General features: G+C 68.5%; 57 protein-coding genes and 1 pseudogene (2 of these 58 running past the window's edge). 17 read left to right on the top strand and 41 right to left on the bottom strand.

All coding sequences use genetic code 11. From position 1 onward, the window contains the following. The 3 genes from ABEB12_RS06675 to ABEB12_RS06685 all read right to left on the bottom strand — a co-directional run. Nucleotides 1-478: the 5' portion of an NUDIX domain-containing protein gene (locus ABEB12_RS06675; protein WP_185062880.1), read on the bottom strand. 326 nt of this gene lie to the left of the window's left edge; only the first 478 of its 804 coding nucleotides appear in the window; its start codon is at nucleotides 476-478; the stop codon falls past the left edge of the window. Then, nucleotides 475-3621, bottom strand: a complete 3147-nt coding sequence (locus tag ABEB12_RS06680) for a ligand-binding sensor domain-containing protein (protein WP_185062881.1) — start codon at nucleotides 3619-3621, stop codon at nucleotides 475-477. Before ABEB12_RS06680 ends, ABEB12_RS06675 begins: the two co-directional genes overlap by 4 nt. 868 nt (nucleotides 3622-4489) lie before the next feature. Further along, nucleotides 4490-5398, bottom strand: coding sequence for an NmrA family NAD(P)-binding protein (locus tag ABEB12_RS06685; RefSeq protein ID WP_185062882.1), 909 nt, complete (start codon nucleotides 5396-5398; stop codon nucleotides 4490-4492). Nucleotides 5399-5708: 310 nt separating this feature from the next. Here ABEB12_RS06685 and ABEB12_RS06690 point away from each other — a divergent pair, with 310 nt between their 5' ends. The 4 genes from ABEB12_RS06690 to ABEB12_RS06705 all read left to right on the top strand — a co-directional run bounded on the left by ABEB12_RS06690 (nucleotide 5709) and on the right by ABEB12_RS06705 (nucleotide 10172). Then, nucleotides 5709-6056, top strand: coding sequence for a YciI family protein (locus ABEB12_RS06690; protein WP_185062883.1), 348 nt, complete (start codon nucleotides 5709-5711; stop codon nucleotides 6054-6056). 34 nt (nucleotides 6057-6090) lie between these two features. Then, the gene (locus ABEB12_RS06695) at nucleotides 6091-7338 is read left to right on the top strand and encodes a sigma-70 family RNA polymerase sigma factor (RefSeq protein ID WP_185062884.1); all 1248 of its coding nucleotides are present in this window, start codon (nucleotides 6091-6093) and stop codon (nucleotides 7336-7338) included. Beyond that, nucleotides 7335-8318, top strand: a complete 984-nt coding sequence (locus ABEB12_RS06700; protein WP_185063150.1) for an acyl-CoA dehydrogenase family protein — start codon at nucleotides 7335-7337, stop codon at nucleotides 8316-8318. The genes ABEB12_RS06695 and ABEB12_RS06700 overlap by 4 nt, the downstream gene beginning before the upstream one ends. A gap of 345 nt (nucleotides 8319-8663) precedes the next feature. Further along, nucleotides 8664-10172: a thermonuclease family protein gene (locus ABEB12_RS06705; protein WP_185062885.1), complete on the top strand. Its 1509-nt coding sequence runs from the start codon at nucleotides 8664-8666 to the stop codon at nucleotides 10170-10172. A gap of 271 nt (nucleotides 10173-10443) precedes the next feature. Here the strand turns inward: ABEB12_RS06705 and ABEB12_RS06710 are convergent, their stop codons facing one another. The 4 genes from ABEB12_RS06710 to ABEB12_RS06725 are packed head-to-tail and all read right to left on the bottom strand — an operon-like array spanning nucleotide 10444 to nucleotide 14173. Further along, entirely contained in the window at nucleotides 10444-10758 is a 315-nt protein-coding gene (locus ABEB12_RS06710) for a hypothetical protein (RefSeq protein WP_185062886.1), read from the bottom strand. 55 nt (nucleotides 10759-10813) lie between these two features. Beyond that, the gene (locus ABEB12_RS06715; protein ID WP_185062887.1) at nucleotides 10814-11653 is read right to left on the bottom strand and encodes a crotonase/enoyl-CoA hydratase family protein; all 840 of its coding nucleotides are present in this window, start codon (nucleotides 11651-11653) and stop codon (nucleotides 10814-10816) included. Then, on the bottom strand, nucleotides 11654-12493 hold the full coding sequence (locus ABEB12_RS06720) for an enoyl-CoA hydratase-related protein (RefSeq protein WP_185062888.1): 840 nt from the start codon (nucleotides 12491-12493) through the stop codon (nucleotides 11654-11656). A 15-nt stretch (nucleotides 12494-12508) separates the two neighbouring features. After that, complete coding sequence (locus ABEB12_RS06725; protein ID WP_185062889.1) at nucleotides 12509-14173, bottom strand: AMP-binding protein; 1665 nt, start codon at nucleotides 14171-14173, stop codon at nucleotides 12509-12511. 67 nt (nucleotides 14174-14240) lie between these two features. Between ABEB12_RS06725 and ABEB12_RS06730 the strand changes: the two genes are divergently transcribed. Then, on the top strand, nucleotides 14241-14891 hold the full coding sequence (locus ABEB12_RS06730) for a TetR family transcriptional regulator (RefSeq protein WP_185062890.1): 651 nt from the start codon (nucleotides 14241-14243) through the stop codon (nucleotides 14889-14891). A gap of 169 nt (nucleotides 14892-15060) precedes the next feature. Here the strand turns inward: ABEB12_RS06730 and ABEB12_RS06735 are convergent. The 16 genes and pseudogenes from ABEB12_RS06735 to ABEB12_RS06810 all read right to left on the bottom strand — a co-directional run. Continuing rightward, a pseudogene (locus ABEB12_RS06735) lies at nucleotides 15061-15318 on the bottom strand (IS1380 family transposase); the annotation flags it as partial. Nucleotides 15319-15702: 384 nt separating this feature from the next. After that, the gene (locus ABEB12_RS06740; RefSeq protein WP_345702618.1) at nucleotides 15703-16515 is read right to left on the bottom strand and encodes a FadR/GntR family transcriptional regulator; all 813 of its coding nucleotides are present in this window, start codon (nucleotides 16513-16515) and stop codon (nucleotides 15703-15705) included. A gap of 100 nt (nucleotides 16516-16615) precedes the next feature. Beyond that, nucleotides 16616-17890 (bottom strand): TetR family transcriptional regulator, encoded by a 1275-nt coding sequence (locus ABEB12_RS06745; protein ID WP_185062892.1) that lies wholly within the window; start codon nucleotides 17888-17890, stop codon nucleotides 16616-16618. A 191-nt stretch (nucleotides 17891-18081) separates the two neighbouring features. After that, nucleotides 18082-19092 carry an acyl-CoA dehydrogenase family protein gene (locus ABEB12_RS06750; RefSeq protein ID WP_185062893.1) on the bottom strand — a complete coding sequence of 337 codons (1011 nt, stop codon included), beginning with the start codon at nucleotides 19090-19092 and terminating at the stop codon, nucleotides 18082-18084. A 2-nt stretch (nucleotides 19093-19094) separates the two neighbouring features. Then, nucleotides 19095-19871 (bottom strand): enoyl-CoA hydratase-related protein, encoded by a 777-nt coding sequence (locus tag ABEB12_RS06755; protein WP_185062894.1) that lies wholly within the window; start codon nucleotides 19869-19871, stop codon nucleotides 19095-19097. Beyond that, nucleotides 19868-20770 (bottom strand): 3-hydroxyacyl-CoA dehydrogenase NAD-binding domain-containing protein, encoded by a 903-nt coding sequence (locus tag ABEB12_RS06760; protein WP_185062895.1) that lies wholly within the window; start codon nucleotides 20768-20770, stop codon nucleotides 19868-19870. The genes ABEB12_RS06755 and ABEB12_RS06760 overlap by 4 nt, the downstream gene beginning before the upstream one ends. Before the next feature lie 11 nt (nucleotides 20771-20781). Further along, the gene (locus ABEB12_RS06765) at nucleotides 20782-21660 is read right to left on the bottom strand and encodes a 3-hydroxyacyl-CoA dehydrogenase NAD-binding domain-containing protein (RefSeq protein ID WP_185062896.1); all 879 of its coding nucleotides are present in this window, start codon (nucleotides 21658-21660) and stop codon (nucleotides 20782-20784) included. A 28-nt stretch (nucleotides 21661-21688) separates the two neighbouring features. Then, nucleotides 21689-22447: a glucose 1-dehydrogenase gene (locus tag ABEB12_RS06770; protein WP_185062897.1), complete on the bottom strand. Its 759-nt coding sequence runs from the start codon at nucleotides 22445-22447 to the stop codon at nucleotides 21689-21691. Further along, nucleotides 22444-23700, bottom strand: coding sequence for an acyl-CoA dehydrogenase family protein (locus ABEB12_RS06775; protein ID WP_345702619.1), 1257 nt, complete (start codon nucleotides 23698-23700; stop codon nucleotides 22444-22446). Before ABEB12_RS06775 ends, ABEB12_RS06770 begins: the two co-directional genes overlap by 4 nt. Beyond that, nucleotides 23697-23834 (bottom strand): hypothetical protein, encoded by a 138-nt coding sequence (locus tag ABEB12_RS06780; RefSeq protein WP_185062898.1) that lies wholly within the window; start codon nucleotides 23832-23834, stop codon nucleotides 23697-23699. Before ABEB12_RS06780 ends, ABEB12_RS06775 begins: the two co-directional genes overlap by 4 nt. Next, nucleotides 23831-25117: a CoA transferase gene (locus tag ABEB12_RS06785; RefSeq protein ID WP_185062899.1), complete on the bottom strand. Its 1287-nt coding sequence runs from the start codon at nucleotides 25115-25117 to the stop codon at nucleotides 23831-23833. Before ABEB12_RS06785 ends, ABEB12_RS06780 begins: the two co-directional genes overlap by 4 nt. Beyond that, complete coding sequence (locus ABEB12_RS06790; protein WP_185062900.1) at nucleotides 25114-25935, bottom strand: mycofactocin-coupled SDR family oxidoreductase; 822 nt, start codon at nucleotides 25933-25935, stop codon at nucleotides 25114-25116. The genes ABEB12_RS06785 and ABEB12_RS06790 overlap by 4 nt, the downstream gene beginning before the upstream one ends. Before the next feature lie 76 nt (nucleotides 25936-26011). Next, nucleotides 26012-26875, bottom strand: coding sequence for a TIM barrel protein (locus ABEB12_RS06795; protein WP_185062901.1), 864 nt, complete (start codon nucleotides 26873-26875; stop codon nucleotides 26012-26014). Nucleotides 26876-26884: 9 nt separating this feature from the next. Continuing rightward, nucleotides 26885-27634, bottom strand: coding sequence for a glucose 1-dehydrogenase (locus tag ABEB12_RS06800; protein ID WP_185062902.1), 750 nt, complete (start codon nucleotides 27632-27634; stop codon nucleotides 26885-26887). A 35-nt stretch (nucleotides 27635-27669) separates the two neighbouring features. Continuing rightward, nucleotides 27670-28845, bottom strand: coding sequence for a cytochrome P450 (locus ABEB12_RS06805; protein ID WP_185062903.1), 1176 nt, complete (start codon nucleotides 28843-28845; stop codon nucleotides 27670-27672). A 60-nt stretch (nucleotides 28846-28905) separates the two neighbouring features. Next, a complete protein-coding gene (locus ABEB12_RS06810; RefSeq protein ID WP_185062904.1) occupies nucleotides 28906-29295 on the bottom strand; it encodes a cytochrome P450 in 390 nt (129 codons plus the stop codon). A gap of 176 nt (nucleotides 29296-29471) precedes the next feature. On the opposite strand from ABEB12_RS06810, the gene ABEB12_RS06815 reads away from it, so the two are divergent. From ABEB12_RS06815 to ABEB12_RS06835, 5 genes are all read left to right on the top strand, one after another. Beyond that, nucleotides 29472-29633 (top strand): hypothetical protein, encoded by a 162-nt coding sequence (locus ABEB12_RS06815; RefSeq protein WP_185062905.1) that lies wholly within the window; start codon nucleotides 29472-29474, stop codon nucleotides 29631-29633. 269 nt (nucleotides 29634-29902) lie between these two features. Beyond that, nucleotides 29903-30733 carry an FCD domain-containing protein gene (locus ABEB12_RS06820; RefSeq protein ID WP_185062906.1) on the top strand — a complete coding sequence of 277 codons (831 nt, stop codon included), beginning with the start codon at nucleotides 29903-29905 and terminating at the stop codon, nucleotides 30731-30733. Continuing rightward, nucleotides 30711-31013 carry a hypothetical protein gene (locus ABEB12_RS06825; RefSeq protein WP_185062907.1) on the top strand — a complete coding sequence of 101 codons (303 nt, stop codon included), beginning with the start codon at nucleotides 30711-30713 and terminating at the stop codon, nucleotides 31011-31013. The genes ABEB12_RS06820 and ABEB12_RS06825 overlap by 23 nt, the downstream gene beginning before the upstream one ends. Before the next feature lie 16 nt (nucleotides 31014-31029). Next, the gene (locus ABEB12_RS06830; protein WP_345702620.1) at nucleotides 31030-32073 is read left to right on the top strand and encodes a WD40/YVTN/BNR-like repeat-containing protein; all 1044 of its coding nucleotides are present in this window, start codon (nucleotides 31030-31032) and stop codon (nucleotides 32071-32073) included. A gap of 57 nt (nucleotides 32074-32130) precedes the next feature. Next, complete coding sequence (locus ABEB12_RS06835; protein ID WP_185062909.1) at nucleotides 32131-33003, top strand: phytanoyl-CoA dioxygenase family protein; 873 nt, start codon at nucleotides 32131-32133, stop codon at nucleotides 33001-33003. Between the two features lie 389 nt (nucleotides 33004-33392). Here ABEB12_RS06835 and ABEB12_RS06840 read toward each other — a convergent pair whose 3' ends face one another. Together ABEB12_RS06840 and pdhA are read right to left on the bottom strand one after the other, a co-directional pair. Further along, nucleotides 33393-34367 (bottom strand): transketolase C-terminal domain-containing protein, encoded by a 975-nt coding sequence (locus tag ABEB12_RS06840; protein WP_185062910.1) that lies wholly within the window; start codon nucleotides 34365-34367, stop codon nucleotides 33393-33395. A 1-nt stretch (nucleotide 34368) separates the two neighbouring features. Beyond that, nucleotides 34369-35499, bottom strand: a complete 1131-nt coding sequence (pdhA, locus tag ABEB12_RS06845) for a pyruvate dehydrogenase (acetyl-transferring) E1 component subunit alpha (protein WP_345702621.1) — start codon at nucleotides 35497-35499, stop codon at nucleotides 34369-34371. 320 nt (nucleotides 35500-35819) lie between these two features. Between pdhA and ABEB12_RS06850 the strand changes: the two genes are divergently transcribed. Continuing rightward, nucleotides 35820-36131, top strand: coding sequence for a hypothetical protein (locus ABEB12_RS06850; RefSeq protein WP_185062911.1), 312 nt, complete (start codon nucleotides 35820-35822; stop codon nucleotides 36129-36131). Between the two features lie 176 nt (nucleotides 36132-36307). On the opposite strand, the gene ABEB12_RS06855 is transcribed toward ABEB12_RS06850, so the two are convergent. Genes ABEB12_RS06855 through ABEB12_RS06870 form a run of 4 tightly spaced genes read right to left on the bottom strand, consistent with a single transcriptional unit; the run spans nucleotide 36308 to nucleotide 40271 of the window. Continuing rightward, the gene (locus tag ABEB12_RS06855; RefSeq protein WP_185062912.1) at nucleotides 36308-36541 is read right to left on the bottom strand and encodes a ferredoxin; all 234 of its coding nucleotides are present in this window, start codon (nucleotides 36539-36541) and stop codon (nucleotides 36308-36310) included. Then, a complete protein-coding gene (locus ABEB12_RS06860; protein WP_185062913.1) occupies nucleotides 36538-37809 on the bottom strand; it encodes a cytochrome P450 in 1272 nt (423 codons plus the stop codon). The genes ABEB12_RS06855 and ABEB12_RS06860 overlap by 4 nt, the downstream gene beginning before the upstream one ends. Before the next feature lie 12 nt (nucleotides 37810-37821). Then, nucleotides 37822-39099, bottom strand: coding sequence for a 2-oxo acid dehydrogenase subunit E2 (locus ABEB12_RS06865; protein ID WP_185062914.1), 1278 nt, complete (start codon nucleotides 39097-39099; stop codon nucleotides 37822-37824). After that, nucleotides 39096-40271, bottom strand: a complete 1176-nt coding sequence (locus ABEB12_RS06870; RefSeq protein ID WP_185062915.1) for a cytochrome P450 — start codon at nucleotides 40269-40271, stop codon at nucleotides 39096-39098. Before ABEB12_RS06870 ends, ABEB12_RS06865 begins: the two co-directional genes overlap by 4 nt. 137 nt (nucleotides 40272-40408) lie before the next feature. Here ABEB12_RS06870 and ABEB12_RS06875 point away from each other — a divergent pair, with 137 nt between their 5' ends. From ABEB12_RS06875 to ABEB12_RS06890, 4 genes are read left to right on the top strand one after another with little or no spacing between them, the layout of a single operon-like run. Continuing rightward, a complete protein-coding gene (locus tag ABEB12_RS06875) occupies nucleotides 40409-42733 on the top strand; it encodes a molybdopterin cofactor-binding domain-containing protein (protein ID WP_185062916.1) in 2325 nt (774 codons plus the stop codon). Then, the gene (locus ABEB12_RS06880) at nucleotides 42730-43191 is read left to right on the top strand and encodes a 2Fe-2S iron-sulfur cluster-binding protein (RefSeq protein WP_185062917.1); all 462 of its coding nucleotides are present in this window, start codon (nucleotides 42730-42732) and stop codon (nucleotides 43189-43191) included. The genes ABEB12_RS06875 and ABEB12_RS06880 overlap by 4 nt, the downstream gene beginning before the upstream one ends. Further along, a complete protein-coding gene (locus tag ABEB12_RS06885) occupies nucleotides 43188-44000 on the top strand; it encodes an FAD binding domain-containing protein (RefSeq protein WP_185062918.1) in 813 nt (270 codons plus the stop codon). Before ABEB12_RS06880 ends, ABEB12_RS06885 begins: the two co-directional genes overlap by 4 nt. 54 nt (nucleotides 44001-44054) lie before the next feature. Beyond that, entirely contained in the window at nucleotides 44055-45089 is a 1035-nt protein-coding gene (locus tag ABEB12_RS06890; protein WP_185062919.1) for a fumarylacetoacetate hydrolase family protein, read from the top strand. Nucleotides 45090-45112: 23 nt separating this feature from the next. Here ABEB12_RS06890 and ABEB12_RS06895 read toward each other — a convergent pair whose 3' ends face one another. Further along, the gene (locus ABEB12_RS06895) at nucleotides 45113-46051 is read right to left on the bottom strand and encodes a cupin domain-containing protein (RefSeq protein ID WP_185062920.1); all 939 of its coding nucleotides are present in this window, start codon (nucleotides 46049-46051) and stop codon (nucleotides 45113-45115) included. 264 nt (nucleotides 46052-46315) lie between these two features. Between ABEB12_RS06895 and ABEB12_RS06900 the strand changes: the two genes are divergently transcribed. Next, on the top strand, nucleotides 46316-46795 hold the full coding sequence (locus tag ABEB12_RS06900; RefSeq protein WP_185062921.1) for a cupin domain-containing protein: 480 nt from the start codon (nucleotides 46316-46318) through the stop codon (nucleotides 46793-46795). Nucleotides 46796-46932: 137 nt separating this feature from the next. Here the strand turns inward: ABEB12_RS06900 and ABEB12_RS06905 are convergent, their stop codons facing one another. From ABEB12_RS06905 to ABEB12_RS06930, 6 genes are all read right to left on the bottom strand, one after another. Then, nucleotides 46933-47124 (bottom strand): 4Fe-4S domain-containing protein, encoded by a 192-nt coding sequence (locus ABEB12_RS06905; protein WP_185062922.1) that lies wholly within the window; start codon nucleotides 47122-47124, stop codon nucleotides 46933-46935. A 15-nt stretch (nucleotides 47125-47139) separates the two neighbouring features. Then, nucleotides 47140-48126: an NHL repeat-containing protein gene (locus tag ABEB12_RS06910; RefSeq protein ID WP_345702626.1), complete on the bottom strand. Its 987-nt coding sequence runs from the start codon at nucleotides 48124-48126 to the stop codon at nucleotides 47140-47142. 27 nt (nucleotides 48127-48153) lie between these two features. Then, nucleotides 48154-48969, bottom strand: coding sequence for a mycofactocin-coupled SDR family oxidoreductase (locus tag ABEB12_RS06915; RefSeq protein WP_185062924.1), 816 nt, complete (start codon nucleotides 48967-48969; stop codon nucleotides 48154-48156). Nucleotides 48970-49235: 266 nt separating this feature from the next. Then, nucleotides 49236-49820: a TetR family transcriptional regulator gene (locus tag ABEB12_RS06920; RefSeq protein ID WP_185062925.1), complete on the bottom strand. Its 585-nt coding sequence runs from the start codon at nucleotides 49818-49820 to the stop codon at nucleotides 49236-49238. Between the two features lie 154 nt (nucleotides 49821-49974). Continuing rightward, the gene (locus tag ABEB12_RS06925; RefSeq protein WP_185062926.1) at nucleotides 49975-50742 is read right to left on the bottom strand and encodes a hypothetical protein; all 768 of its coding nucleotides are present in this window, start codon (nucleotides 50740-50742) and stop codon (nucleotides 49975-49977) included. Then, a complete protein-coding gene (locus tag ABEB12_RS06930; protein WP_185062927.1) occupies nucleotides 50739-51272 on the bottom strand; it encodes a nuclear transport factor 2 family protein in 534 nt (177 codons plus the stop codon). The genes ABEB12_RS06925 and ABEB12_RS06930 overlap by 4 nt, the downstream gene beginning before the upstream one ends. A gap of 401 nt (nucleotides 51273-51673) precedes the next feature. Here ABEB12_RS06930 and ABEB12_RS06935 point away from each other — a divergent pair, with 401 nt between their 5' ends. Then, nucleotides 51674-52117 carry an ester cyclase gene (locus ABEB12_RS06935; RefSeq protein WP_185062928.1) on the top strand — a complete coding sequence of 148 codons (444 nt, stop codon included), beginning with the start codon at nucleotides 51674-51676 and terminating at the stop codon, nucleotides 52115-52117. A gap of 431 nt (nucleotides 52118-52548) precedes the next feature. Here the strand turns inward: ABEB12_RS06935 and ABEB12_RS06940 are convergent, their stop codons facing one another. The 5 genes in view from ABEB12_RS06940 to ABEB12_RS06960 are tightly spaced (at most 29 nt apart) and all read right to left on the bottom strand, a layout consistent with a single transcriptional unit that may run on beyond the window. Then, on the bottom strand, nucleotides 52549-52782 hold the full coding sequence (locus ABEB12_RS06940) for an anti-sigma factor family protein (RefSeq protein WP_345702622.1): 234 nt from the start codon (nucleotides 52780-52782) through the stop codon (nucleotides 52549-52551). Then, on the bottom strand, nucleotides 52779-53435 hold the full coding sequence (locus ABEB12_RS06945; RefSeq protein ID WP_345702623.1) for an RNA polymerase sigma factor: 657 nt from the start codon (nucleotides 53433-53435) through the stop codon (nucleotides 52779-52781). Before ABEB12_RS06945 ends, ABEB12_RS06940 begins: the two co-directional genes overlap by 4 nt. Then, the gene (locus tag ABEB12_RS06950; RefSeq protein WP_185062929.1) at nucleotides 53356-54627 is read right to left on the bottom strand and encodes a cation:proton antiporter domain-containing protein; all 1272 of its coding nucleotides are present in this window, start codon (nucleotides 54625-54627) and stop codon (nucleotides 53356-53358) included. Before ABEB12_RS06950 ends, ABEB12_RS06945 begins: the two co-directional genes overlap by 80 nt. A 28-nt stretch (nucleotides 54628-54655) precedes the next feature. Continuing rightward, entirely contained in the window at nucleotides 54656-55372 is a 717-nt protein-coding gene (locus ABEB12_RS06955; protein WP_185062930.1) for an NAD(P)H-dependent oxidoreductase, read from the bottom strand. A 29-nt stretch (nucleotides 55373-55401) separates the two neighbouring features. After that, nucleotides 55402-56099, bottom strand: the end of a protein-coding gene (locus ABEB12_RS06960; RefSeq protein ID WP_185062931.1) for a thiamine pyrophosphate-binding protein. Its footprint extends 1234 nt past the window's final position; the window shows 698 of its 1932 coding nt (coding positions 1235-1932); its start codon lies beyond the right edge, outside the window — the gene reads right to left on this strand; it ends in the stop codon at nucleotides 55402-55404.

The following is a 56099-nucleotide window of genomic DNA, read 5'->3' on the forward strand; positions in this document are numbered from 1 at the left end:
AGCAGCCTGCCCTTGCGGGCAGGTTTAGTCCGGCGAGTTCGAAACCTGTTTCCTCGCGGAACTCTCTTTTGGCACCAGCCAGGATGACAGCTCGGGTTATCTTGCCGCGCTTCGCGATCTTTTTGACCTCGTCAAGTCCGCCGCCCGGCAAAGTCCAATTGTCGCCACCGTGAAGGTCCTGACCACTGGTTGACAGGGCCTTGCCTTTGAAGAAGTAGCCTTTCGTGTTCTTGCGAAACAGCAGGAAGTTCCCGTTACTGTCGTAGATGACAGCATAAACAAAAGTATTTTGAGGCGTACGGCCGCTTGCTCTGCATAGGGCCAAACCCTCGGCGACCTTGCGCTTAAGTGCTTGACGGTTGGTGGTTGCCGCAGCGACGAAGACACGGTCCCGGCCGACTTGGTCGAGGACGCTCTCCGCGACTTCTCCAAACACTCGTTCCGCACTGGATAGTCCGGATCCTCCGGGTGCGGTCATGAGGACCCTCGCAGGCTGTCCATGATGGCGTTGCTGACTAGTTTGGTGAGTTGTTCGGAGGGCAGCGCGCGTAGGGATGGGTCTTGGGTCAGTGCGCGCTCAAGTGTGGGCACGCCGATGTCCTGGACGATCTTGGCGGCGATCGCGTCCAGCGAGGTATCGGGGGCGCTGCCAGCACCGCCGACGCCGCGCCCGGCTCCGCCTAGCATGTTGAGCGCCCCGCCGGCCGCGGTGATGTTCTTGCCGAGACCCCCGCCGGCATGGGCCGCGGGTGAGCGACCGCCGCCACCAGCGCCACCGCCAGCGCCAGCGCCACCAGCACCGGCGCCACCGCCAGTGCCACCGGCGCCGCCGCTACCGCTGCTGCCGTCGGTGGTGCGGGCGCCGTTGCCGGATCCGGCGGCGCCGGGGAGTGAGCCGGCGGCGGCGAGTTCGGGGGCGACCATGGGGAGCAGTTTTTCGGCGGCTTCCAGCGTTGTTGCCAGTGTTTTCTGGTAGTGCTCGAGGGCGGCTTTGTAGGCGTCGACGGAGCGGCCGCCCGCTGCTTGTTCGGAGGCGGCGACTTCTTTGAGTCCTTGCATGGCGACTTGGGCGTTTTCGCTGGCTTTGCTCATGTCGTCGAAGAGTTTGGTGACCATGGTTTTGCTGATCTCTGCCATGCCGGTGGGGTCGGGCAGCGCGCGTAGTTGTTGGAGCTGGGCCAGCGCGGGGTCCAGGCCGTGGCTGGTCAGGTCGAGATCACGTGCTCGGGTGTCGAGGCCGACCGGGGTGATTTCCGGTGGCAGGATCGGGATCGGCGAGTCGTGCCAGTTCCAGAATCGGGTGAGGTCGATCTTTTCGGCGGCGTTCGCCCGGGAGAGCACCGCTTCGGCGAACACCCCGGCGCTGGGCACGGCGACCACGGTGTGCTGGCTGTCCGGGCCGTCGCCCTCGTGGAGATTGTTGTGTCGCAGCCAAGTCTGCCGGGCGGTTTCGGTGGGGTAGTTCCACCGGAAGGCCAGGTAGTTACCGGTGATGGCGACCGGTTGGGGGTCCACGCACGCGCCGAGTGGACGGCTGGGCGGTGTGGGGGTGTCCCCAGCGGCCCCGTCAGGGGCTGCTTCGGTGGGGGTGTAGGTGTAGGTGGCGAGGATGCGGCTGAGGGTGATCTCGTCGAGGTTGGCCCACACGGCCTGGCTGTAGTAGTGGGGGTCGCCGTTGAGATGCCCCAGTACCGCCGCGACGTCCTGGGCGGGGTGGGTGTCCCCGCGCGCGGCGTCCGGGGTCGTCGAGCCCGGACGGTAGATGCGCACCGGCCGCCCGTCGGTTTTGATGCCCCACACTTCGTCCCTGGACACCGGGGCCACCCACGCGAGCTTGGCTACCTCCGGATCGTCGACGAAGGACGGTTTCCAGAAAAATGTGCCGTCTCCGTCATGAACGTAGAGTTCGTTGTTGGTCGTGATGGCCCACAACGACGTGTCCGACGCCGCCGCGATCATCTTCATCGGCTTGTCGTTTCTGTATGCGCTCATCCAGCCGATGCCATCCGGGGAACTGGGACGGACCTCGTTGGAGTCGCTGCCGATGTGCCAGGCCTTGCTGCGGTTGGCCGCGGCGATGCCCCCGCCCGAGCCGCTGGTGAAACGGTGCCAGCCGTCGGTGTCTCTGCGGTACAGGCCGCCACGACCGTTGACGCCCCACACCGACCCGTCCTGACAACAGCCAAGCACGGTAATGTCCTCGTTGTTCGGCTGCGGGTCCGCAACGAACACACCGTCGCGCAACCGGCACACCGTCTTGTCCTGGGTAGTCACCCAGATCTCGGTGGCCCGGCCCACGGCGATGGACACCACCGCGGCGTTGTTCGGCACCGCGGGCAGCGGCGCCCACGATGGCCCAGTCGGGTCCCACCGCACGGCCTTCCCGTCCGTCGTGACGGCACACACGGTCCCGTCCGAGGCGGCCGCTATCCGGCTCAACGTCGACGAGTCGGCCGGCGACTCGATGACGAAACCATCAGCGGTCACTTTCGCCCCTGCGCCGCCCACATCGCTGCCCACATCGCTGCCCGCGGCCCGGGACGGGCCGCTCGTGCGAGTGCTGGCGGCGATCCGGTCGGCCCATTCCGGTGGCGCGGCCGCGGCCAGGACGCTACGGAACCGGCGCAGCAGCTCCGGGGTGAAGGTGATGAGCTCCATCGGCACGAACACGCACCGGTCGATCCGCAGCGGGAACGTGCGCACGTCGTAGCTTTGCACGACCTCGTAGTACTGCACGGACATGGCGTGCATGTGGTTGTAGTTGGTGACCACCCTGGTGGAGGCCCGTGCGCCCTCGGCCTGGCTGGCCTCTTTGATCACCGTGGCCTTGCGGGTGCGGTGAGCACTCGCCTCCTGCCGGGTGCGCGCGGTCAGGTTCTGCACGGTGGACAGCGTCGCTTCCTTCGCCCCGGCCGACCGGGCGACGGTGGTGGCCGTGGTGTCGTTGTCCGCCCAACTCGCCGAGCTACCCATGCCGCCCAACAACCCAGCGAAACCGCCGGACACGCCGCCGCTTCCCGAGTGCGATTTCGACCTCGTGGTGGAGGAGCCCTCTTCGGTCTGTCTGGCCGACCCGTGCGACGTCTCGGCGACATCGCGGGCGTCATCAGTTGCCGACGACATCTGCTCGCCCTGCGCGGCGGTGTCCGCCGACGCACCGGCGTCCTGCCTGCTCCAGTCGAGCACCGCGATCCGGGTGCTCTCCCCGGGCGCCAACGCGAGGCTGTGCAACAGCCGGCCCAGCGTCACCCCGCGCGCCACCCAATTCTGCTGAGCCGTCACGACCACGCCCTCACCCGGCCGGGTGTAGAGCCCAAGCGCGTCGTCGTCGATCTTGACCGGCTCATTCAAAGCGCGGAACGTGACCGGTTCGCCGTGATCGGGAATGTCGGTCAACACCACCGTGCGATACAGCGTGGTCTCCGCCGGATAATTCCCCGACGTAGGAACCAGATCCGAGATGTCCGGCTCAACCGGCGCCCCCAACAGCCCATACACACCCGTGGGCGACAGTTCGGACCCGGCATCGTCGAGCTGTTCCAGAAGTTCATCGTCACTTCGTTGAAGGTCCGTGGACTGCTGCCCATCAACGCTTTCAGCGGAATCAGAAGAATCAGGCACGATGCCCAACAGTACGAGCAGCGCACCTCACACGGTTCATCATTCACCTGAACAGCCCAAGATCTCCCCGCGCTGTCAGAAACACACCTCGACACCCGAATGATCAAGATGTCGCTATCATGTATCGCGGACCGGGTATGGTGAATGACCAACTCGGATATCCCGCGAGCAGACGACACAGACGGCCGCCGATTCTGATTGACGACAATGAGCCGTGCACAACCCTCCACATGAACGGGGCCTTTCTTTCCGCCACTTTGGGCCGGGCCGCAGAAGGAATACCCGCTATGGCCTGACAACTGAAACCAGCCTTGTGCCACAGGTAGAAGCTGCCCTAAATTGCCCGTCGCCCCCGCAGTCGAGGCTGGCCCTTATCTCGTGGGCTGCAGCAGCGGAACCAGAACCCGCCAGACGACATCAGCGGAGCAAAGCACGGGCGCGCCTCGCCCCACGACGGCAACACCTCATTCGTGCACAGAATGGGACGGGTGGAGGGCGGCGCTATTCAGCGCGTTGGGGATGTTGCAGTCGCGGCGGGGCAACAACCTGGCCGCGCGCTTCCCCGAGATCATGGCCGAGGCGGCGGGTTGGGCGATATGGTGCCGCGGGCCAGGGCAGGCGCCATCGGAGGCATCCCGACCGGGGGCGCCGGAGCCCGAGCCGGCGCACTCGGCGGCGCCATCGGCGGCTGCGCCGCCACCCTCTGAAACCGGCTCACGAACCCGCACGCCCGGCCCACCAGATCCTCAGCGGGCCGGGCGCGCGACCTACTGTCGGCAGCAGAACATTCGATCGCACACTGTTGATCCCACTCGGTCGACAAGCTGTCATAGTGGGCGTCTCAATGGAGTGCCCGGTGGATCGAGGCTTAAGGTGTGGTGGGTTCGAACGCGCCGCGGTTCTCCTCGACGAACGCCTCAAGAGTTTTCGGTGGTGAGCCGCCGATCACTTCGACGACGTCGGTGACGATGTCCTGTTCACCGTGTTTGTGGGTTTCGGCTACCCGGCTGAGGTGCTCGACCAGCAATGGGGGAAATCCGCCCTGGGACAGAGCCTGTGCCCAGTTCTCGACGGGAATGTCCACGTACTGGATCGGGCGGTCGAGTACGCGGCCGATCGTGTCGGCTTGTTCGGCCATGGACAGTGCCATCGGGCCGGTCGCCGCATAGGTCTTGCCGTGGTGTGGGGCTGGGTTGGTCAGGATCCCGACGGCCACGCGGGCGAGGTCTTCGCCGGCGATCGGGGCATGTCTGCCCTGGCCGTAGGGCAGATAGATTTTTCCTTCGGTTCGAATGGTCGCTGGATTGGCGATGGTGAGTAGGTTCTCCAGGAAGTAGGGCGGGCGTATGTGGGTGACGCCGATGCCGGACCAGTCGAGGACGCGCTCGGCCAGCCAGTGTCCGCGCGCGGCTGGGCTGGCGTGATCTGGGCGGGCGGTCATCTGGGACATGTTCACGATCGATTCAACGCCGGCTTGTTTTCCGGCGGCGGCGAAGGTTGTTGTCGCAGCGAGGAGGCTCTCGGCGAGTGGATAGGTGAAGTAGGCGCGCCGTACGCCTTCGAGGGCGGCGCGTGCGGTGTTGAAGTCGCCGACGTCACCGACGACGATCTGCGCGCCCAGCGCCTCGAGGGCGGCGGCCCGGTCGTCGTCGTGATGCACAAACGCTCGAACGGGTAGCCCTTGTGCGAGCAGCGCTCGTGCGACGTGGTTACCCGTCGCCCCATGACTGCCACCCGCGCCAACAATCAAATACACCGTCGAACTTGACTCGGTCATCACAGCATCGCACCTTTCACTTTGATTGAGTGTTCGATCGGCATGGTTTTGCTCGATCAAGTTGGTCGACGTGGCGTCACGGCGGCCTCGGTCGTGGTCGGGCCGGTCGGGTTGGGCGAGATGCTGGCGGCACCCCCGTGACCGGGTCTCACTTCTGTCGACGCGCGGCAGTAGCCGGGATCGACAGCACGCACGGAGACTTTCGGCGCGGAGGACTTCGGTGCGGTGTCGATGTCGATGTCGCCGCGGGTCGCGCGTCGAGGTGAGTGCGGGGTCCGAGTGGCGGGCCGTAACGGGAAGGATGGAACCGATGGCCGAGTACCTGGTGTTGATCTACGACAACGAGAGCGCGGTGGACGGCGCCGGCCAGCGGGAGTCGGGGCGGCTGTTGGCTGAGCACCAGCGGTTCATGAGCGCGCACGAGACGGCGCTGCGCGGCGGTAACGCCCTGCAGTCGACCGCGACGGCCACGTCGATCCGCCCGGATGGCGGCGGCGGGTTCACCGTCACCGACGCTCCGTTCGCCGAGACCAAAGAGGCCCTCGTGGGCTACTACCTCATCGAGGCCGACGACCTCGATCAGGCCGTGGCCATCGCCAAGCAGGTGCCAACGTTCGCGGGCGGAGTCGAGGTCCGCCCGGTGCGCACCTTCGACTGAGCGCCCGAGGACAGACCGTGATGGAGGCGGCGTGATGACGGTGGACCCGCGGGTGGGCGCCGCGGTCGCGGACGCGCACCGCCGCGAGTGGGCCTTTGTGCTCGCCGCGACGGTGCGCGTCACCCGCGATCTGGACCTGGCCGAGGAATGTGTCCAAGACGCCTACGCCAAAGCCCTGGCCACCTGGCCCACCAACGGCGTGCCCGACAACACCGGGGCCTGGTTGACCACCACCGCGCGGCGCCGCGCGCTGGACCTGCTGCGCCGCCAGGCCACCGCCGCCCGGGCGTTGCCCCTACTCGTCGAGACCCACACCGACGAGGGCCGTGAGGAGCGGCTCGTGGGGGCCGAGATCGGCGATGAGCGGCTGCGGCTGGTCTTCACCTGCTGCCACCCCGCCCTTTCCCGCGACGCGCAAGTGGCGCTGACCCTGCGGCTGCTGTGCGGACTGTCCACCGCCGAGGTGGCCCGCGCTTTCCTGGTCAGCGAGTCGACCATGGCCGCCCGGATCACCCGCGCCAAAAAGAAGATCACCCAGGCGCGGATTCCCTACCGAGTACCCGCGCGCGAAGAGCTACCCGACCGCGTGGCGTCGGTGTGCGAGGTGGTCCACCTGCTGTTCACCACCGGCCACGCCGCCCCCGCCGGCGCCGAGTTGATCCGCCGCGATCTGGTCGAACGCGCCCTCGACCTGGCCCGGATGCTGCGCACCCTGCTACCGGCCAACGCCGATATCACCGGGCTGCTGGCGCTGATCCTGCTCACCGACGCCCGCCGCGGCGCCCGTCTGGACGAACACGGACAGCTGGTACTACTCGCCGAGCAGAACCGTGCCCGCTGGGACCACGACGCGATCACCGAGGGAGTGTCCCTGGTCCGCGAGACCCTACGCCATCGGCCTCCCGGACGGTTCGCGTTGATGGCCGCCATCGCCGCGGTCCACGACGAAGCCAACAGCTGGGACACCACCGACTGGCGCGAGATCGTCGGGCTCTACGACCTGCTCGTGGCCCTGTGGCCCTCACCGGTCGTCGCGCTCAACCGCGCCGTCGCGGTCGGGTTCGCCCACGGCCCCGCGGCCGGCCTCGACGCACTCGACCCACTCACCACCGAGCCCCAACTCGCCGGCTACAGCTACCTCGCCGCCGCCCGCGCCGAATTCCTCGCCCGCCTCGGACGTACCCACGACGCCCGCACCGCCTACGAAGAAGCGCTGCACCTGACCGAGAACACCCCCGAACGCGACTACCTCACCCAACGCCTCGACCAACTCCAAGGGTGAGCAGCCAGCGGGCCAGGCGACGACCCGTTCATATCCTGGTTCCGCCGCCACGACAAGTACTGAACGCCCCACACCTGCCAGCGCGAGTCGAACAGCACGCCCGATGGCCGCCCCGGCTGGGCAGCGGCGAGGGCAAGGTCGTCTTCGCCACCACCGAACCCGACGCCGGTTCGAACACCCACAGACTCGCCACGACCGCCACCCGCGATGGTGCGGACTACCTGCTGCGCGGCCAGAAGTACTACATCTCCGGCGTCGACGAAGCCGACGCCGTCCTGGTGGTCGCCAAAACCGGCGTCGACGAGCGAACCGGCAACGCCGAACTGTCCCTGTTCGTGGTCGACACCGACGCCCCCGGCCTGGTCAAACAGTCGCTCCCGGTGTCCGTCGCGCTGCCCGAGCGCCAGTTCACCCTGCACTTCGACGACGTCCGCGTCCCGGTCGAGCGGCTGATCGGCGTCGAAGGCGACGGGTTCCGGCAGGTCTTCCACGGACTCAACCCCGAACGCATCATGGGCGCCGCGCTCTGTGTGGGCATCGGCCGCTACGCCCTGGCCAAAGCCACCGAGTACGCCAACACCCGAGTGGTGTGGGACCGCCCCATCGGCGCCTTCCACGCCATGGCCAAGGCAAAGATCGAGGTCGAGCTGGCCGCCCTGATGACCGCCAATGCCGCGTGGCTGCACGACCAGAACGAACCCGCCGGCGAAGCCGCCAACATGGCCAAATACGCCGCCGCCGAAGCCGCGCTCGCGGCCCTGGACGCCGCCATCCAAAGCCACGGCGGCAACGGCGTCTCAACCGACTCGACGCACACCCCAAGTCCTCCGCACCACTCGTATTCTTCCAGAGCGGCTTCGACGGACTCCGAAACGGAACTCAGCGACCAGGTACATGCCGAACAAGGTCGCGAACGCCGCCGTAACACCCAGGCGGCGGTTACTGGGCCGCGCGGCTTGGACCTGAACTATCGCCCATAGGCGGCCGCGACATGCTCTTGTCGAAAGGATGTCGTTCGCGCGTTCCGCAATGTGCGACTCGCATTCCAACGAGCCCGATAGAATATCAAGATCTGGAAAGTCGTCACACCATTGTGCCTAAACAAATTCCGTGGCGCATGACTCACTAGAGGGACACCCGTTTGCGCTAGGCCGTGTCCGTTGTGACGGAAAATTCAGCGCCGTTTACGTTATTCGCGACATTAAACTGACGCCCGGAAGTTTGTTGACGCGAGTATCGGAAGAGTAAATTCATCGTTGGTCTTTCCGGCGTCGAAGCGCTGGGTAGCCACGCCTCGAACGCGCGATGCGATAGGGGGAATCGCGTTGGAGATCAGATCCGATGTGGCGGCGGCGGCCGCCCGCATGCGCTCGGGCCACGCTGTGGGCCGCGAGATCCGCAGGTTGAGCGCATACCTGCGCGACGGTGAGTCGGTCCGCCGGTTGGCGTCGGGCATCTACGGGCCGGCAATCGGGCTGCTCGCGGTCACCGACCAGCGAGTCCTTGTCTTCCGAGACGACCGCGGCGGGCAGGCCAGCGAGGGCTTCCCGCTCACACGACTCTCGACCGCCGACTGGGAGCTCGACGGACCCACCGGGACGATCACCCTCTCGGACTCGAAAAGTGTCGCCGTGCTCCGCGACGTGTCACCCACCGACGGCGCCCAGGTCCTCGCACTGATCCGAAGCGCGGTCGACCAGGGCGCGACGACCCACATGTCGGTAGTCAACAACACCGAGCAGCGCGACGCCCGGGAGAAGCTTTCGCCGGGCTCGGTGAACACACCAACCCTGGACTGGCGGGGGGCCACCGCCGTCGACCACCATGGCCACGGCCAACCTCAGCCGGCGATCTCGATACCCGTACCCGTGCCGGACGCGCCCCCGCCTACCCGGACCACCAGCGATTCCCCAGAGCTCGCCGGCGAGCGCTCGGTCGGCCGACTAGCCACCCGCTCTCCCACCCGGCAAGGGCGTGACGAGGCACGCGGCACCAGTCGCCCGGAACCGACAACCAGAACCAACACCGGGTCGAAGTCGATCAGCTGGCGGCAAATCTCGCCACCCACGCCGGCCGACACGACCACGCACACGCACACAAACGACCCGGGCGCCGACACCGAACCCGCACCAACCAGCGCCGGCGGCAACTACGAAACCGTCGAGCAAACCAACACTCCACACCGCGACACAACCCCCGACGAGCCAACCGCCGCGACACCAACCCGAGTACCACCCGCCCGAAGCAGAAGCGGCAAGAGCCGGATCTGGATCGGTGCCCTCGCAATCGGTATGGCCGCAATCGCCGCGATCGCCGGCGCCAAACTGATCTCCACCCACTCCCCCACGGCCAACGCCCCGACCGACCCCGCGCGAGACGCCACCAACCAACCCATCGGCACCGCGGCAACCGTGACCAAAGTGATCGACGCCGAGACCGTCGAAGTCACCGGCCAAAACGTGACCGGCCCGGTCACGGTGCTCGGCATCGTCACACCCAAGATGGACAACAACCAATGTGGCGCGACAACCGCCAAAGCCTATGCACTCAAAACGCTGACCAACATGCCGGTCACCCTGGTCACGGACCCCTCACAGCCGCCCACCGACAAAGCAGGGCGCACACAAGCCTTCCTACGACTCGCCGACGGCGGCGACTACTCGGTGATGGCGGTCCGCGCCGGCATGGCCCGCCACTACAACAGCCCACACCCCGTCATGAACGCCGACGAACTCCAAGCCGCCGAGCAACAAGCAAAACACGACAAGCTCGGGCTATGGGACAGCCAATGCGACGGTAAACGCATTACCTCCACCCCCTCCAGCCACAACTAGTCACACCGCGCCGACGCAGGCACACCGACACACAGGCGGCGCGGCGCCTGCCGTCGCCGGCCAACTGGGTCGGCAGTCATCACCCGCGCACCCCAGGTACCCGGGCCTGCTGCTGGGTGTGGCCTGGATCTGGTCGAGGTAGGCGTGGGTGTCCACCCGTACCAACGGGCCACCCGGCAGGTGCGGCGAGTCGATCCGGCCCGATGCTGAGGTGTGAATCCGGTTAGCACGGCGGCGAAGCCCGGGCCGTTAGGCCCGGTCACGCGGAGGTTCAGGCTGCTGGTCCGGGGGTGACGGTGTGGCCGAGTTGCTCGAGTTGGTGGACGAGTTTGCGGGTTCGGTGTTCGGCGGAGCGTCGTCGCTGGTTCCAGTCAGGGCCGAGGTCTTGGTAGCCGGTCTGGTCGTGCAGGACGTGGCAGTAGACGCCCCAGGAGCCCGACAGCAGCCCCACGACCAGTGGTGACGGGACCAGCGCGCCGACGTAGGTGGCGTAGATGAGAGTGACCACCAGCGGGGAGAAGCCGAAGCGTTGCTGATAGCCGCCGTAGAGCGGCGCCGGGAGGTTGGTTCCCGCGAGCAGTACCACGATCGTGTCGGGGTCGCCCAGAATCGGGCGGTGGAGCGCTGGACCGTGGCGGTGCTCACCGGGACCCGTAGTCGTGGAACGGGTCGTCGCGTTCGCGTACGGCCGCGCGGAGCCCGATCGCGGTGGCCCTGGCCTCGAAGTCCAGTCCTTCTTGGGTGTGGCGGGCGACGCCGTCGAGCAGGATGCCGAGGGTGCGGCTGGCGGCCATGCCCATGTTCTCCACCGTCTGGTTGCACAGCAGCTTGTGCAGTTGTAGTTGGTTGGCGGGCAGCCGGGCCATGCGGCGCGCGAGATCGGCGGTGTGCCGGTCGAGTTCCTCGTCGGGCACGGTTTCCAGGATGAGCCCGATTCGTTCGGCCTCGGGCGCGGTGATCTGGTCTCCGGTGAGCAGGTAGCGTTTGGCGCGCTCCAGGCCCATGCGGTAGACCCACATGGCGGTGGTGGGGGTGCCCCAGACCCGAGCGGGTGGGTAGCCGAAGCTGGCGCCGTGGCCGGCGATGACCAGGTCGGCGCACAGCACTAGGTCGGTGCCGCCGCCGATGCACCAGCCTTGCACCGCAGCGATGGTCGGTTTCGCCGCGTACCACAGCTTCAGGTACGTCTGGACGAACCGGCCCATCCAGCGGTAGTCGGTGGCGGAGTCCCACACGCGGTCGGGCGCGGTGGTCTCGGCCCGCTGCTCGTCGATGAGGCGGTCGATCTGGTACCCGGCGCAGAACGCGGGACCCTCTGCACGGAGCAGGATCACCCGCACCGCCGGGTCGCCGTCGGCGGCGTCGATCGCGGCGGCGAGTTCGTCGCGCAGCTCGGGGGTGATCGTGTTGTACTCCTCGGCGCGGCAGAGGGTGATCGTCGCGACGCCGTCGGCGACCGCCGTGCGCAGTGTCGGTTCCATTCAGTCCCCCGCTCCGACGGCCGTGTCCAACAGGGTCGTGTGCTTGCCCGCCCGGCCGGCGTCGGTCTTCTCGTAGAACCGGGAGAGGCGGCCGGGAATTTCCGGGTTGCCCATCAGGGTGTAGCCGTAGAGCGCCTCGATGGCGAGCTGGTCGTCGAGCGGGCGGCCGATGACCTCGAGCAGCGTCTGTTTGGCCGATTCCAGCGCGGTCTGGTCGTTGCGCAGGATGGTCGCCACGGTGGCTTCGGCGGCATCCATCAGCTGGTCGTGGCCGACCACCTTGGATACCAGGTTGGCGCTGAGCGCGCGGTGGGCGTCGACCGGTTCGCCGGTGAGCAGCATCTCGGCGGCGAACCCCGCGCCGCAGATGTTGACCAGGCGCACCACACCGCCGTCGGCGTGGTGAAAGCCCCGGCGAATTTCGAAGGACCCGAACTTTGCCTGCGCCGAGGCGATCCGGATGTCGCAGGCCAGCGCCGTCTCGAAGCCGCCGGCCAGTGCCCAGCCGTTGACCGCCGCGACGATCGGCTTGTAGATGCGGTGCAGCCCTCTGGTCAGCCCGCCGAGGCCGTCGCGGATCTTGGCCCGTGCCCCCATCTCGTGCATGCCGGGCACGCCGAGCCACCGCGGCACGTGGGTTTTCAGGTCGGCGCCCGCGCAGAACGCCTCGTCCCCGGCGCCGGTCACGATCGCGACCCGCAGCCGGTGGTCGTCGCGGAAGTCGGCCCAGACCTGTTGCAACAGCCGGTGGGTCTCGAGGTCGATGGCGTTCATCGCTTCCGGCCGGTTGAGGGTCACGTAAGCGACCTCGCCGCGCTTGTCGTATAGGACCTTGGGCATCGCTTTGCCTTTCTGTCAGCCGAGCTGTTGCGCGCGTTCGCGCAGCACGTGTTTCTGGACCTTGCCGGTCACGGTCATCGGGAAGTCCTCATCCGGTTCGAGGAACCGGACGAGGTGCGGGATCTTGTAGTGCGCCAGGCGGCCGGCGCAGTGGGCGAGAATCTCCTCGGCGCTCACCCCGGCTCCGGGAGCGGCCTTGATCCAGGCCACCGCCTGCTCGCCGTAGACGGGATCGGGCATCCCGACCACCTGCACGTCCGCCACCCCGGGGTGGGCGCGCAGGAAGTCCTCGATCTCGCGTGGGTAGATGTTCTCCCCACCGCGGATGATCATGTCTTTGATACGGCCGATGATCGCCACGTAGCCGTCGCGGTCCATCGTGGCCAGGTCACCGGTGTGCATCCAGCCCGCCTGGTCGACCGCCTCGCGGGACGCCTGCTCGGCCGCCCAGTACCCGCGCATCACGGAGTATCCCCGTACCCGCAGTTCACCGGGGGTGCCTCGGGGCACGGGCCGACCGGTCTCGGGATCGACGACCGCGACCTCGGTGTGCGGGTGTGCCGTGCCCACGGTCTCGGTGCGGCGTTGCGGCGAGTCGTTCACGCGGGTCTGGGTGGACAGCGGGGAGGTCTCGGTCATGCCGTAGCCGATCGTGATGTCCGCCAGATGCATCTCACCGATCAGCCGCCGCATCAGCTCGACCGGGCACGGCGCGCCGGCGATGATTCCGCCGCGCAGCGAGGTCAGGTCGTAGGAGCCGAAGTCGGGCAGCATCAGCTCGGCGATGAACATCGTCGGCACCCCGTACAGCGCGGTGCACCGTTCGGCCTGCACCGCCGCCAGCGCCGCCGCCGGTTCGAACGACGGCCCCGGCAGCACCACACAAGCACCGTGGGTGAGCGCCGCCAGGTTGCCGAGCACCATGCCGAAGCAGTGGTAGTACGGCACCGGCACGCAGATGCGGTCACTCTCGGTGAAGCCGCAGCGCCGGCCGCTGAACAGGCCGTTGTTGAGCAGGCCGTGATGGGTTAACGACGCCCCTTTGGGCGCGCCCGTGGTGCCGCTGGTGTACTGGATGTTGATCACGTCGTCGGAGTGGAGCTCCGCTTCCCGGGCGGCGAGCTGGCCGGCAGTCACGTCCCGGCCGCGTTCGATCAGTGCCTGCCAGTCGGGTGTGCCGAGGAATACGACGTGCCGCAGGTCCGGGCACTCGGGTCCGGCCTCGGCCACCAGCTTCACGTAGTCGCTGCTCTTGTGCTCGAGCGAGCTGAACAGCACCCGACTGCCCGACTGTCGCAGCACGAAGGCGGCCTCGGCCGAGCGGTAGGCGGGGTTGACGGTGACCAGGATCGCGCCGATCCGCGCGGTCGCGTACTGCACGAGCGCCCACTCCATGCAGTTCGTGGCCCAGATGGCGACGCGCTCGCCCCGGGCGACGCCGAGCGCGAGCAGCCCGCGCGCCACCTCGTCCACGGCCACGTCGAGCTCGGCGAAGGTGCATCGCCAGTCCTGCTGACACGAGACCAGCGCCTCGCGTCCGGCGAAGCGGCGCGCCGCCGACCGCAGCTGCGCGCCGATCGTCCCGGCCCGCAGGGGTACCTCGTCCACTCCGTGCACGTACGAGATCAGGTCCGACACCGCTGTCCTCCCGCCGGTCTTGAACAGTGAATCATGATTCATAATTCACAACAAGCCCCGCAGCCCGGATAGCCGGCCCGTGGCGCGCGGCCGCGTATCCTCCTGCCCGATGCACAGGGAGGTCGGCAGCGTGGTCGAGCAGAAGGCGCAGCGCCCCACGGCGGCGCGACAGCGCCGCGCCGCCGCCCGTGAAGCGATCCTCACCGCCACCCGCGAGGTGATCGCCGAAACCGGATTCCCGGACGCGCAGGTATCGGTGATCGCGCACCGAGCCGGAGTCGCCGTCGGCTCGATCTACCAGCACTTCCCCTCACGGGCCGAACTGTTCGCCGAGATGTACCGGCAGGTCGCCGGCCACGAGTACGACGTGGTCAAGCAGGCCGCCGCCGATGGCGGGAGCGCGAGCGAACGGATCGCCACCGCCGTCCGCACGTTCTGCACCCGCGCCCTGCGCGCCGGCCGGTTCGCGCACACCCTGCTCGTGGAACCCACCGAACCGGCCGTCGACGAGCACCGACTCGCCTTCCGCGAGGGCTACCGGCGCCTGTTCGCCCGACTCATCACCGACGGAATCGCCGAGGGCGAGCTCCCCACACAGGACGCCGAGATCTCCTCGGCCGCGGTCCTCGGCATCATGACCGAGACACTGGTACGCCCGCTCGGCGAAACCGGCCCGATGAAACAACCGGAAAAGCTGGTGCGCCAGGTCGTCCAGCTGAGTCTTGCCGCGATCGGCGCCACGTCATCCCCACGCGCCTGACCGGACACCTGGCGTCGCCCGGCACTAAGCCTCGATCCACCGACAGGTTGGGCCGCGTGGGCTGTCTCGTCGAAGTTGATCAGTGTGGTCTGGGAACGTGTGTGATCGCCTGACCTCGCTGTCAGGTGTTCCACGTAGTTGTCCGGGTCGTGCTGTTGCCGGCAGGTGGTCAGGTGGCGGTGCTCGGTGGGCCGCGGGCTCGGGTGAACAGCTGGGTCCATGCGGTTGCCCATGGCCATGCGCTGGGTAAGTGCGGTCACTGTGGTGGCCTTGGTCAGGTTCGGGACGGGGTGGTCGCGGCGGCGCGGGTGAGGTTGAACGCCATGCCCGCGAGCACCAACCAGGCCGCGTTCGCGGCGAACACGCCGACGGGCAGGTGGGGGTGGACCTGTTCGATGATTGCATGGTGGCGGTGGGTTCGGCGGGCGTCTCGGCGGCCAATACCCACGACAGCAAGGCGCCCAAGCCGCCGGTCAAGGCGATCCCACCCTCCGGTCCCGCCGAGCCCCGCAGGGGGGCGGCCTGGCAAGCTGCATGCCGGCTACCTACCGACTCCGGCGGGCCGCGCGGAGGACCGCGGGCTAGCTGCGCTGGCCGCAGTGCTGGCCGTCTCCGGGCTTCGGCATGATCGACGATCTCCTTCACAAGATCGTCGAACCCTACGTCTCCCGACTTTCGTGTCCGCTGAGCGGGGGCAACATCAGATCCGCCATCTGGCCCGACCTGCCTGGGGTGACGACACTCGCGGCTTGGGCGTCCGCCGCGCGGCCGCGAGCCGTGGTGAACAGCCTCCGGTCGTGCAGATGGGTAATTACGCGCTGGACAGCTGGGACGGAGTGCCCGCTTGCCGGGATGCAGGCGGCCTGGCCGGCGAGCTCGGTGACTCCGCCGGGGAGAGGTGCTCGCGCCGGAAGCTCAAGTGTTCGACCATCGCCGTCTCTGCCTCGTCGGGATCTCCGGCGTCGATGGCCGCGAGAATGGCCTGGTGCTGTCGAACAGTTTGCTGCGCCGCCTCGGGCGACAGGTCCAGATCCCCGACCGGCTCGGTCGCCGCGTGGAGTGCGTGTACGAACGCGGCAATCGCGCGATTGCCGGAGGCGGCCGCGATCGTGGAGTGGAACCGCGCGTCGAGTTCGGACACTTCCGGGTCGTCTGCCTCGATGGTCTTCTCCCTGGCCACCACCTCGCGCAGGGCCGCCAGGTTCCGCGCGGACCGATTCGCCGCGGCCAGCCGCGCGGCCGGCACCTCGAGGTACTGACGGACCATTGCGACCTCGTCAGCCCGCAGAGTCCCGAGCTGGAGGCGGACCTGCAAGGACTCCGCGAGGGTTGACCCGAGCGACTGGTGGTCGACCTGTTTGACGAAGCTTCCACCCCGGACGCCAGGAGACTTGGTGATCAGTCCCTCGGCGCACAGCGACCGCAGCGCCTCACGAACGGTGGTACGGCTGACGCCGAATTGCCGGCTCAGCTCGGCCTCCGGCGGGAGGCGCTCCCCGCCCCGCAGCTCGCCGGAGACGATGGCCGCGCGGATCTTCTGTTCGACCTGCGCGCGGGGGCGCACGACCTTCTGGCCGATGATCCTCGGCTCACGCTTGTCCGAGTCTGTGTCCGAAGATGCCACTGTGTCCTCCGAGCTGGCGCAGGGCACCGAAGCGCCGCACTTGAGGAAATTGTACGACCGTACCCGGCGACACGAGGGTGATCTCTTGTACCCGACCTGGTCACGGTCGATCAGGGACCGCGCGCTCCAGGAAGAGGGCCAGCACATCCAGCACGTCGGAGCGAGGAAGCAGTTCGGCCTGGATGCACAGTGCGTACGGAAGCTCGACCAGCAACGCCCACATCACCACCCGCGCCACACGTCGTTCCGTCGACTCGTCGGGCAGGCCGCCCGGGAGCAGGCCGTCGACGATCGACAGCGCGGTCTGCCGCAGGTGCACCGTGAGGCCGCCCAACTCGATCTCGTTACCCGACTCGTGGACCCATAGGTGCAGCACGGGTCCGTGCTGCACCAACATGTCGAGCCAGCTCGAGATCCAGGCGCGCAGGTCCTGGCGACCGGTGTCCGCGGTGGGAAGCTGGGCCAGCGGGCCGCGTAGCGCAAGGGCCGCACGGTGGGTGAGTGTCTGCAGCAGCGCACGGCGATCCGGCCAGAAGGCCGAGAAGCTGGCGCGCGGGAGTCCGGCAACCGTGATGATCTCCCCGACACTCGTCGCCCCGTAGCCCTGTCGCCGGATGACATCCACGGCGGCGGTCAGGGTCCGGTCGACCACGTATTCAGCGCGTGACGTCCTGGCCGCCCGCCGCAGCCCCACCAGACCGGTGGACGGCTCGGGAAGCGCGGGGAGACCCTGTCGGCTGCGTCGCCGGGGCGTGATCTCGTCATGCGGGGCGGGCGTCGGCGGCGGTTGCCAGGTGGGCCTGGGTAGGTCCGGCAACAGCGTGTTACCGACGAGGACGGCCAGATGATCGTCGACGACACTCTCATCGATCCCCGGCATCTGCGCGGCGCGCGTCAACTGAGCCCAAGCGACCAGCGTGAGGACCGCGATCGCCAGCACGCCCGGATCCACGCTTCCGGTGTCCAGCTTCTCGAACCGAGGGCGCAGGGTCTCCGCAAAGCTGCTCAGTGTCCGGAGGACCGACTGGCGCAGCTCCCGCTCGGCCTCGTCGACCATCAGCCACATCCGCATCGCTGTCGACCGTCGGTGGACGACGGACGAGAGTCCGGCGATCCAGACCCTCAGTTCGTCCAGGCCGGCCCGGTCCGCCTCGACCGTGCCCAGGCGGCCTGCGTGCCTGACGACGTCAGCGCCACACTCCTCGGCGAGATCGCGGAGTATCTCCTCCTTACTCCGGTACAGCTCCCGAAGAACGTCGGAGGTCACTCCGGCGGCGGCCGCGATGGCCTCCATGGTCGTGGCCCGATAGCCGATTCGTCGGAAGAGCGTGAGCGCGGCGCAGACCGCGTCCTCCGGAGTCGGCGTCCGCGACATTGCGGATCCCGAGCCACCGCCGCCACGTCGCCACGAACCGCTCACCATCAAGCCTCCGGCGACCGAACTTAGCCAAGGCGAGTTCGTTCCGCACCCGTGGCCGCGGTCCGGCGGGTCGCGCTGGGGGTCCGCGCCGCCCGCGCGCCCGAGTCGATCGATAGTCCTCGGCCCCTCGACCACGGCCGGAATGATCAGATGGTTTGCCGCTCGCCCATGAGCACCGGCGCGGCGTGGTTCGCCGCGCGAAGCGACACAGCGTCTCGAAAGAGGCCGGCGGCTGGATACTCCTCGAGGTATCCGTAGCCACCGAAGCACTGCAGCGCCGCCCCGCTGGCCTCGACCGCGCGATCGAGCCCATCTCGCACCGCGGCCGCGGCGTCCTCGGCCGAACCAGGCGGACGCAGCGCGGCGCCGAGCAGGGTCACGGCGGGCCCGTGCAACGCCGAGAGCTGGGCGCGCATTGTCGGCAGGGCGGTCAGCGGTCCGCCGAACTGCACCCGTCCCTCGGCGTATCGGCGCGCATGCTCCGATGCGGCCTGCACGACCCCGGCGGCAACGGCGAGAACCCCCATACCCAACCTGGCCCGAACGATGTCGCCCCGGCCGGGGTCGTTGCCCGGCTCAAGGTCGTCGCCCGGCTCGAGGTCGTCGCCCGCGCCTTCGGGCAGCGTGGCCGCAACCGTGACCGCGCCGTCGAGCCCGGTTCGCCGCTGGGGCGGCCCGAACTCGACGAGCTCAGCGGGCACGAACCGGCATTCGCCACCACTGAGCACCACAAGGTCGCAGGCCGCTGCGCCGACATCGACCCGCTCCACCGAGATGCGGTCGTCAGCGAGCTCGACGACCGCCAGCGGCCGCCCTTCGAGCGCCGCGGTCGCGAGGACCGCACGCCGAGCACTCGGCGCGAGCGCGAGCGCGACCGCCGCGGCGTGCAGGTGCGCCATCGCCAGACCGAGAGCGGGCCAGTAGCTCGAAACGCGCGCGATAGCCAGCTGAGTGGTGGGAAAATCGGCGTCTCCCCCGCCGTCGGCGTCCGGCACGCCGAGCGCCCAGATCCCGCTTTCGGCCAGCGCCGACCGCGCCTGCGCCACACGGGGCTCCACCTGCGCCCCCCGGGGTTGCCAGCTCGCCGCGAGCTGGTCGATCAGCTCCAGTACCGCCCGTTGTTCGGCAACGGCGGTATCCCACGTCGCGCGGAACACGGTCAGGACCAGAACGTCGAGGTGTCGGGGGCCCGCCGCTCGGCGAACGATGCACTCGCCTCGTGCGCCTCCCGGCTCCCGAGATACAGGGTGAGCTGCTGGTCGTGCGCCATCCGGGCCTGGCCGGAAACACCGTTGTGCCGGGCGGAGAACGCGGCCTTGAGCGCCCCGAGGGCCAGCGGGCTCCGGGTCAGCAGCTCCGTCGCCACCTCCCGGGTCCGCTCCATCAGGCGCCCGGCCGGCACCACCTCGTTGACCAGCCCCATCGCCAGCGCCTGGGCAGCCGTGTACTTGCGATTGAGGTACCACATCTCCTTGGCTCGCTTGCGGCCGATCGTGTCCTCGAGATACCAGGTGCCGTAGCCGGCGTCGAAGCTACCCACCATGGGTCCCACCTGGCGGAACACCGCGTTCTCGGCGGCGATCGTCAGGTCGCACACGTTGTGCAGCACGTTCCCGCCGCCGACGGCGAACCCGTTGACCGCCGCGACGATCGGCTTGGCGATCGTGTCGATCGCCTGGTACACGTCGACAATCGGCAAGACGTTCGAGTAGTCGAGCCCCTCCATCTCGGCGTGCTCGCCCCCGATGCAGAAGAACTTCTCCCCCGCACCGGTCAGGATCGCCGCGCGTAGCGCGGGCTCCACCCGGAACCACTGGAGCGCGTCGACCAGCTCCAGGCAGGTCTGGTCACGGAGCTTGTTGCCGTTCTCCGGGCGGTTCAGGGTGATCGTCCGGATTCCGTCGAGGTCGTCGACGACGATGTCCTGGTAGCTCACGAAGTCATCTCCCCCGGGTTGTCGGCACTGACACGGCCCTCGAGACCCCCGCCGGCCCGGAACCCACGTCCGCTCTTGTTGCCGAGGTACCCGGCCGCCACCATCCGGGTCAGCAGCGGGGGTGGCGCGAACTGCGGGTCGAGCGTCTGCTCGTAGGCACTCCGGGTGGCGTGGTGGTGGGTGTCCAGCCCGATCACGTCGAGCAGCTTCATCGGGCCCATGCGGTAGCCGAGCCCCAGCTCCAGTGCGGTGTCGAGGTCCTCGGCGGTGGCCAGCTCGTCGTCGTAGGCCTGCACGACGTCGTTGAGGTAGGGCATCAACAGCTTGTTGATCAGGAAACCCGGACGGTCCTTGACCTCGACCGGTGTCTTGCCGATCGACCCACAGAACTCGATGAGCGCCCTGATCACATCGGGGTCGGTCTGCAGGGTGCGTACCACCTCGACGAGCTTCGTCAACGGCGCGGGATTGAAGAAATGCAGCCCGGCGAACCGGGTCGGGTCGGGCACGGACGCGGCGAGCGCGGTCACCGGGAGCGTCGAGGTGCTCGTGGCCAGCACGGCCTCCGACCCGACCGCCTCGGCCACGGCCGGCAAGAGCCGCGCCTTGACCTCGCGGTCCTCGACCACCGCCTCGATCACCAGCGACGAGCCCGCCAGGGCGGCGACGTCGGTCGTGCCGCTGATCCGGTCCAGAGTCGCGTCTCGGTCGGCGTCGGAGCGCCTTCCCCGCCGGATGCCGTCGGCGAGCAAGTCCGCCACCCGCCGCCGGCCCTCGGCGAGCCGTTCCTCGTCGATCTCCAGCACCTGCACCGTGCGCCCCGACTGAGCAACGACCTGCGCGATTCCCGCGCCCATCGTGCCGCACCCGAGCACCGCCACCCGCCCGAAGTCGGACATCACCAGCCTCCTCAGGCACCGAACAGTCGGTTGTCGTCATAGGTGTAGAACCCGCGGCCGGTCTTGCGCCCGAGATCACCGGCGGCGATCATCCGGTCCACCATCGGCGGCGGCGCGAACCGCGGATCCCGGAACTGCTCGTAGAGGCGCATGGCCACCTCCTTGTGAATGTCCATCCCCACCACGTCCAGCAGCCGGAAGGGGCCCATCGGGTGCCCCAGTCCGCTGGTCACCGCGAGGTCGATCGACTCGACGGTGCCCAGACCGGCCTCGAGCGCCCGGATGACGTTGTTCTCCCAGGGGATGAGGAACCGGTTGACGATGAAACCGGGTTGGTCCTTGGTCGTCACCGTCGTCTTGCCGAGCGTGGTGAGGAACTCGCGGGTCCGGTGGTAGGTGGCGTCGTCGGTGTAGCGCCCTCGCGCAACCTCCACCAGCTTCATCAGTGGCGCCGGGTTGCAGTAGTGGGTGCCGATCACCCGGTTCGGGCTCTTCGATCCGGCCGCGATGCCGGTCACCGGCAATGTCGAGGTGTTGGTGTGCAGCAGGGTGTCCGGGGAGACCACCGGGTCCAGGTCGGACCACAACCGCTGCTTGGCCGACAGGTTCTCGAAGATCGCCTCGATCACCACGTCGGCGGCGGACAGGTCCCGCAGGTCTGTCGTCCCGCTCAGATTGCCGATCGCGCTCGCCGACTGCTCGGGCGTCAGCTTGCCCTTCTCAGCGCTCTTGGTCAGGAAGCCGCGGGCGGTGTCCAGACCGCGGGCCAGGTTCGCCTCGTCGAGGTCGCGGATGATGGTCCGGTAACCGGCCTGGGCGGCGACCACCGCGATGCCGGAACCCATCGTGCCGGCGCCGATCACCGCAACCGTTCGGATGGGAGGGGTCACGTGGGTTCTCCTGCTCGGGTCTGAGCTTTCATGCGGTCTGCCCGCCGTCGACGACCACGACCGATCCGGTCATGAAGTCGGAGGCCGGCCCGGCGAGCTGGACCAGCCAGCTCCGAAGCTCCTCGGGGCGCGCCATGCGCCGCGCCGGCACACCCTTGAGGATTCGGCCGTAGATTTCGGGATCCGCCCTGGCCTCGGCGTTGAAGTCGGTCTCGACGTATCCGGGCGCCAGCGCGTTCACCTGGACGTTGTGCCGCGCCCACTCCAGTGCCAGCGAGCGGGTCAGGCCGACCACGGCCGCCTTCGACGACGAGTACGCGGTGTGCAGCGGAACGCCCTTGAGCGCGAAGTTCGACGCCACGTTGACGACCTTGCCGTGGCCCTGCGCAACGAGATGACGCCCGACGGCGCGAGTGGTGAGGAACGTGCCCCGGACATTGGTGGCGTGCACCGCGTCCCACTCCGCGGTGGACTGGTCCAGCAGGGCACGGGTCGCGAGGATGCCGGAGTTGTTCACCAGGATGTCGACGTGGCCGAAGAACTCGACGGTCCGCTCGGCGAGCCGGTCGACGGCCGCCTCGTCGGTGATGTCGGTGGGCACGACGAGTGCCCGGCGGCCCTCCGCCCGGACCTCCTTGGCGACCGCTTCGAGCTGGTCGGTACCGCGCGCGGCGAGCGCCACGTCCGCGCCCGCCTCGGCCAGCCCCAGTGCCAACGACCTGCCGACACCTCGGCCGGCCCCGGTGACCACCGCGACCTTTCCGGCCAGGACTCCGGCTGCGCTCACCGGCTCGCCTCCTTCATGCGTGTCGAGGTGTCCCGGCCGATGAGCATCCGCTGGATGTCGTTGGTGCCGTCGTAGATCTGGGTCACCTTGGCGTCCCGCAGGTAGCGTTCGACGCCCAGGTCAACCAGGTCCCCGGCCGCGCCCAGCAGTCGGACCGCCGCGGTCGCGACCGCGACGCCGGCGTCGGTGCACTGCTGTTTCATCATGCTGATCGCCGCTGTCGGCGGTCCCTCCGATCGATCGACCTGGGCGGCCGTGGTCAACAGCAGCAGCCGGGCCTGCAGCATCCGGCCACGCAACTCGGCCATCGGGGCCGCCAGGTCGGCGGGCAGCACCGGGCCGTGACGACGGGTGAGCTCGGCTAGGGCATGGGCGTAGGCGCCACGTGCAATGCCGACGCCCTGGGCGGCCGCGCTGATGCGGGACTTGACGACCGCGCTCATCACGATCCGCCAACCGCTGCCCTCCGCCCCGAGTCTGTTCGACGAGGGCACCCGGACGTCGTCGAAGAACAACTCGGCCGTGCTGGACCCGTGCATGCCCATCTTGACCAGCGGCTCGCCGTGGCCGAGCCCGACGCTGCCGCCCTCGACGACGAACGCGCTGACGCCGTCCCGCCGCGCGGTTCGGTCCGTCGTGGCGAAGCAGACGATCACTCCGGCTCGGTCGCCCGTGGTGATGAACGTTTTCGAGCCGTTGATCCGGTACTCCTCGCCGTCCCGCCGCGCCGTGGTCCGCAGGCTGGACACGTCACTGCCCGCGTTCGGTTCGGTGATCGCCAGTGACCCGTAGACCGATCCGTTCAGCAGCCCCGGAACGTAGCGCTCGGCGAGCTCGGCGTCGCCACCGATCAGAATCGGATAGGCGGCGTGGGTCTGGGTCATGTAGACGAGGCTGGTGGCCGGGCAGGCGGCGCAGACCTCCTCCATGGCCGCGGCGTAGGCGACGGTGCTGTCCGCCGAACCACCGAGTTCCTCAGGGAAGAGCAGCCCGGCCAGTCCGGCTTCCGCCAGGGCCTGGTAGCTGTCCCCCGCGAAGCTCTTCGTGCGGTCCAGCTCGCCCGCAACCGGCGCGACCCGTCGCGCGGCGACCCGTCGAACCTCGTCGCGCACCGACCGCTCCCGCCCGTCCAACAGCGCCTCGGTCACCGCCTCGTCGAGCGCGCGGTGCATCGCCAGGTAGGCATCGGGGTCACGGTCGATGAGCGAGGCGCCGGGACACCGCGGCGACGGGGCGGGCGACGGGGCCGTCACCACGCCGCGCCGTCCCGGTCCGGGAAGGTGGAGCGGCGCTTCTCCCGGAACGCTGCCACACCCTCGGCCGCGCCACCGGTTGCCACCGCCGGGACGACGGCATCGCCCTCGACCACGACAAGAGGCTCGGTCATGGTCGAACCGCCTTCTCGGCCGCCGCCGCGTCGTCGAGCAGCCGCTGGATCTCGTCGTCGCCGAACCCGAGCTCCTTCAACACCTCGAACGTGTGCTCGCCCAACTCGGGAACCGGTTCGTTGCGCGCCCTCGGCATGGAGGCGAGGCGGAACGGACTGCGCACACCGAACAGCTCGGTTGGAGCGGACGGCACCGGGAGCAGCGAGCCTCGGGCCTGCACCTGCGGATCCTGGGCCACCTCCCCGAGTGTCAGCACCCGGCTGCAGGGCACTCCGACCTCGGCGAACAGGGCCACCCAGTGTTCGGCCGACTCCGCCGAGAGCCGTGCCGAGATTCGGTCGACGAGCATGGGCCGGTGAGCCCTCCGCCCGGCGTTGTCGGCGAGCCGCTCGTCGTCGGCGAGATCGTCCAGACCGATCGCCCGGCAGAATCGCCGCCACAGCGAGTCGTTGCCGATCGCGATCACCAACGGCCGGTCCGCGGTGGGGAACGGCTGGTAGACCGCGAGGACCGAGTCGGTACCGCCGCTGGGTGCCGGCTCGGGCTCGCCGGCCAGGAAGGAGGCCAGCCGGGGCGCCATCAAGGCCAGGTCGGAGTCGAGCAGCGATACGTCGATCACCTCGCCGATCCCCGTGGCGCGTTGCCGGACCAGGGCCGCGCACACGGCCAGTCCGCCGCTCAGCCCGGTGACGATGTCGGACAGCGCCGTCGACACCCGCTGCGGCGCGCCGCCTCGCTCGCCGGTGACGCTCATCAGCCCCGAGCGGGCCTGGGCCACCAGGTCGTAACCCGGCAGCCCGCTGTCCGGACCGGTCAACCCGAACCCGGACATCGCGCAGTAGATGAGCCTCGGGTTGCGTGCCCGTACCACCTCCGGGCTCAGACCCAGGCGCTCCAGCTTGGCGGGGTTGAGGTTCTCCAGGAACACATCGGCCGAGTCGAGCATGCGGGCGAGCGCAAGGGAACCCCCGGGCGAGCGCAGGTCGAGCACCACGCTGCGCTTGTTGCGGTTCGCCGAAGCGAACCAGGGCGACACGTCCCCGACGAACGGCGGACCCCAGGCGCGGCAGTCGTCGCCGCCCGGCCGCTCCACCTTGATCACGTCCGCGCCGAGGTCGGCCAGGTACATGCCGGCCGACGGCCCGGCGAAGGAGGTGGTCGCGTCGATGACCCGGACCCCGTTGAGCGGACCTGCCTCGGGACCCGGTGACGGCGAGCCGTTGTGCCGGCCCTGCACGCGCCCGGCCGACGGCGGAGCGCCCGGCGCCGTCGCTCCGGTCATACCTCGCCGACCGACAACGAAACACCGGTGACGTATCTCGCCTCCTCGGATGCGAGATACAGCACGGCATTGCTGATGTCGATCGGGTCCACCCACGGAATCGGAAGGTTGTGGGTGGCCCGGCAGGCCTGGATGAAGTCGTCTTCGGTGGCATCGGGCCGGTCCGGGAAGAACAGCTGCTTCATGAAGTCGTTGCGCAGCATGGGCGTGTCGCAGTTCGTCGGGTTGACCGTGTTCACCCGGATCGAATGTTTGGCCAGCTCCACCGACAACGACTTCATCATGCCGACCACACCCGACTTCGCCGCCGAGTAGTGGACCAGGTTCGGCGACCCACTGGCGTAACCGACCCGGGAGCTGGTCAGGATGATCGACCCACCGTTGCCGGCGATCAGGTGCGGGATCGTGGCGCGGCAGGTCCACCACACCCCGGTGAGGTTGACGCTGATCATCTCCAGCCAGGTCTGCTCGGACATCTGGTCGGCGGCCGCCGCCGAGAAGATGCCCGCGTTGGCGACCACGACGTCGAGCCGACCGAGCTCGGCGACACCGTTCTCCACGGCGCCGGAGACCTCGTCGAGGCTGCGGACGTCCGCGGTGGTGAGCACCGCGCGGCGATCGAGCTCCTCGATCTGTCGGCGGGTCTCCGCAAGGTCGTCCTTGGTCGCACCGGGATACGGGACGGTGTCGACGGAGTCGCACAGGTCTATGCCGATGATGTCGGCACCCTCCTGGGCCAACCGGACGGCGTGACTGCGCCCCTGGCCCCGCGCCACTCCGGTGACGAACGCGACCTTGCCTTCCACCCGGCCCGTCATCCCAGCGCCTCCCGAACGATCTGCAATTTCTGCAAAATGTCTGCTAATAGACATTACAAGGAGGAAATCGAGCCCGTCAAGGACGGCCGCCGGTCGCGTGCCGCACCATCGCCCGAGTCGCATCCGCGCAGGCGGTCGCCGCCTCCAGGGGTGGCATCGCCACGAGGCGGTCGTTGAAGATCTCCGGGCCGATCGGCGGCAGCGGCCCCTTGGCGGCGATCCGGCGCAGGAAGTCCTCGACCGGCAGCTCCCCCTCGCCCGGAAGTTCCCGATGGTGCAGCGAGTCGTAGAACCTGTCCCGCACCGGCTCCGTCGCCCCGTCCACGAGTTGGATCTGGAAGATGCGTTCGTGCGGCACGGCGTCCACGTCGGCCGGCACGCCGCCGGCTCTGCTGATGTTGTAGGTGTCCAGGACCAGACCCAGGGTCGGCCGGCCCACGGCGGCGAGCAGCTCGACGGCCAGCGCCACCGTGCTGACGTGTGAGCCGTTGCTGATCTCCAGGTGCGGCCGGATCCCCAGCGCCGCCGCGCGGTCGGTGAAGGACCCGAGTGCGTCCACGACCCTGGCCAACGGCGCGGGCTCGCCCCAGAACGGTGCCCCCAGCGAAACGAACTCGGCCCCCAGTTCGCTCGCGTAGCGCAGCAGGTCGGACTCGCTCGCCCGCAGCAGCTCGGCGGCGGCGCCCGCGACAGCCTCCGGGTCGTGGCCCGGATACCAGCCGAGATACACGTCCACGCAGTTGACCCGCGCCTCGCGGGCGGTCAGCTCGCGGTGCACCGCCGCCAACGAGCCCCAGTGCGCCTCGGCCTCGGCCACGTCGGTCACGAACGCGGTCATGGCGTCGAAGCCGGCCGGACGCAGACACTCCGCCCGGGTGAGCAGGTCGTGGTTGTGCAGACAGGCGCCCCACATCACGAGCGCGCCCTCAGATGTGCCCACCGGTCGGCGCTACTTCTGCAGGTAGGCCATGTCGGCCTCCAGGACCGTGCCCGAGACGTAGGAGGCCTGGTCGGAGAGCAACCAGGCAATGGCTTCCGCCTGCTCGGATGGCTCGGACATCCGGCCACAGGGCATCAGCGCGGCGTAGGCGCGCTGCGTTTCCTCGGGATACGCCTTGAGGAGGCTCGTGGCCGTGGTCCCGGGAGCCAACGCGTTGACCCGAATGTTGTCCCGGATGTAGTCGATCGCCGCGTTGCGCGTCAGGCCGACCACACCGTGCTTGCTCGCCACGTATGCGGTCAGGCCCGGGGGACCGGCCTTCAACCCGGCACCGGAAGCCACGTTGACGATGGACCCGCCGCCGTTGGCGAGGAAGTGCCTGGCCTCCGCCCGCAGGCACAGCCAGCAGCCGCGCAGGTTGACGTTCATGACCCGGTCCCACACCTGCGCGGTCATCTCGTGCGTGCGCTGCTCGGGTTGCGAGATCCCGGCGTTGTTCACGGCCAGATGCAGTCCGCCGAACTCGGCCACCGTGAAATCCACCATGGCCTCGACCTGGGCCTCGTCGGCCACGTCCACCCCGATGAACGCGGCCCGGCCGCCGTCGCCGCGGATCGCGGTGGCGACCTTCTCCGCCAGTGCCTCGTCCAGGTCCGCGATCACCACGGCGGCACCCCTTGCCGCGAGCAGCGTCGCCGTGGCCTCGCCGATCCCGGTGGCGGCCCCGGTGACCAGGGCAACCTTTCCGTCGAAGTTCATGCTCAACGGTCCTCTCAATGCACGATGGGATCGACTCAACGCAGCTCGAAGGTCAGTGGTAGCGCTTCCGGCCGGCACACCACACCGGTTGTGTAAGGCACATCGAGCTCAGGGTCCCGCAGCCGGAACCCGGTGGCCCGCCGGGTCAACTCCTCCAGCCCGATGCCGATGAGGAACTCGGCGAACGGCGCCCCCAGGCAACGGTGCACCCCGAAGCTGAACGCCATGTGCTGGCCGCTGTTCGGCCGGGCGAAGTCGAGCGTGTCCGCCTGGGGGAACTGAGCCTCGTCACGATCAACCGAGGCGTAGTGCACGAGCACGGTGTCCCCCGCCCGCAGGGCCACGCCGCCGATCTCGGTGTCCCGGGTGACAGTCCTGATCAGCCCGGTCACCGGGCTGACGAAACGCAGGAACTCGGCGAGGTGCCCGGACGCCCAGTCCGGGCCCTGGATCCGCGTCTCCAGCTCGGGGTGCCGTACGACCTGGTGCATGATCAGCGCCATGGTGGCGTAGTTGGTCTCGAAGCCGGCCGCCACCGCCGAGAAGATCATCCCTACCTTCTCGTCCTCGGTGAGCGGCCGCCCGTCCACCGAGCCGAGCTCCACCGCGCCGATCATGTCGTTGATCTCCACGCCGGAGCTCCTACGCCTGGCGAGCAGCTGCCGCACCAGCCCCATCAGCTGGGCGTAGGCGTCCTGCGTGCTCTCCTGCACGATGCGGTCGGCGCCCGCCACGAACAGGTCGATGTCCTCGGCGCCGCTGGACCGCAGGAAGACCGCAAAGAGCGCGGCGTAGGCCAGCTTGGCCGCGTAGTCCTTGACGAACTCGACCTCGCCGGTGGATAGCCACGGCTCCATGAGCTGTTGGGCCAGCTTGCGCAGCTCGGGCTCATGGGCCCGGATGGCCTGCTGGGTGAAGTAGGGGCGCAGGATGTCCCGATACTGCTTGTGCAACGGCGGGTCGGCGGCGGCCGGCAGCGGGCGCGGCTCGCCGACCCCGTGGACGGTGACGCCGTTGCGGTTGGAGAAAGCGGCAGTGTCGAAGAGGATCCTCTTGGCGTCGGCGTAGCGCGACACCACCCAGTACCCCGGCTCGGCAGTGGTGTGGAAGACCGGGCACTCCCGCCGTGCATGAGCGAGCACCTCGTGCATCACCTGCACGTGAGCCGGGTCGTACTGGTCGAAGGAGCTCAGCAGTTCACTCGGTTCCACGGATTCGGCCTTCCTCGGCGCGCTCGGGTCGGCGGTACACGGATCGCTCCCCCGGGGAGGTCAGGGATCCCACCGGATCGGGAGCTTGCTGAACCCGCTGACCAGCAGAGCCTGGGTGCGCGTCGGTTCCTCGTCCGGGTCCAGCCGCAGTCCGGGCAGCCCGGCCAACAGCGCGGAGATCCCGATTCGCAGCTCCGCTCTGGCCAGGGCCGCACCGATGCAGGTGTGAATGCCGACCCCGAAGGACAGGTGCCGGCGCAGCTCGCTCCGTTCGCGTTCGATGTCGAACTCGTCCGGCCGCTCGAACTGCTCGGCATCCCGACCGGCCGACGCGAGCATCAGCCGAACCTTGGCCCCCTTCGGGACCGGCACGCCGCCGATCTCGGTGTCGTGCCGCGCGGTCCGACAGATGCCCTCCAGAGGAGAGGCGAACCGCAGGGTCTCCTCCACCGCGCAGTCGATCAGGCCGCTCCTCGCCGACGCCGATCATTCGGGCGACCACTCGGATCGTCATCGGAGCCGCGAAGTCGGCGACCAGGTCGGCGTGGCCCCTCGGGCGGATCCGGTCGACCAACTCGTCCCCGAGCTTCTGGATGTCGGGTTCGTAGCGCTGCACCATGCGCGGGGTGAAGGCCTTGTTGGCGATGCTTCGCTGGCGGCGGTGGGCCGGCTCGTCCGCGATCAGCAGCATTCCGTCGTCGCTGATCTGGCGCATCCGCTCCGGCCCAGGGCCTTCCTTGTTCGAGAAGGTGCCCGGCGACTGCATCACGTGGGCGATGTCCGCGTAGCGGAACACCGACCAGAACTCCTCGGTCGCCTCGGCGACCCACGGATTTCCGCTGATCTTGCGTGCGCGCGCCTCGTCGAGCACGTGGTGGTGCACCGGACACGAGCGCCGCAGTTCGTCGAAGTACCGGTGCGGGTCCGGCTTGACCTCACCGTCGTACGGGTTGTACTCGATCATCAACACCTCCATGCGGAAGATGCCCCGACCGCGGAGCCTATGGCATAATGTCCTACAGTTACAGTCCTGGCCGGAATTGATCGGGGGACCACGATGTCGACAGCGGGGACGGGCGAGGCCCGTTCTTCACCGCGAGTGATAGGTGAGAAGGTCCTTCGCCCGCGCGCCCAGGTCGAGGAGAAGGTCCGCTCGATGATCTTCTCCGGCGAGCTGCGGGGCGGCGAGAAGCTACCGCCGGAAGGCGAGTTGGCCCGCCAGTTCGGCGTCAGTCGCACGACGGTGCGCGAGGCGCTGAGGTCCCTGGCCACGGAGGGTCTGATCTCGAAGACGCCCGGCATCAAGGGCGGGAGCTTCGTCCAGCAGGTCGACTACCAGTCCCTCGGAACTCTCTTGCGGGACTCTCTTCACCACCGTCTGCAACTCGGCTGCCTGCGACCCGACGAGCTGGCGATGGTCCGCCAGTACCTGGAGGTGCCGGCGGCCCGGCTGGCCGCCGAGCATCGCTCCGCGACCGATCTCTCCACGCTTCGCCAGATCGTGGCACGTCAGAAGACGATCTCGGTGGACGACCCCGAGGTGCCGGACCTCGACTCCCGGTTCCACCGGACCATCGCGGCCGCCTCCGGCAACCGCGTGCTGGCGGCGTTCGTTCATGCCCTGCACAGCGAGACCGAGCCCCTGCACTATCTGGACCTGTCCCCCGATGTCGGACGAGAGACGGTTCGGCAGCACCAGAAGATCGTGAAGACGATCGCCGCCGAGGACGCTGACGCGGCCGAGGCGGCGGTCGTGGAGCATCTGAGCTATCTACGGGCGCATTTGCTCCCGACCGACGCGAACGACGGCCGCGCTCAGGTACCGCTGCCGCTGGCTGACCTCCCGACCGGCGACAGGAGGCTTGGTGGCCACAGTTCAACTGCGTAGATATCGCATCGCGGACGGACAGCTCGATGCGTTCATGTCCTGGTTCCCCAGGGCCGTCCGCACACGTGAACCCTACGGATTCTTCGTCGAGTTCGCCTACGTCGACCGGGTTGCCGGCGAGTTCATCTGGGCGGTCGGCCACCCGGGCGACTCCGACGCCTTCGACGACGCCGAAGCGAGGTGGCGAGTCGACCCGGAACGCACGACGGTGTTCGGCGAGCAGCCCGACTGCGTCCTCCACCACCGGATAGCCAAGGTCGAGCCGGTGCGACCCTCCTGACCGATTGGAGCGCGTGATGTCGGGCAGCTACACAGTGTGTCTGGGAACCCAGAACGAGGGCGTGTGGGTCAGCCACGACGGCGGCTCCGAGTGGCTCCGCAGCCGGTTGGACCTTCCGCCGTACGCCAGGGCCGGCGAGGTCGACGTACGGGCGGTGGCGGTGTCGCCGCACAACCCGCGCCAGGTCTGGGCGGGCTCCACCGGTGAGCCGGGACGGGCCGTCCTGCTTCGCAGTGACGACTGCGGCAGGTCGTTCGAGAACGTTCCGGCCCCGCTCGACGGCAGCGAGATCTGGTCGATCGCGCTCAGCCCGCACGACGCGTCGGTCATCCTGGTCGGGCTACGACCGGCCGGAGTCCTGAGGTCCACCGACGGCGGCCAGAGCTGGAAGGAGCTCGCGCTCGGTGCGGCACAGCTCTGCAACGCCGGCTCCTCCCGCACCACCGACGTCGCCATCGACCCCGACCACGCGGACGAGATCTGGGCGAGCGTCGAGATCGACGGCGTGTTCCACAGCGACGACGGCGGGGACAACTGGGCGCGCATCGTGCTCAACAACGGCCAGTCCCTGCTGGGCCCCACCGAGGTGTGGCGCGACGACCGGCACGAGGACATCCACGGCGTGGAGGTCGGCGGAGGCGCGGTGTGCGCCTCGACCCCCATCGGGTTCTTCCGCAGCACCGACCAGGGCCGGACCTGGTCACCGTCACGCTTCCCGGAGCCCGTCCCCGGGGCCGGGCAGATCTGGTACACCCGAGGCCTGCTCACCAAGACCGACGATCCTGACACGATCTTGGCGGGCGTCGGCGACTACATCCCTGGAGCCCGCGGCGTCATCCAGCGCAGCACGGACGGCGGCCGGAGCTGGGCGCCGGTCAGCCAGGTCACGAACTCGGTCGTCTACGCGATCGCGGGTCACCGTGACATCCCCGAGACGATGGCTGCCTGCAGCATCTTCGGACAGGTCCTGACCAGCACCGACGGTGGCGCGACGTGGTCGAGGACCGCCCGCGACTTCGGCGAGACCCGAGCGATCGCGATCAGCCCCGCGAGCGGGTGAGCCTCGAGAGGTCGTGTCCGCCGCGCGCACGGACCCACCCAGCAAAGGAGATCACTGGTGAGACCGACACTCCAATCGACCCCACTGGTCCGGGAGATCACTGACCCGGAGGTCGAGGCCTACCGTCGGGACGGGTGGGCCTGCCTGCGCGGGCTGATCTCCCCGGAGCTCGCCGGCCAGCTGCTCGAACAGGCCAAGCAGGTCATGGGGCCTGAGGGCAAGGACCATACGTTGCGCCCGGGCATCGATCCCCAGCTGGAGTGGTCGACCCAGTACCACTACCCCGCCTTCGAAGGAATGCCGTTGTTCGGCGAGCTGGGGCGGTCGGAGGAGATCGGCAGGGCAGCACAGCGCCTCATAGGCCGGCGCGTCGGCGTCCGCTACTACCGGGACCTCATCGCCTGTCGCCAGCCCGCGGCCAGCGGCGGCGCCGGTTCACGGCCGACCCCGCCGCACCAGGACTACCCCTCCCGCATCTTCGACCGCATGGGCTACGTCAACTTTTGGATCGCGCTCAACGAGGTGCCCCCGGAACGCGGGAGCATGCAGTTCCTGACCGGCTCGCACCAGGAGGGGCCGCTCGGTTGGGACAGCAAGGACCGGCCGGCGGCCGAGCAACTCCAGCTCCTGGACGTCTATCCCGAGCTGCTCGAGCGGCACGAATGGTCCGAGCCGCTGCACCTACGGCCGGGTGACGCGACATGCCACAGCATGCTCACCGTGCATCGCGCCGGCGCGAACACGACGGGCGAACAACGCTGGTCCTACATCACGATGTATCTGCCGGAGGACGTCCGCTACGTCGGCAATCACGACGTCGCCAACCTCATCGTCGGCAACCCGTTCCACGTGACCGGCGACCGGAAGGGGATCGAGCCCGGGTCGACGTTCGATCACCCCCATTTCCCGCTGGTCGTTCCGGGCTTCTGAGCAACCAGGCGGCTCGGTGGCGGTGCCGAACCAGGCCACCGGGTATCCGCCTCGCCCCATCAGTGGCGACGGTCCACCAGTGACGAAATTGTCTGATATTTGAGGAGCGAGGATCGGCGGCCGGATGAGCCGAGGCCCCCGGGCACCGCCGCACCGGTGAAGACGACACTGCCGGCGGTTCGGTAAGACCGGCCAAGATCGCGGCCCGATCGGTGCCCGCCCGCGCGGCGCGTCCGCTCGGGTCGACCACGTCCGATCGGGCATCGGGCCGGTACGCGACACGACCTCGACGAACCCGGGAAGCGTCTCGGAAACCTCCGAAGGGCATTTCAGGTAATGGCGATACCGCGGTTCACGGCCCGAGCGGAGCGAGCCGCCAGACAAGGTCGTTAATACTTCAACGACTGCTCGACCCGATCCAAAATGCGCTCGACGTCGGGCAGCCAGAATTTCTCGAGCTTCGGCGGCGGATAAGGCGTATCGTATCCCGTCGCGCGCAATACGGGCGCCTCCAGATGATAAAACGCTGCCTCGGTCACTCGGGCAGCGATTTCCGCGCCCAGACCAACGCTCCGTGACGCCTCGTGCGCAACAATTCCGCGGCCGGTTTTCCTGATGCTGTCCACAATCGTTTCCTCGTCCAACGGACTGAGCGAACGCAGGTCGATCACCTCGACACTCCAGCCGTGCTCGGCCGCGGCCTCGGCGGCATCGATCGCGGTGCGGACCATGGGTCCGTAGCAGATGAGCGTCACGTCGTCGCCGGTTCTGCGCACCACGGCCTTGTCCATCGGCGCCGTGGTGAGGGGCAGCTCGATGTCCTCCTTGAGGTAGTAGCGCCGCTTGGGCTCCAGGAAGATCACCGGGTCGTCGCAGCGGATGGCCTGGCGCAGCAGCGAGTATGCGTCCGACGGTGTTCCCGGTGTGACCACCCTGAGTCCCGGAGTGTGCGCCCAGTAGGCCTCAGGGCTCTCCCCGTGCTGCTCGATCGCGCCGATGCCGCCGCCGTACGGGATCCGGACGGTGACCGGGAGCCGGATCCGGCCCCGAGTACGGTTGCGGTACTTGGCCAGGTGGGTGACCACCTGCTCGAACGCCGGATGTGCGAAACCGTCGAACTGGATCTCCGGCACCGGTCGGTAGCCGTAGAGCGCGAAGCCGATGGACGATCCGACGATCCCGGACTCGGCGAGCGGGGTGTCGAAGCACCGGTCGGTGCCGAACCGTGCCTGCAGCGCATCGGTGACCCGGAACACCCCGCCGAGGGCACCGACGTCCTCGCCGAACACCAGCACGGAGTCGTCGTCGAGCATCTCGTCGGCCAACGCCCGGTTCAGCGCCCCCACCATGGTCACCGCTGCCATCTCAGGCCTCCCCGCCGGCGAGCTCACGGCGCATCATCTCTCGCTGAGCCTGCAGAAGACTGGGCCGCTCGACGTAGACATGGTCGAAGAGCTCAAGCGGATCACCGGCCGGAGCGTCGTAGATTCCCGCCCTCAGCTCGGCCGCGAGCGCGTCGGCCTGCCGGTTCACCTCGCCGTCCATCGCGGCGTCCCACAGGCCGCGCGCGTCGAGAAGACGACGGAACCGCGTCAACGGATCCAGCTCGGCCCACGCCTCGATCTCGCCCGGCGGCCGGTAGCGGCCGGGATCGTCCGAGCCGGAGTGAGCTTCCATGCGATACGTCAGGGCCTCGATCAACGTCGGGCCCTCCCCCCGGCGCGCGCGGTCGACGGCCCACCTGGTCACCGCGTAGCACGCCAGGACGTCGTTGCCGTCCACCCGGATGCCCGGCATGCCGTAACCGATCGCTCGGTGCGCGATGCTCGGTCCGGCCAGTTGGTCACGCACCGGCACCGAGATCGCCCAGCCGTTGTTCTGGCAGAAGAACACGCACGGCGCCCGGCGAACCGAGGCGAGGTTCATCGCCTCGTGCGCATCGCCCTCCGACGTCGCGCCGTCTCCGAAGTACGCGATGACCACGAGGTCGTCGCCTGCCAGCCGGGCCGCGCTGGCCAGGCCCGCCGCGTGCGGCAGATGGGTGGCGATGGACACGGTCTGCGGCGCGAAGCGGTACTCGAGCGGGTCGTGGGCACATACCCACGTGCCCCGGTTGTGGTGGAGCTGTTGGACGGGATCCACGCCCCTCACGCGCGCGGCCCCGTGCTCACGGTACGAGGGGAAGATCCAGTCGCGCTCGGTGAGCGCGTACGCACTCCCCACCTGCGCCGCCTCCTGCCCCAGCGACGACGTGTAGACGGCCAGCTGGCCCTGGCGGCCGAGTTTGAGTGCCTCGTCGTCCACCTTTCTGGTGATCACCATGAAGCGGTACAGCGCACGCAGGCCGTCGTCTTCGAGGTCGAGGGCGTACCGCGGGTTCTCCCGAACTCGCCCCTGGGCGTCGAGCAGCCGCACAGGCTCCTCGGAGGGCAGCAGATCCTCCCGCCGGGGCGCAAACCAGCGGTCGTCCTCGACATGTTCCCCTACGCTGGTCACCGGTCATCTCTCCGTTCCCCTGCCCAGGGGTAGACGAGGCATCCCGCTCGTTCGGCGCGCTCGGGCCGATAGATGCGAGGCGGCAGTACCAGTCTGAATTAGACCACACCACATTGGCTCTTGCCCCCGGAAGTTCGACCTTTTCAGCACGAACACTCTCCTACCGACGACGACCCCGAGAATGAGCGTCGAGAACGCGACTTGACTAATTGCGGAAGTGAGCCGCAGCCTGGACGCCGTCGGCTCCCGTCACCGTTCAGAGCTCGAACGCGCTAACCAGATTGTCACAATGGAAAGGCCACACGACAATGTCTGTACCCATGACCTCGCGCCGGACACGCGGCGACGCGGCGCGACGGTCGCGCTCCCTCCTGCTGACGGTCGAGGACTTCGCCGGGGTCGAGCGCGTGACGAGTCTCCTTCGCGGTCGTCGCTACGACGTTCGCGGGCTTCGGGCAAGCGTCCTCGACGACGGCGGCTGGGCGGTCGAACTCGACGTTCCGGCCGACGAACACGGCCTGTGGCGGCTGTACGAGCGGCTCCAACGCTTGCCGGCGGTGATCGAGGTACACCTCGGGCCGGGCTTGAGAGGACAATTGGCGGACAAAAGCACCACTGACCCGGAAGGATGACGGTCCCGGGTCCTCGGCTCACCGGCAGGGAGGACCCGCCGTGGATCCTGGCCGCCGCCACCCCCGGGGCCGGGGCCTACTGATTCGCCCATCCCGAAGAACTGAGCGCCCTCTGGGCATCCGCGCGCCAGGATCTCCGGTTGGTGCGCTGATCCCGACCTCGGGGAAACACCAGCTCACCCGCTGTCGACGAGCCGTCCCGGCCAGGTAATGGCCTGGGCGGGACACACCGCGACGGCGCGCTCGATCGACTCGGCGTCGCTGGCCGCGACACCGCCCGCCGCACCGCGAACCCGGGTGATTCCGTCGTCATCCATTTCCAGGTAGCGCGAGGCGTAGTCATGGCACAGCCCATATCCCACACACTTCGTGGCATCCACCGACGGCGGGGGCAGCAGCTCGTCGCTCAATGGGTCGGCACCTCCGCGCCTTCCCGGTGCAGTCGCACCGGGAAGGAATCGAACACCACCTTGAACGTGTCCTTGTTCAGCCGCGGCTCGCGACCGGGAACCAGGTTCACCTCTCGGCGCACCAGCTCGCGCAGAATCGCCACGGTCGACCCCTGGTAGCCGAGGAGTCCGCCGGAGTCGGCATCGAACCGCCCGAGAGCCAGGGCTCGACCGATGCAGGCGTGATGGCCGTGCCCGAACGCCAGCCCCCACAGCGGAACGTCCCTGGCGGTCCGCCGGTAGGGGTCGAAGCGCTCCGGGTGCGGGCCGAAGAACTGCTCGTCGAGATGGGCAACCGGAATGTGCAGCACCAGCTCGTCGCCCTCCTGGTACCGCCGACCCTGTGCGGTGACGCCGGAGCGCAACGCCCGCCGGGTGAGCGCCGGGTTCGGGACGTGCAGTCTCAACGACTCGGCAACCGCCCGGATCAGGAAGTCGTTCCCAACGTCGAGGGCGGCGGCCACCGACTCCGGATGCTCGGCGAGGTACTCGATCAGATGGTGCAGCGCGTCGAGCACCGTGTTCGACGTGCTGCGCACGCCGGCGACCATGTAGAAAGTCGCCTCCCGCGCGATCAGCTCCCCGTCCCAGTTGGCGTCGTCGTACGCCGCGACCAACGTCGAGATGAGGTCGTCGGCGTCGGGGTCAAGGCCGCCGGGCGCACGCCGCCGCAGAATCGCCGGCATGATGTACCGCTCGGTGAAGTCCACCAGGCCCTTGCGGATCCGCCAGGCCTCCTCGATCGGGTCCTTGCGGCTGAACATCAGCCCGGCCGCGCTGTTGACGAACACCATGTAGTGGGTGAGCTCGTCGATGGCGAGCGCGGTGTCGGCCGGCAGGCTCAGGCCGACGAACTCGGCCATGACCAGTGTGGTGATCCTCGGAATGACCTCCGCGAGGTCGACGGTGAGGGTGTCCCCGTCCTGGTCCGCGCGGTCGACCTCGCCGAGGACGTGCTCGATGGCGTTCCGCACGGCCTTCGCCCTGGTCGTCCGCAGCACCGCGGGACGGAAGTGCTTGGCCTCGAGGCGCCTGCGCCGGGCGTGCTCCGCTCCCGCGGTCAGCGAGATCGTCTCCAGCTTGAACGGAGTCGACATCGGATCGGTCCGGGCAAAGTCGGGTGAGGCGAGCACGTCGGCGATCTCGCGGTAGTCCGTCACCGGAGTCATCCGCGCGATCGCCTCGGGCATGTTCGGGTTGGCAGCCACGTCGGGTGCCTTACGCGTCATCGGTCCGTTCCTTCAGCCGTGCAGCAGGATGCGGGCGGGCTCCTCGCAGAGCTCGGCGAGGTAGGTGACGAAACGGCCGGCCTCACCGCCGTCGCACACCCGGTGGTCGAAGGCGAGGGTGAACGCCACCACTCGTCGGACGGCGAGCCCACCCTCCACCACCCACGGCCGCTCTCTGATCGTCCCGATCCCGAGAATCGCCGCCTCCGGGGCGTTGATGATCGGGTCACCGTCGTCGGTGCCGAAGTAGCCGTAGTTGTCGACCGTGAACGTCCCACCGGTCAGGTCGCGCGGCGTCGCGGTACCGGACCGGCAGCGTCCCGCGAGCTCCGCGGTCCGTTCCGCGATCTGCAGGGTTGTCAGCCGGTGGGCGTCCTTGATGTTGGGCACCATGAGGCCGCGCTCGGTGTCGACCGCGATCCCCAGATTGATCGGCTCGAGCAGGCGGATCTCCCCGGCCTCCCGGTCGTAGCGGGCATTGAGTGTGGGGAACCGGCGCAGCGCGGTGAGCACGGCGCGGCAGATGACCGCCATCGGCGTGATCTTCACCGGGAAACCGTCGGCCGCGGCCCGCGCGGTCAGCACCTCGCGCAGCCGCCACAGCTCGGTCACGTCGGCGTCTCGGGTGCACAACGCGTGCGGGATGTCCCGGCGTGAGCGCTCCATCCGGGTGATGATGCGCTTGCGGATGCCTCGAACCTGCTCGACCTCACCGGGATACCGACCACGGAAGCCGGGCACGGCCTTCTCCCCGGACAGCGTGGACCCGGACGACCCATGACCGTTGTCCGATGGGCCTGGGGTGCCGACGGGCGAGGCGGCACGCTCGACGTCGGCGCGGGTGATGGCTCCGCCGGGGCCGCTGCCCGGCGGGAGGCCGGCGAGCTCGATGCCCAGCTCCTTGGCCAGCTTGCGGGCCGGTGGCTTTGCCAGGGGGCGTCCCGCCGAGCGCCGCCGGCGGCTCCGCGCCTCCTGCTGAGCGCCGTACCCGACCAACAACTTCGGCTCGTCCGTCCCGGAGGGCGACGGGCTTCCGGTGGCGATCCTGACGAGCACCTGTCCCACTCCGAGCGTCTCGCCGACGGCAGCGAGCGTCTCGACCACGGTGCCGGCGAACGGGGAGGGCACCTCGACAACGGCTTTCGCGGTCTCCACCGACGCCAGGGCCTGGTTCAGCTCGACGCGGTCTCCCTCGGCCACGTGCCACTCGACGATCTCGGTGTCCTCCAGCCCTTCACCGAGGTCGGGCAGCAGGAAGTCCCGTATCTCCTCGGTCCGTACCCCCGTCATGGGCGACGCTCGTAGGTCACATGAACCTCCCGGGGACGGCGGACGATGCCGCCGCTGTAGCTGATCTCGCCCCGGACCCGGATCCGGCGAGCCTGGGCGGCGAACTCGTGCAGCCCCGCGCCGATGACGGCCTCGGCGAAGATGGCGCCGAGACACCGGTGGATGCCCGCACCGAAGGCCAGATGGGTGGTTCGGGACGGCCGTTCGAAGTCGAGCTGGTCGGCGCACCCGAAGTGTGCCTCGTCGCGATCGGCGGACGCGACGTGGACGATCACCTTGTCACCCTTGCGCAGCTTCGTCGTACCGATGGTGGTATCGGCGGCGACGGTGCGGGCCAGTCCGGCGACCGGGGACTGCAGGCGCAGCAGCTCGTCCAGCCGACGACGTGCCCAGTCCCGTTGGGCAAACGTGTCGATCAGCTCCGGATAGCGACGCGTGAGCACCAGGATGGTGGCCAGCTGCGTCACGTTGGTCTCGAAGCCGGCCGCGATGAGCGAGCACACGCAGCTGGTCACCATGTGCGGCGGGATGGGCTCACCGCCCACCCGGCCGTTCTCCAACGCCGAGATCACGCTGTCGTCGCGCACCCCGGCTGCCCGGCGCCGATCGAGCAGCTCGCCCACCAGCTTCATCAGACCCAGGTAGGACTCCTCGGTGTTCTCCACCACCACCCGGTCGGCCGCCCCGATGAAGTCGCCGAGCAGCCCGAGGTCTTCCACCCGGAGATAGACCTCGGCGAATGCGGCGAAGGAGTACGGCGCCGCGAACTCGCGCACGAACTCCATCGCGCCGGCGTCCAGCAAACCGGCCAGCCGTTCGGCCGCGATCTCGTGCAGTCTCGGCACCGAGGCCCGCACCGCGTCGCGGGTGAAGAACCTGCTGAGCAGCTGGCGGTACTCCTTGTGAGCCGGCGGGTCCAGGCCTACCGGGATGTCCGGCGGCAAGCTCGGGTCCCGGGGAAACACCGTCACGCCTTCACCGTTGGTGAAGGTCACCGGGTCGAGCAGGACCCGGCGGGCGTCCGCGTACCTGGTCACGATCCAGTAGCCCGGCTCCGACGACGTGAACGTCACCGGGCAGTGCTCCCGCGCGTAGGCGGTGACCTCGTACATGCGCTCGTTGTCTTCCGGGCTGTAGTGGTCGAAGCTCCGGAGAACGTCGTCATCGATCATGTCGCTCCCGCCAGGTGTGGCCTGCGCGAGCAGAATAGTCCAACATTTGACGTAACGATAGCCCGGACAAATAGGTCGGACAAATGGTATCGTGCCGGCGGACTCTGTGTCCCCGACCACAGTGGAGGAGAACGCCCATGAGCAGCATCCTGGGCACACGGGTGCGACGGGTCGAGGACAAGGGCTTTCTCACGCGCGGTGCCGTGTACACCGAAGACGTCCAGGACGATCGCCTGACCGACGCCCTCTACCTGACGCTCGTCCGCTCGCCGGTCGCACACGGACGCATCACCGGAATCGACACGTCGGCGGCGCGTGAGTCCGACCGGGTCGTGGCCGTGTTCACCGCGGCCGATCTCCAGGACGTGCCGCCGCAGCCGCCCTCGTTGCCGATGTTCCCGCCCGGCATGGCGCAGCCTCTGCTGGCCCACGATGTGGTCCGCTACGTCGGAGAGCCGATCGCCGCGCTGCTCACCAGCCGTGTCTACGACGGTGCGGACGCCGCCGAGCTGGTCTCGGTGGACTTCGACCCGCTGCCGGCCGTCACCGACCCGGCGCGATCCGCCCGCGACGAGATCCTGCTGTTCCCCGAGGTGGGTACCAACACGGCCTTCGACGTGGCCGCCATGGCGGCCGCGGCCGCCGAAGCGCAGGGAGTCCAGCTCCCCGCTCCCCCGGCCGATCCGTTCCAGGGGTGCGAGGTCGTCATCCGCCAGGTGCTGCACAACCAGCGCGTCGCACCGGCCCCGCTCGAGGGCCGGGCCGCGGCCGCGACCTGGGAGGACGATCGGCTGCTGCTGTGGTGCTCCAGCCAGGGCGCGCAGACCCTCCGGCCGAGCGTCGCCGCGATGCTGGGGATACCGCCCGACCAGGTCAGGCTGATCACCCCCGACGTCGGTGGCGCGTTCGGCGGCAAGTTCTTCGCCGATCCCGAGCACGCGATCTGCGCCTGGGCCTCCCGACGGCTCGGCCGGCCGGTCCGCTGGACCGAGACCCGCTCGGAGAACCTGCTGTCGATGCATGGTCGAGGCCAGATCCAGACCATCACGATCGGCGGCCGCCGCGACGGCACCATCGAGGCCTACCAGCTCGACGTGATCCAGGACGCCGGCGCCTATCCGAGGATCGGCTCGATGTTGCCGGCGCTGACCACCATGATGGCGTCCGGCGTCTACGCCATCGACCCGGTGCTCACCTCCGCCCGCAGCGTGGTCACGAACACCGGCCCGATGGGAGCCTTCCGGGGCGCCGGCCGCCCGGAGGCCACCGCGGCGATCGAGCGTGCGGTCGACCTGTTCGCGGCCGAGGTCGGGATGGATCCCGCGGCGGTCCGGAAGATGAACGTGCTCGCCGCCTTCACCGAACCGATCACCGTCGCCACCGGCGCGGTGTACGACACGGGCGACTACCAGGGTGCGTTGGAGCGGGTGCTGGAGGCGGCCGACTACGCCGGGCTGCGCGCCGAGCAGACCCGGCGCCGGGAACGCGGTGACGTGCGGCAGCTGGGCATCGGGCTGAGCTGCTACGTCGAGATCACCGGGGCCGGCATGGAGCCGGGGGTGTTCAAGGAGAACTCCACCGTCGAGGTGCACGCCGACGGCACGGTCACCGTGCTCACCGGTACGTCCCCGCACGGGCAGGGCCACGCGACCAGCTTCGCGATGATCGTCAGTGACCGCCTCGGAGTGCCGATCGACCAGATCACGCTGCGGTGGGGCGACACCGATGTGGTGCCCGAGGGCGCCGGCACCGGAGGGTCCCGGAGCCTGCAGCAGGGTGGGGCCGCCGTGCTGCGGGCAGCCGACGAACTCGTCGAGCTGGCGAGGATTCGAGCGGCGGGACTCCTGGAGGTCGATCCGGACGATATCGAGGTCGACACCGACAACGCCCGGCTGCGGGTCGCCGGTGTGCCCGACGCCGGAGTCACCTTCGCCGAGCTGGCGGCCGTCGAGGAGCTCAAGGCGCACACCGTGTTCTCGGCGCCCGGCCCGACCTTCCCGTTCGGCGCGCACCTCGCGGTCGTCGAGGTCGACACCGAGTCCGGCCAGGTGGAGGTGACGCGGCTGGTCGCCGTGGACGACGCGGGGACGATCCTGAATCCGCTGATCGTCGAGGGCCAGATCCACGGCGGACTCGCCGCGGGCATCGCGCAGGCGTTGTACGAGGAGATCCGGTACGACGAGGACGGCAACCCCCAGACAGGGACCTTCGCGGACTACTCCATCGTCGCGGCGACCGAGGTCCCCTCGTTCCAGCTGGTCCCGATGGAGACCCCTACCCCCTACAACCCGCTCGGCGCCAAGGGTGTCGGAGAGGCCGGCACGACCGGAGCCACTCCGGCGGTGCAGAACGCCGTCGTCGACGCACTGGCCCACCTCGGCGTGCGGCACATCGACCTGCCCACCACGTCCCAGCGGGTTTGGCGAGCGATCAACGAGGCCCGGAACGGAGTTCAGCGGTGAAGGTACGTCTCAGCGTGAACGGTCAGGAGCGCATCGACGACGTCGAACCCCGCCTGCTGCTCGTGCACTACCTGCGGGAGGTCTGCGGACTCCGGGCGGCCAACATCGGCTGCGACACCACGTCGTGCGGTGCCTGCACCGTACTGTTGAACGGCGAGGCCGTGAAGTCCTGCACCGTGCTCACCGTGCAGGCCGACGGCACGGAGGTCGAGACCGTCGAGTCGCTCGCCCGGCCCGACGGCACGCTCCATCCGGTTCAGCAGGCCTTCCACGACCACCACGCCCTGCAGTGCGGCTTCTGCACACCCGGCATGGTCATGGCCGCCGTCGACCTGCTTCGCGAGCATCCTCGTCCGAGCGAGGCCCAGGTGAGGTCCGGTATCGAAGGCAACATCTGCCGGTGCACCGGCTACCAGAACATTGTGGCGGCGATCCTGGCATCGGCGGAGCAGGCATGATCCCGGCGGCATTCGAATACCTGCGCGCCGACACGGTCGAGGAGGCCCTCGCCGCGTTGGCGGAGCTCGGTGACGAGGCCAAGTTGATGGCCGGTGGTCACTCGCTGCTGCCCATGATGAAGCTACGGCTGGCCTTTCCCGCCACCGTGGTCGACCTGGGACGGCTGGCCGAGCTCTGCTACCAGCGACTGGACGGGGACGAGGTGGCGATCGGTGCGCTGACCAGGCACTGCGAGCTCGTGTCGTCCCCGTTGCTGGCCCGGGAGGTGCCGTTGTTGCCCCATGTCGCCGCTCGGGTCGGCGACCGGCAGATTCGGCACCGGGGCACGATCGGCGGCTCGCTGGCCCACGCCGACCCCGCCGCCGACCTCCCGGTGGCCGTCCGCGCGTTGGGCGGAACGATCGTGGTCCGGGGTCCCGACGGAGAACGGCACATCGACGTCGCGGACTTCTTCGTGGACTACTTCGAGACGGCGCTCGCTCCTGACGAGATGCTCGTCGAGATCCGGGTACCCCGGTGTGGCGCCCAGGGCTGGGCCTACCAGCGGTTCGCGCGCCGTTCGCACGACTGGGCGATCGTTGCCGCGGCAACGGTCGGCGGCCGAGTCGCGCTGGCGAACATGGCCAACGTGCCGACGCGGGCCACCGCCACCGAGCGGGCGCTGGCCTCCGGCGCTTCGATCGAACAGGCCGCCGCCCTCGCGGCCGACGGGACCGAGCCCTCGGCCGACGGGCACGCCGACGCCGAGTACCGCCGCCACCTCGCGCGGCTGCTGACCCGCCGAGCACTCGAGTCGGCGGCCGCCTGACCGGCGGGAGTACCTGCTCGTGAGGCTGTCCGGTATGCCCCTGTCGGAGGTGCGATGAAGCTGGCGACGTTCTCCTATCCCGGCCCCCAGGGCCGGGAGTCCCGAGTGGGGGTGCCCGATGAGCAGGGCCTCATCGACATCACCAACGCGGCCGCGGAACTGCTGCGCATCCGCAAGGGCGGTACCCGTGCGCGCGATGTCGCGGCCGCGGTCGTGCCGCCGGACATGATCGAGTTCATTGCCACCGGTTCCATGGCGCTCGACCTCGCCGCCGAAGCCGTCGAGGCGGTGCGGACCGGCAGGATCGGACCGTGGAGCTCGGACGACGCGCGCGTTGTGTGGCCCGCCGATCAGGTGCGGCTGGAAGCTCCGCTGCGCCCCCGGAGCATGCGCGAGTTCGGCGTGTACACCGAGCACCTCGAGCATCTGGGCATCAAGGTGCCCGAGGCGTGGTACAAACTGCCGCTCTACTTCAAGGGCAACCCGGAGTCGGTGATCGGTCCCGACCAGACCATCCGATGGCCGGCGTTCACCACGACGCTCGACTTCGAGCTCGAGATCGGCGCGGTCATCGGCAAGCCGGCCCTCAACCTGAGTCCTGACGAGGCCATGGACGCGGTGTTCGGCTACACGATCTTCAACGACGTCTCGGCACGGGACATCCAGCGCGCGGAGCAGACCTACCAGGTGGGCCCCGCCAAGGGGAAGGACTTCTGCAACGTGCTCGGACCGGTGATCGTCACCCGCGACGAGCTCGGCGACGGCGACCTCGCCGTGATCGTGCGGGTCAACGGCCGGGAGTGGACCCGCTCCACCACTGGGGGCATGTATCACCCCTGGCCACGGCTGGTCTCGCATGCTTCCTGGGAGGAGTCTCTGGTCCCGGGCGACCTGCTGACCGCCGGCACCGTGGCGGGCTGCTGCGCGGCGGAGTACTTCCTCGACCAGGGCCGGTCGCCGGAGGACGGTCTCCTCGCGCCCGGAGACGTCGTCGAGTTCGAGGTCGAGGGCATCGGGCTACTGCGCAACGCCGTCGGTGACCGCCCGGACGAACTGTCGCTCGACTACGGGGTACCGCTCTCCACGTGACCGCCGACGGGCAAGGCCCGTTCCTATAAATGCAGGAACGGCAGGACCGGACGTCCCGAATTGGTCCACTGGAGGACCAGGAGGACCGTGCCGTCCTGTTCGGCGCGCGTCGCGGGATATTCGACATCCGGCGGGTAGAACATGCAGGAGATCGCGTCGTACTCCCTGCTCCGCCAGGTTACCGAGCCCTCGATCAACCACCGGGTCTGTTGGAAGTCGACGGTGTCCGCGCCCAGCACCGCCCCCTTCGCCAGGCGCACCAGCTTCACGTTCGGACCGGTCTCGTACATGTTCAGCACGTGCTTGACCTCGACGCCGTCGCGCACCGGCAGCCACGGCAGTTCCTTGGTACGCACGTAGACCGGGTGCGGCAGACGAGGGCGGGCGTACTGGACCTTCTCCTCGCCGGTGAGCCGCGACTTGCCCTGCTCGATCGCGATCGTGATCGCCTCGAACGAGTCCAGCGGCCGCCCGCCATCCGGCCGGTAGATCCCGTTGTCGAAGTTGCCGTACTTTTCCAGCTCCTTGGTGGTCTTCGAGATCAGCGTCTGGTCGAGGAACGGCCGGTTGGAGGGACCGGTGAACTGGGTTTGGAGCATGTGGCACCGAGCCGTCGGGTTCTCCACCGAGGCCATCGGACCGTACTTGACCGAGTCACCGACGAACTGAAGGTCGCCTTCCTCCACGGTGTCCTTGCCGAACTTCATCGCTCCCCGGTGGAAGTACCGGACCTGCGAGAAGGTGTGGGCGTGGCGCACATTGCGGATCTCCTCCAGCTCCAGTGCGCTGTTGTTGGTGACCGCGATGCCGCGCTGAGGGTTGATCACCTGGAAGAAGCGCTGGTCCCAGCTCGACGCCTGCCTGCCACCGAAACCCTGCGCCTGCACGGCAAGGTCGTCGTAGTGAACGCACACGGCTTCGGTGCCCTCGAACGTGTCCGTCTCATTCAGGATCAGCGGCAACAGTCCATCCCTTCAACGCGGTCTTAGCGGGGCTACCGGATCTGCGGGTCGCCCTACCGTCCACTACGTGACATTGTTGGACATTTCTGCGTTGCGCGCAATGGGTCCGGACCTACGAGTTCGCCGCACGCCAGCCCGGACTGCGCGCGACCGCCAGCTGATGCGTTGACCTCGACTATAAATTGTCCTATATTTTCCTAAACGATAGGCACGACGATCTACGGGCCCGACCGGTCCCGACGTCCTGTGACCGAGAGGATGACCATGTCCGCCGAGGACTCCGCCGACACCGTTGTGGCTCCCAACCTCAGCCTGCTGACCGGGCCGATCGAGAATCCGGGTCAGCCCACAATTTTCAAGATCGAAAAACCTGAGATGAAGCGTGGCAGGCACGTCAGGGTGCTGGCGCGGACCGAGACGATGTACTGCAACGTGCAGTTCGTCCGCCAGGGCGGCGAGAACAAGCTGCACTCCCACCCGAACCTCGACGGCCTGTGGTTCGTCCTGAAGGGCAAGGCCCGCTTCTACCAGGGCCATGAAGAGCTGCTCGTCGAGCTCAACGCCGGCGAAGGCGTCGTCATCCCGCACGACTACAAGTACTGGTTCGAGAGCGCCGGCGACGAGGACCTGGAGCTACTGCAGGTCGAGTCGTTCCTCAATGCTGGCGATGAGATCAAGCGTGTGGTGCACGACAAGAGCGGCGAACTTTCGAGCGAGACCTGGGATATGGAGTCGAGCCACTAAGGAGTACCGAAAGCTCGTTACCTGGGTGTGGCCCCAGAGATCCGGGGCCACACCCATTTGTGTTGTGCGGTTGCCGGAATTCGGGCCGCTACCGCTTCGTGCCGAGCGACCATGGCCGGAGATGCTGGCTCACCGGATCAGACTTCGAGCGTGATTGCCTGCGTGGGGCAGCTGTTCGCCGCCGCAACCACGTCGTCCCGCACCGACTCGGCAGGTTGCTCCTGGAGCACGTACAAGAAGTCGTCGTCACGAACCTCGAATACGTCCGGGGCATACATCATGCATTCCCCGTGTGCCTCACACTTCTTGAAGTCAACGTGCACGCGCACCGACTTGTCCTTTCTCTACACCGGGTCCCAGCGACGGATACTGGCCGGCTCCACATCGGGTACCTGATCGAAGTTGAATCGGAGCCATGACCGGGCAACCTCGGCGACGAAGATCCGCCCATCACGATCGACGGCGACGTCGTGCGGCGCGGTGAGGCGACAACCGCCGTCATGCCGGTCGAGAATCAGCCTTTCCCTGCCGTCAGCGTCCAGGGCGACCAGGCGATTGCCCAGCTGAGCCACGTCTCTCTGCACAGCGCTCGGACCGAGTTCGGCAATCAGGAGCAGATCTTCATCACCCCAACGCATCGGCACCGCGGCGCACGGGCGGTGACAATGCCAGTGCCCGAACGCGCCGCCCTTTTTGTCGAAGAACTGGAGGCGGAAGTTCTCCCGGTCAGATACGACGAGGAGATCCTCGCCGAGGAAGCTCAGATGGTGCGGGAGGCTGAAACAACCGATCGCGCCGCCGGGCTCCCCCCACGACAGCACATGGACACCGTGACGGTCGAAACGGTGGATTCGAGAGTTTCCGTATCCGTCGGCGACGAAAATGTCACCGCTGCGCGGATGCACAGCCACGGAGGTCGGCCGGTTGAACGCCTTTCCCTCCTGCCAGGGCGCCGGCGCACCCCGGTTGCCGAGCACGAAGTGCAGGTCCCCGTCAGGAGAGCGCTTCTCGACGACATGCCCGAACTCGTCAACCAGATACAGATCGCCGAACCGGTCCACGGTGATTCCGTGCGGGCGAGCGAACTGGCCCTCCCCCCAAGCGCGGAGCACACGCCCGGCCAGATCGAGCTGGACGACGGGCACCGCGCCTCGGTGGAAGGCCCAGACGGTGCCATCCGGCGCCGCGGCCACGGAGGCCGTGTCCCCCGTGAACGTGAGTCCCCTCGAGGGTGGAGGCCAGTCGGGAACAGGTGCGTGCGTCACCGCATGCTCGCCCTCCGCCCGAGCTCCGGGCATGGCCAGCCCCAGCAGCGTTTCGTGCGACGGCATCAGATCCACGATCCGAACTCGACAGCCTCAGTACTGCGTGTTGCCGGCGTCCACGGTCATCGCATGGGCGGTGACGTAGCGCGCCTCGTCGGAGGTCAGGAAGACCACCGCGTTGCTGGCGTCCTCGGGTTCGATCATGGGCACGTCGATGCCATTGGTGAACATGGGCGCCAGCCGAGGGTGCTTGGCGAGGACCTCGCCCATTCGCGCGAAGGACGCATCGGAGTTCATCAAGGTCTGCACGCCGGTCGGATGCAGGGTGTTGACCCTGATGTTGTGCTCGGCCAGCTCGAAAGCCAGCGAACGCATGAGCCCGACGATCGCGCTCTTGGCCGCCGTGTACGGGTGGAAGAACGGCAGTCCCTTGAGGCCGGCCGCGGAACTGATCAGCAATATCGAACCGCCACCGGAGTCAACCAGATGCTGGATCGAGAGCTGCACGGTGTTCCAGACACCGGTCAGATTGATGTCCAGCACGTCCTGCCACAGCTCCGGCGTGACCTCGTGCCACTCCTGGATCGTGATGATCCCGGCGTTGGCGACCACGGCGTCGAGCCGGCCCAATTGGCTCACGCCGTTGTCGATCGCGGCCTTGAGGCCCTGCCGGTCCCTGACATCCGCTTCGACAGCCACGATACGTCGGTCGAGTGCCTCGACCTCCTTGACCGTGCCGGCAAGGTCTTCCGACGTCGCTGGCGGGTACCGCGTGTGCGGCATCGGTGCGCACGCGTCGACGGCAATGATGTCCGCCCCTTCCCGTGCCGCGCGAATCGCATGGCTACGGCCCTGACCGCGCGCCGCCCCCGTGATCAACATGACCTTGCCTGAGAGCCGACCAGTCATCGCACCTCCAAAGAGTCCGACAATAACAATAGTCCGCTCATGGTGTCCTTGACTAGCACCTGGGCATCAAGGTAGGTAACGGCAGTCGGCGGCTCAGCCCCGTCTACTGGCTATCGTTCGACTTTTTAGCCTCGCGGCCCCGGGCGCTGATCTTGCTGGAGGGTTCGCCGGTGATCGGAGGTATTGGCCCCTCCTGCTATTAGGTGCTCAAGCATTGCTCAAACCGATGGCTCCCGATCAGTCGCCCGTTGGCGCACCGCCGGACGTCATGGCCGATGCGCGACACCATGCAGCATCAACGCGGCCGCCTCCTCGGTCTGCACGCGTCGGTCAGGTGACCGGCCGCCCGGAAACACCCACTCGTCAAACAGCGCCATCGCGAGGACCATCCCGGTGATTGCCCCGATGGTCGCATCGGGTTGGTGGAGTCCGGCGTAGCCCTGCGCGCGGGCCTCGTCGAGCAGCGCCTGTCGGAGGGTCACCATTCCCTGGGTGAACTGCTCACTGATCGAGCGCGCCAGGTCGCCGAGCCGGCCGTCGGCGGCGGTGGCCGTGAGCAGCAGCCTCAATGAGTCGCGGTGAGGCTCGACCGCGTCGTAGAGGCCCACGACGAAATGCCGGGCAAGTTGCTCCGGGTCCCGTTGGCCAGGCGGGTTCGAGCGCCAGAACTCGAAGTGTTGCTCCAGGAAGTCTCGGAGCGGGGTCAGAACCGTCGCTTCGAACAGCTCGGCCTTCGACGAGAAATGGCGGTACAACGTCGGCTGGTCTACCGATGCCCGCTCGACGATCTGCGCGGTCGTCGTCGCCTGGTACCCCTGGCACTCGAAAAGGTCCCGCGCCGCCTCCAGCAACAGCAGCCGGATCTCCGCTGAGGAACGCCGGTTCGCGCGGTTGCGAGTACCCGTCCTTGGGGTCGCGCGCGTTTCGGCACGACCCGCATACGATGGTTTCATCCGGCCTCTCGTAACGCCCTCAACATCGGCGGCGGGAACAAAAGGGGGCTATTCAGTCGACGCGCCGCGCGGGCTGCGGCTCAGGTTCGGCCGCCACGATCGCCATTTCGGACGCGGCGGACCCGTCGAGCCGCTTGATCGCCGACATCATCACGGTCGACATGCCGACGACCCAGACGAAGAACACCGCCAGCGGGAGCCAGTAGGCGAGCACTCCGTTCCAGGAGAACGGCCCGCTCTTGAAGAAACTGATCAACCCTCCGGGGACCGAGAGCAACGCGGTCCACCAGCACAGGTACCCGGACCATCGGGGAAATATCGGGTGCGCCGACTGGTCGCCGAGAATCGTCCACCCGGTCACTCCCAGCCAGATCATCAGCGGCGGCCATGGGTACAGAAACAGGAACCAGGCGAAGTCGTTGATCGATCTGGTCACGTCCGGGTCGATCTCGCCAGGCCGAAAGGCCGCGAGGGCCCAGATCATCGGCACGAAGACGACGATCACGGTGACCACGCCGATGCAGACCACCTGCGTGTAGGTGCGGATCGGCGTCCGGCCCTCCAGCAGCCTGGTCAGCGCCGCGAGCGCGCACCCCCACAGGGCGACGAAACAGAACCCGGTGATCATGAGAAAGCAACCGACCCGGATCCGGGTCTGGTGTTCGACATAGATCTTGACGATCTGAGCGCTGGAGTCCTCCGCGGAGGGCGGCAGGATGAATCCGGACAGCACGAAGCCAGTACCGAACAGCAGGAACATGCCGGCGAAGCCAACCCAGATGGCGGTTCGCACGGGCCCGAGGCTGAGCCGCTCGGTCATCGCGCGCTCCCGGTGGAATAGAGCGGGTCGGCCGCGTCCGGGCGGCCGAGGAGGATGTCGCGGTCGGCCCACTGGTCCCACATCTTCGCGGTGGGCGGGTCCACTCGGGAGTAGTCGTACACCAGCCGTCGGTGCGCGATCGCCCATCGCCCGGCCCGCTTCTCGAAGCGGTCCACGAAGCGACCTCCGAACAGGATGTCGGGCAAGCTCGCATCGGGGTCCCGGCCTACGAGAACGTTGTAGAGGTAGGACTCCACGTGCGCGCTGTCACCGTCCCGTTCGATCAAGGTGTTGGTGACGACATGCTGCATGATCCCGTACTCCGAGGCGGGCCCCCGAAACTGGTGCACGAGTTCGATGAACCCCTCGAGACCGCCGTTGAACACGCCGTGTTCGTCGATCGCGTCCTCGTGATAGCAGCCACGGACGAGGTCGACGTCGTACCGGTCGATACCCCGGCAGTAGCGGTAGAGACAGTCCCTGATCTGCTCGCGCGCCCAGAGCTCTTCAACGATCTCCGACGTGTCCACCGTGGTTCTCCGTTCGAAATTGTTGGATATTTTGAGTCTAGAAGAGAGTAGCTCAGGGTGTCAAGGCCCGAAAGCACCACTGACCTCCCTAAACTGTTCGATTGGCAAATTACTGGACTTAACCGAAAAGAGTCGATGTGCGGTCGCGTGGGGTTTGCTAGGAGCATCGCTGAACACGCCGCGACGCCACCCGACATGCCATGCGGCACCCGCTGCGCGGCGCAGTACAGGACACCGATGCGGTGCGCGATGACATCCGCCAGATGGTCACCGAGCATCCGCGAGGGAGATGAGGTCGACCGGCCTCCGTAGGCGCCGCAACCGTCAGCGGCCGCCCGGTGTTCTCCTCAATGCATGCAAGGGGCCGGCCCTGATCGATTAACCCAACGGAAGGGCATGTCGTGTCAGAACAGAACAAGGCCATCGTCGGACGCTGGTTCACCGAATTCTGGGGCAATCCGTGGAATCCCGGTGTGATCGACGACTTGGCGGCGCCGGACATTCGGTTCGAGTACTCGATGCACGCCCCGTGCCGTGGCCGCGACCAGGTGCGGGAGTTTGCAACCAAGTTCCGGTCGGCATTTCCCGATCTGAACTTCTGGGGCACCGCCGAACTGATCGCCGAAGGCGACTACGTAGTCGGGCAATGGGAAGGTGGTGGCACTCAGACCGGAGAGGCCTTCGACGACATCCCGGTCGGCGCGCTGCCGGCCAGCACCGGCAAGACGATGCGCTTCAGTGGCATCTCCGTCCTGAAGGTCGAGAACGGGCTGATTACCGAAGAGATCGGCCTTGATGACGGCCTCAGCGCCCTGCGACAGCTCGGGCTGATCACGGCGGCGTAGGCCCCGACAACGAAGCTCGCGCGCCCGGTGCCCGGTCAGTGCCCACCCGGCTGGCACCCCCAACACGGCGGTCTCGCCAGCCGGATGGGGTGTCAGGATCTCGTCGCGCACGAGACTGCGCCGGGCACCGCGCGCCGAGCTGACCGAAATGCGACCCAGGTGCCGCATCGCAGGTCCATCGCCATGCAAGCCGACCCCAGCGACAGCTTCGCGAAGAGATCGAGTTCACCTCAGGCGGCGTGAAGTGCGCGGCGTGGTTTTACCCGGCCACTTCCGATCCCCGCCCTCGACCGATTGTCGTGATGGCTCACGGCATCACCGGTACGCGGCGTGACGGACTGCCGCCATTCGCCGACCGATTCGCGGCAACCGTCAACGCCGCGCTGATCCACGCCGGCAGCGGCTTGACAACCCCATAGGGACACCCCCCGCTAACGGTTGTGCCAGTCGCGGAAGGCGGTGAGCAGGTCGTTGCGGGCCCGGGTGGACAGCGTCTCGGGGGGTAGCTCGCCGAGCCGGGCGATCGTCACCCGGAACTGGTCGAGGTAGCGTTCGCAGCCTTCGCATATGGCGATGTGCTCGACAAACCGTGCCTCGTCGACGGGGGCGAGGGCACCGTCGAGGAACGCCGTCACCAGTTCCACGAACTCGTTGCAGTCCATCATCGCGCGGTGGCCTCCCCGCTCGCTCCGAACGCGAGGTAACCCGCGAGTTCCTCGCGGACAACCGCACGCGCACGGTGCAGCAGTACCCGCTGGTTCGCCGGGGAAATCTCCAACATCCGGCACACCTCGTCGGCATCGTGGCCGTCCACGTCCCGCAGGTTGATCACGATGCGCTGCCGCTCGGGCAGCCGCGCCAACACCCCGGTGATCACGGCCCGGATCTCGGTGTTGAGCGCCGCGTTCTCCGGGGAGTCCCACTCGTGCGGCGCATCGCGCCAGTGCCCGGGATAGTCGCCGTCGGCGCCTTGGAAACGCGCGGGGTCGACGGTGGGTCCGCGATCCTCGTCCTCGGGGGCCAGGCTCGCCCACGGCACGCTTCGCCGCTCCCGGACACCGCGCTTCTTGGCCGTGTTCACCAGGATCCGGTACACCCACGTGCGGACCGACGAGCGAGCCTGGAACCGGTCGATGCCGTTCAGCACGGCCAGCCAGGTGTCCTGCACGACCTCCTCGGCCGACGCGTGGGTGGAGACGAAGGACTTGGCCAGCCGCAGCATCGACGGTGACCAGGCGTCAACCACCTCGGCGAACGCCGCCTCGTCCCCTCCGCGCAGCGCCGCCACGAGGTCCGGGTCGCAGGTCGGTGGAGGCACCGGGTGAATATACGGCCGGCTCCCGCCCCAGCAGCCCCAGCGCGGCCGCCGGGAACGCCAGCACGGACAGCAGGCCGGCGCAGACCAGCGCCGCCGCCGTCACCGGTGACATGAGGCCGATGACGGTGCCGATCTGCGTCGCGGTGACCAGGAACGGCAGTGAGGTCGCCTGCAGCAGGCCGGCGGCCGCGACCGACCGCCGGTCGAACAGCTTCCGGTAGAGCAGGGCTGGCACGCCGCGCGCGAGCAGCAGCGCAAGCAGGAACAGCGGCACGCGGGCCAGCGCGGCGGGGTCGGCGAGCAGCCCGGCAAGGTCCAGCCGGATCCCGCTGGCCACGAAGAACACCGGGATGAGCAGGCCGTACCCGATCGCGTCCAGCTTGACCCGGAACCGGGGGTGCGAGGAGGCGTCCTTGTCGAGCAGGCCGACCACCGCGCCGGCGAGGAAGGCCCCGAGGATGCTCTCCAGGCCGAACGCCTCGGCCAGCGCGACGAAGGCGACCAGAAGCGCCACCGCCGCCCGCACCCGGATCTCGGCCGTGGTGTCCTGCAGCCGGACCAGCGTCGTGCCCAGCCGCCGGGACCGCCCGGCCAGCGCCACCACGATGCCGGTCACGGCCACCAGCAACACGAACATCCCGAGCAGCACGACCCGCCCGCCGGTGCTCCCGCCGGTGGTGGAGAACAGCAGCGAGAGCAGCACCACCGCCGCGAAGTCGGCGACCGAACAGGCCGCGATCACCGTCTGGCCCAGCGGCGACTCGGCACGGCCGGCGTCCTTGAGGACCGGCACGACCAGCCCGAGCGATGTCGCCGAAAGCGTCACCGCCAGCAGCAGCGGGCTGTGCACCCAGCCGAGGGCGCCAAGGCCCGCGCCCTCGGCCAGGCCGACCACCAGGCTCACCAGGTATCCGAGCAGCGCGAGCCGCAGGACCCTCCCGCGCAGCCTCCGCACGTCGATCTCCAGGCCGGCCAGGAACAGCAGGAACGCCAGGCCGAGCAGCGCGACGATCTGCACCGGGAGGTCAGCCTGGACCCAGCCGAGTACCGAGGGGCCGACCACGATGCCGGCGACGATCTCCAGTACGACGGCCGGTACGCGCAGGGCCGGGGGCACCTGCGCCGCGAGCAGCGGCGCCACCAGCGCTATGGCGGCGACCGCGAACAGGTTGACGAACTCGACGTCAGGCATGTTTCCCGGCTCCGTCCGGCCACGCCGCTCAGCGGTATTCGGGGTTCTCGAAGTCGAAGCGGCAGCCGGCGTCCCACTGGGAACGCTGGTTGCCGTGCGCCGGGATGCCGCCGGCGTCGCGCAGCATCCGGGCCAGGTGCATGAGGTTCCAGGTCATGAAGGTGGTGTTCCGGTTGGTGAAGTCGTTCTCCGGGCCGCCCGAGCCGGGGTCGAGGTAGGAGGGACCGGGTCCGGCCTCCCCGATCCATCCGGCGTCGGCCTGCGGCGGAATGGTGTAGCCGAGGTGCTGCAGGCTGTAGAGGACGTTCATCGCGCAGTGCTTCACGCCGTCCTCGTTGCCGGTGATCAGACAGCCACCGACCCGCCCGTAGTAGGCGTACTGACCGGCGTCGTTGAGCAGGTGCGAGCAGGCGTACAGCCGCTCGATGACGAGCTTGGTGACCGAGCTGTTGTCGCCCAGCCAGATCGGGCCGGCGACGACCAGGATGTCGGCGGCCAGAACCCGCTGGTAGAGCGCCGGCCACTCGTCACGCGCCCAGCCGTGCTCGGTCATGTCCGGCCAGACACCGGTGGCGATGTCGTGGTCGATCGCGCGCACCACCTCGACGCGCACGCCGTTCTTCTCCATGATGTTGCGGCTGACGTCGATGAGGCCCTCGGTGTTGCTGGGGTCGGGTGAGCGCTTGAGCGTGCAGTTGATGAACATCGCGCGCAGGTCGTCGTAACGGGTCTCGGTGCCGGTCATGGTCTGTGTCCCTTCGGGTGGTGGGGTGGTCAGAGCAGTTCGGCGTCCTGTTCGACGCACAGCAGGGCGGGTCCCTCGATGGCGAACAGCGCGGTCATCGCGGTGTCGAGCTGGTCGGTGGCGCGGACCCGGATCCCGGTGGCGCCGCACAGCTCGGCGTAGCCGGCCCAGTCCGGGTTGCGCAGGCTGGTCTGCCAGACCGGGTAGTCGCCGGCCAGCTGCTCCTTGCTGATCTTCCCCAGGGCGTTGTTGTTGAGCAGCACGTGCTTGATGCCGATGCCGTACTTGACCGCCGTGGTCAGCTCGGCGGCGTACTGCCCGAAACCGCCGTCGCCGGTCACCGCGACGATCGGCCGGTCCGGGGCGGCGGCCCAGGCACCGAGCGCGGCCGGGTAGCCGAATCCGATGGAGCCGAGGTAGCCGGACATCAGCACCGGCTGCCCACTGGACTCCAGGTATCGGCCCAGCGAGTAGGCGTGGTTGCCGACGTCCACGGTGACCACGGCGTCCACCGGCAGGTGGCGCGACAGGGCGTCGAACACGGCGGCCGCCGGCACGCCCCGGCCCCGGTCGTCGCGCGTGCGGCGGTGCTTCTCCGCGCGCCAGATCGCCCAGCGGGCGGCCACATCGGGGCGCTGGTCGGTGGCCTTGACCTCGCCCAGCGCCTCGACCAGCGCCGACACGGTGAGCCGGGCGTCCCCGACCAGCGCGGCGGTCACCGCGTCGA

The sequence above is a fragment of the Actinospineispora eucalypti genome, from assembly GCF_039543365.1.
GTDB lineage: Bacteria > Actinomycetota > Actinomycetes > Mycobacteriales > Pseudonocardiaceae > Pseudonocardia > Pseudonocardia eucalypti.

Bases quoted from the DNA above. Each gene is read 5' to 3' on its own strand.
- ABEB12_RS06695 (WP_185062884.1), top strand. From the start codon at position 6,091: ATGACGGTGGACCCGCGGGTGGGCGCCGCGGTCGCGGACGCGCACCGC.
- ABEB12_RS06780 (WP_185062898.1), bottom strand. From the start codon at position 23,834: ATGACCGAGCCTCTTGTCGTGGTCGAGGGCGATGCCGTCGTCCCGGCG.
- ABEB12_RS06840 (WP_185062910.1), bottom strand. From the start codon at position 34,367: ATGGCAGCGGTGACCATGGTGGGGGCGCTGAACCGGGCGTTGGCCGAC.
- ABEB12_RS06870 (WP_185062915.1), bottom strand. From the start codon at position 40,271: ATGATCGATGACGACGTTCTCCGGAGCTTCGACCACTACAGCCCGGAA.
- ABEB12_RS06720 (WP_185062888.1), bottom strand. From the start codon at position 12,493: ATGCCCAAGGTCCTATACGACAAGCGCGGCGAGGTCGCTTACGTGACC.
- ABEB12_RS06800 (WP_185062902.1), bottom strand. From the start codon at position 27,634: ATGAACTTCGACGGAAAGGTTGCCCTGGTCACCGGGGCCGCCACCGGG.
- ABEB12_RS06745 (WP_185062892.1), bottom strand. From the start codon at position 17,890: ATGTCGCGGACGCCGACTCCGGAGGACGCGGTCTGCGCCGCGCTCACG.
- ABEB12_RS06955 (WP_185062930.1), bottom strand. From the start codon at position 55,372: ATGACCGGCACCGAGACCCGTTACGACGACCTGCGCGCGATGTTCATC.
- ABEB12_RS06925 (WP_185062926.1), bottom strand. From the start codon at position 50,742: ATGACCGAGCGGCTCAGCCTCGGGCCCGTGCGAACCGCCATCTGGGTT.
- ABEB12_RS06900 (WP_185062921.1), top strand. From the start codon at position 46,316: ATGTCCGCCGAGGACTCCGCCGACACCGTTGTGGCTCCCAACCTCAGC.
- ABEB12_RS06940 (WP_345702622.1), bottom strand. From the start codon at position 52,782: ATGATGGACTGCAACGAGTTCGTGGAACTGGTGACGGCGTTCCTCGAC.
- ABEB12_RS06790 (WP_185062900.1), bottom strand. From the start codon at position 25,935: ATGACGGGCCGGGTGGAAGGCAAGGTCGCGTTCGTCACCGGAGTGGCG.
- ABEB12_RS06885 (WP_185062918.1), top strand. From the start codon at position 43,188: ATGATCCCGGCGGCATTCGAATACCTGCGCGCCGACACGGTCGAGGAG.
- ABEB12_RS06715 (WP_185062887.1), bottom strand. From the start codon at position 11,653: ATGGAACCGACACTGCGCACGGCGGTCGCCGACGGCGTCGCGACGATC.
- ABEB12_RS06785 (WP_185062899.1), bottom strand. From the start codon at position 25,117: ATGACCGGAGCGACGGCGCCGGGCGCTCCGCCGTCGGCCGGGCGCGTG.
- ABEB12_RS06760 (WP_185062895.1), bottom strand. From the start codon at position 20,770: ATGTCCGACTTCGGGCGGGTGGCGGTGCTCGGGTGCGGCACGATGGGC.
- ABEB12_RS06820 (WP_185062906.1), top strand. From the start codon at position 29,903: ATGTCGACAGCGGGGACGGGCGAGGCCCGTTCTTCACCGCGAGTGATA.
- ABEB12_RS06860 (WP_185062913.1), bottom strand. From the start codon at position 37,809: ATGACGCGTAAGGCACCCGACGTGGCTGCCAACCCGAACATGCCCGAG.
- ABEB12_RS06915 (WP_185062924.1), bottom strand. From the start codon at position 48,969: ATGACTGGTCGGCTCTCAGGCAAGGTCATGTTGATCACGGGGGCGGCG.
- ABEB12_RS06890 (WP_185062919.1), top strand. From the start codon at position 44,055: ATGAAGCTGGCGACGTTCTCCTATCCCGGCCCCCAGGGCCGGGAGTCC.
- ABEB12_RS06725 (WP_185062889.1), bottom strand. From the start codon at position 14,173: ATGAATCATGATTCACTGTTCAAGACCGGCGGGAGGACAGCGGTGTCG.
- ABEB12_RS06685 (WP_185062882.1), bottom strand. From the start codon at position 5,398: ATGACCGAGTCAAGTTCGACGGTGTATTTGATTGTTGGCGCGGGTGGC.
- ABEB12_RS06830 (WP_345702620.1), top strand. From the start codon at position 31,030: ATGTCGGGCAGCTACACAGTGTGTCTGGGAACCCAGAACGAGGGCGTG.
- ABEB12_RS06865 (WP_185062914.1), bottom strand. From the start codon at position 39,099: ATGACGGGGGTACGGACCGAGGAGATACGGGACTTCCTGCTGCCCGAC.
- ABEB12_RS06850 (WP_185062911.1), top strand. From the start codon at position 35,820: ATGACCTCGCGCCGGACACGCGGCGACGCGGCGCGACGGTCGCGCTCC.
- ABEB12_RS06690 (WP_185062883.1), top strand. From the start codon at position 5,709: ATGGCCGAGTACCTGGTGTTGATCTACGACAACGAGAGCGCGGTGGAC.
- ABEB12_RS06910 (WP_345702626.1), bottom strand. From the start codon at position 48,126: ATGCCGTCGCACGAAACGCTGCTGGGGCTGGCCATGCCCGGAGCTCGG.
- ABEB12_RS06730 (WP_185062890.1), top strand. From the start codon at position 14,241: ATGCACAGGGAGGTCGGCAGCGTGGTCGAGCAGAAGGCGCAGCGCCCC.
- ABEB12_RS06950 (WP_185062929.1), bottom strand. From the start codon at position 54,627: ATGCCTGACGTCGAGTTCGTCAACCTGTTCGCGGTCGCCGCCATAGCG.
- ABEB12_RS06875 (WP_185062916.1), top strand. From the start codon at position 40,409: ATGAGCAGCATCCTGGGCACACGGGTGCGACGGGTCGAGGACAAGGGC.